Source organism: Paenarthrobacter sp. UW852, from assembly GCF_024608385.1.
Classification (GTDB): Bacteria; Actinomycetota; Actinomycetes; order Actinomycetales; family Micrococcaceae; genus Arthrobacter.
Window position 1 is genome coordinate 230,687 of record NZ_JAMSGY010000007.1, and the last position, 57,477, is coordinate 288,163.

Genomic DNA, 57,477 nt, shown 5'->3' on the forward strand with positions numbered 1-57,477 from the left:
CACGACTTCGTCATGGAGCACGAACTCTAGCCGAACAGCTCTCCGGTAAGGGGCGGCCGCGGATCGGACCTCAGTTCCAGTCCCGCGGGGAGACCGGCAACGCTGCCGGAAGAACCGTTCGCTTCCACCCTGATCCGTGATCGCCCCAGCAGCACGTTGTCGGCCTCAAAGGTGCCCAGGGAAGCCGGCAGGATCGGCGCCAGGTGGAGCACACTGCGGGTGAAGTCGGGATCGAACCGCAGCAGGATCCGGGCGAGTTGGACCGGTGCCGCAGCCGCCCACGCTTGGGGGGAACACGCCGTCGGATACGGAACCGGGTTGGTGAAGTCGCCGCGGTCAAAGCCACAAAAAAGTTCGGGGAGCTGGCCGCCGAAGTGTTCGGCGGCGTCGAACAATCCACCCGCCACCTTGCTGGCCTCCTCCACGAAGCCGTACCGCATGAGCCCGGTGGCGGCGAGCGCTGTATCGTGGGGCCAGACGGAACCGTTGTGGTAGCTGACCGGGTTGTAGGCACCCATGTCGGAGCCCAGGGTGCGGATGCCCCAGCCGGTGAACATCTCCGGTGACATGAGCCGTTCGGCAACCTGCGGCGCTTTGTCTTCATCCACGATGCCCACCCACAGGCAGTGGCCCATGTTGGAGGTGCACGAGTCCACGGGCTTTTTGTCCTTGTCCAGGGCAAGCGCAAAATACCCGCGGTCCGGGAGCCAGAACCGTTCGTTGAAGGCAGCTTTCAGGGCTTCGGCCCGGTCGGCGCAACGACGTTCGACGGCGGTGTCGCCCGCCGCGCGCGCCAACAGGGACCGGCCCACGTAGGCCGCGTAAGCGTATGCCTGCACCTCGCAGAGCGCGATCGGGGTCTCAGCCAACGTGCCGTCGGCGAAGTTGATGCCGTCCCAGGAGTCCTTCCACCCTTGGTTCACCAGCCCATGCTTGTTGGGCCGCTGGTACTCGATGAACCCGTCGCCGTCTTTGTCCCCGTACTGTTCCATCCAGTCGATGGCCCGGTCGGCATGGGGAAGGAGGGATTCGATGATGTCCTCGCCCAGGCCCCAGCGGCTGAGTTCGCCAAGCGTGGATACGAAAAGGGGTGTCGCGTCCGCTGTCCCGTAGTACGCCGTGCCGCCCAAGGACAAGCCGGCGCTGGCTCCCAAACGGACTTCGTGGGGCATCCGCCCCGGTTCTTCCTCTGAATCGATGTCCACTTTGCTGCCCTGCAGGCCGGCCAGGGTTTGGAGGGTTCCCGCGGCCAGGCTGGGGTCGATCATGAGGGACATGTAGGAGGCCAGGAGGGAGTCGCGTCCGAACAACGCCATGAACCATGGTGCTCCGGCCGCGATTGCGGCACGCCCGGGGTGGTTATCGTCGAAAATTCGGAGGGAGCCGAGGTCGCGTTGGCTCTGGTCCAGCACGTCCGTCACGTTCTGGTCCGTCAGCCGGATACGCGGTACGTGCTCTTCCCATTGGACGTAGCGTTGGGCGGCCACGCTGTGGCTCAGGGGCGCGCCGGCGATGAACGGGTTGTCGGGTGCTTTGCCGTTGATCAGTGGCAGGGCGATCACGGTGGTGGACCAGTGGCTGCGGGGCGGGATGGTGACCTGGAAGGTGAGCCCGTCCTCGGTAGCTGTAGCTTCCTGGGCTTGGAAGGACACGCCGCGGCGCTGCCCGTCGGCGTGCAGTGACTCGATATGCAGATCGTTCCCGCGGACCGACCTGACAGTCTCCCCGGTTGTGCTTGCCCGTCCGCCTTTGACGTCGAAAAGGTCGGCCAGGTCCGCGTCGATCAGCAGTTCCATGGCGCACGTGGTGGGCTGCGCGGAGTAGTTCCGGATGGTGAGGTCGTCCCGGAGGCCAGAGCCGACGGTGCGCTGGTGTTGCACCAGCAGCGGGCTCTCGAACCGGCCATCTTCCGTGCACGCGCGTCCCACGTATTCGGCTTGGAAGGCCGTGGGATTGCGGGCCACCAGGGGTTCGCGGGGCTCGCCATTGATGCGCAGCACCCACCGCGAAACCACGCGGGTGTCCTGGTAGTACGCGCCCTGGGAGCCGCCTCCGTGAACATCACCTGAGTGCGAGGAGATACAGAAGGATGAACCTTCGACGACGGTCACGGCTCCGAGCTCGGACGCTCCGGCCTCGGTGTCTTCGTTCCAAGCGGTCACACGTCCTTCTTCCTGGGTGTCGATCACAGGTTGATGGGAGCTTGCCTCTGATTCTCTTGCAAGTTCCGGCCGACTGGAAGCCCTGTACCCCCGAATTGTTCGATCACCCTGGCGTAGAGCTCCAGATGGTCCGCCGCCATCCTTGCGGCGCTGAAGGATTCCTCGACTTCGTGGCGGCAGGCTGCGCGGCTCAAGGATCCAATCGACCCCATGAAGCCCGCCAGCTCATCTGTCGGCGCCAAGTAGCCGGTGACACCGTGGCTCACGATTTCCGGCGCGGCGCCCATGGGCGTGGTCAGTACGGGAGTGCCGGTGGCCAACGATTCAATCATGACCAGGCCGAAGGGTTCTGCCCATTGGATGGGGTTCAGGAGGACAGTCGCATCGCCCATGAGTTCGTATTTTTCGGGGTCCGACAGTTCGCCAAGGAATTCTTCGTCAGGACCCAGTGCGGGCTGCACCACGTCACGGAAGTATTCCTGCTCGTCGGGAGCCTGCATCTTGGCCGCTATGCGGAGCGGCACCCCGGCTTCCCGGGCGATCCCGACCGCTTCCATGAGTCCTTTGTCCGGACACATCCTTCCAACAAAGCAGGCATAACCGCCGGTTCCCTTACCGACAGCCACTGCGGAGAGGTCGATGCCGTGGTGGATCACGGCTGATACCGGGAGGTCCTGGACGCGGCTGCATTGGTCGCGGGAAATCGCGATGATGTCGGTGTCCTGGGCCATGTCCCGGTAGAGGCCCTCGGATCGTGGAGTCAGTTGGCCATGGATGGTGGTCACCACGGGGATGTTCGTGGGCCGATGCGCGTAGAGCGGGCCGGCAAGGGTGTGGTCGTGGATGATATCCACGCCCTGAAGCCCCTTGTAAGCCTTGATGACATGGGCCAGTTCGCTCAAGCTGAGGCCAACATCCTCGGGCTCGCTGGGGCCGAATCCCGGAAGCTGGGGCACAGGGCAGGTGCTGTCCGATGATGTTGCCAGCAGGACGTCGTGGCCAGCATCCGAGAGTGCACAGGCCAAGGCGTCAACGACGCGTTCAGTTCCGCCATATTTCTCGGGCGGGACGGTAAACCAGGGTCCAACAATGAGTCCGATTCGCACGAGATCTTCTTCGCATATGCCCCCGGTGACAAGGCTGGCTGCTCAACCTCCTCTAAACATATTCCTGGGCGGGACCTCCGGCAACACTCTTGGCCTGAGTGAGGAAACTAACAGCACGCTCCCGGAATGCCGTCTCCCGCTTGGGCGTTGCAGCCATCATGAAGATTGAGATCTGGTCAGACGTCGCGTGTCCTTGGTGCTACATCGGCAAGCGCCGTTTCGAGACAGCGCTGGCGCAGTTCCCGCACCGTGATTCGGTGGATGTTGAGTGGAAGAGCTACCAGCTGGATCCGTCCATTCCCGAGCACTACGACGGCACCGAACTGGACTACCTGAGCAAGCGCAAGGGCATGGCACCGGAGCAGGTCAAGCAGATGTTCGGCCACGTCACGGAGACTGCCAAGGGCGAGGGCCTGGATTACCAGTTCGACAAAGTTGTAGTGGCCAACAGCTTCACGGCGCACCGGCTGATCCACCTCGCCGCTGCCCACGGCCGGCAGGACGCCGCCAAGGAGCAACTGCTGAGCGACCACTTCGAGCACGGCAAGGACATCGGCAACAAGGAATACCTCACCGGGCTTGGCGCCGCGCTTGAACTGCCGGCCGAGGAAGTGGCCGAACTGTTCACGTCCGACAAGTACACGGACGAGGTCAACCAGGACATCAACGAAGCCCGCGCCATCGGAGTCACCGGCGTCCCGTTCTTCGTCATCGACCGCAAGTACGGTATCTCGGGCGCCCAGCCCGCCGAACTTTTCAGCCAGGCATTGAACCAGGCGTGGCAGGAAGCCAACCCCCTTATCCCGGTGGGCGCTTCGGACGCCGAGGCCTGCGGCCCAGACGGCTGCGCCGTCTAGCACAAACGCGGGGTCACTTACGGCCCATAAATCCCTTCCGGATGGGCCGTAAGTGACCCCGCGTTGCTTCTTTTACGGCGAGCTCTAGGCTTTCACAACCTCAAGCTCGACGACGGCCCAGGACAATGCGGGCAGCGTCAGGCGCAGCTCCGAGCCGGTTGCCTTCACCCCATCGAGTGCCGTGAGGCCCACCCGGCCCGGCTGTTCCTGGCTGTTGATGGTGAAACGATCGCCGCCCTCAGGGATTTCCAGGACCTCGGCGCGGAGTACCTGGCGGGCGTCGAAACCGCGAAGCGATACCTCGACGTCGGCCGCTTCTTCCAATCCGCGGTTCGCGAAGAACAGTGCCACTCGCCCTGTTTCCTCGTCCCAGGTGGCGCTGACGTCCACCAGGTCCGTGTCACCGAATCGATCATTCGAGTACTTGTCCGAGTTCACGGAGAGCCGAAGGATCTGGCCCTTGGCAAGCTCAGCCATGCGCGAGAACGGGTGGAAGATGGTCTGTTTCCAGGCCGGGCCGTTCTCCTCCGACAGGATCGGCGCAATCACGTTGACCAGCTGCGCCTGGTTGGCGATCTTGACGCGATCGCCGTGCCGCAGCAGCGAGTTCAGCAGGGTCCCAACCACCACGGCGTCGGTCACGTTGTACTTGTCTTCGATCACGCGGGGGTGCTCACGCCAACCGGCCTTGATGACATTGTGGGGCTGGTCCTCGGTATCCAGGCCGCGCTGGTACCAGACGTTCCACTCATCGAAGGACAGGTTGATGTGCTTCTTGTGCTTGCCCTTGGCCCGCACCGCATCCGCGGTGGCGATCACCGACTCAATGAAGTAGTCGGTGTCGACGGCGGATGCCAGGAAGCTGCCCACGTCGCCTTCGTGCTCCTGGTAGTAGGCGTGAAGGGACACGTAGTCCACTTCGTCGTAGGTGTGGGTCAGGACGGTCTGCTCCCACGCGCCGAAGGTGGGCATGCTGGAGCTCGAACTGCCGCAGGCCACAAGCTCGAGCGAGGGGTCCACGAACCGCATGGCCTTCGCTGCTTCCTGCGCCAGCCGGCCGTATTCGTCGGCGGTCTTGTGGCCGATCTGCCACGGCCCGTCCAGCTCGTTGCCCAGGCACCAGAGCTTGATGTTGAACGGGTCCTTGTGTCCATTCTTGGCCCTGAGGTCCGAGAGGTAGGTGCCGCCGGGGTGGTTGGCGTATTCCACGATTTCCCGGGCCGCGTCCACTCCCCTGGTGCCCAGGTTGATGGCTTCCATGATTTCGGTGCCGGCCTGCTTTGACCAGTCCACGAACTCGTGCAGGCCAAAGGCGTTGGTCTCTACGGTGTGCCAGGCGCCATCAAGGCGGCGCGGCCGGTTTTCGACGGGCCCAACGCCGTCTTCCCAGTTGTACCCGGAGACAAAGTTGCCGCCCGGGTAGCGGATCACGGTGGCGCCGAGTTCCTTGACGAGCTTCAGGACATCCTGGCGGAAGCCGTTCTGGTCGGCTTCGGGGTGGCCGGGTTCGTAAATCCCGGTGTAGACACAGCGGCCCATGTGCTCCACGAAGGAGCCGAAGAGTCGTCGGGGGACCTCGCCAATGGTGAAGTCGCGGTCGAGGGTGATGCGTGCGCGGGACATGGATCTCCTTGGTTGTGTTTCAGGTCTGGGTGTCGGTCTGAAGGGTGCCGGTCAGGTTCCGGCGAGTCCCGTCGTCGCAACGCCTTTGATGATCTGGCGCTGGAAGAACAGGAAGACGAGGATCAGCGGCAGCGCAGCGAGCAACGCGGACGCCATGTTCTGCGCGTACTGGATGCCGTAGGCGCTCTTGATGGTCTGCAGGCCGACCGGAAGCGTCAGCAGTCCGCCGTCGTTGGTGGCGATGAACGGCCACAGGAAGTTGTTCCACGCACCGATGAACACGAAGATTGCGACGGCGGCCAGGATGGGCCGGGACAGCGGCAGGATGATTTGGGTGAAGATCCGCAAGCGGCTGGCACCGTCCATCACGGCCGCTTCCTCGAGTTCCCGCGGGATCTGGTCGAAGAACTTTTTCAGCACGAACACCATGGCCGGGTGGATGACCTGCGGGAGGATGATGGCCCAGGACGTATCGACCAGGTTCAATGCCAGCATTTGGTAGAACAACGGGATGATCAGCACGGGCGGCGGGATGATGATCGAGGCGATGATCACCGTCATCAGCACTTTCTTGCCCTTGAAGTCGATCCTCGACAGGGCGTAGGCAACCAGGGCCGAGATCACCAGGGTGATGGCCGTGATGGCCGCCGAGGTGTACAGCGAGTTCCACGTCCAGAGCGGGATGTTGCCGTCCTGGAACACCTTGACGAACGCGTCAGGTGTAAAGCCCGACGGCGGCACCCACGTGACGTCCGGAGCCGCGGCATCCGTTTCGCTCTTGAAGGCGGTGACCGTGGCCCAGGCGAAGGGAATCAGCCACAGCACCGCGATGAACCCGGCGATGACGATTGCCGCGATCCTGCCGATCGTCAGTTTCCTGCGTGGCTGGCGGAACCCGGATTTCCTGGCTTGGGTGGTTTGTGGTGCGGGACGGGTGATTGTAGCTGTGGCCATGGTTATGCACTCCTGCGGCGGGTGATGACGAACTGCATGACCGAAACAACCACGATCAGTCCGAAGAAGATGTAGGAGATGGCTGCGGAATAGCCCAGCCGGTAGCCGGTGAACCCGGTTTCGAAGATGTACTGCACCACGGGCCTGGTGGATCCTGCCGGGCCGCCGGCGGTCATTTGGTACACCTGGTCAAAGATTTTCAGGGATGCCAGGATCTGGAGCAGCACGATCATCACCGTGGTGGGAGTGAGCTGCGGAAGCGTGATGGAGAAGAACTGGCGCCAGGCTCCGGCTCCATCCAGGGACGCTGCCTCGTAATGCTGGGCCGGAATGTTCTGCATCGCGGCCAGGTAGAGCAGGAAGTTGAAGCCCACCGTCCACCACAGCGTAGCGATGACGATCGCCCACATGGCAACGTTGGGATCATTGAGCCAGGCAACCCTGGGCAGTCCGATGCCCGTGAGGAACTCATTGATCAGGCCCAGCTGCGGGTTGTACATCCAGGTGAAGAAAAGGCTCACCACCGTTGATGCCAGCAGGTACGGGGCAAAATAGCTCAGGCGCCACAGCCACTGGGCCGGCAGCCCGACGTTGAGCAGCGCGGCCATCACCAGGGCGACCAAGACCAACGGAACAGTGCTGATCACCGTGAAGTACAGGGTGTTGCCCAGGGAATGCCACATGTCCGCATCCGCCAGGGCTTCTGCATAGTTGGCGAATCCGATCAGGCTGTCGTTGGCGCCGGTGAGGGACTTGCCCGTGAGGCTCATGTAGAAGCCATAGAGGATGGGCCAAACAAGGAAGACGAGGAAGAACACCACGAATGGCGTAGCAAAGGCCCAACCACTCAGGTTGTTGTTGCTGCGGTTCAGTGATGTGCGCAGATTCTCCGGCCTGGGCCGGGACAGGGTAGAGGTACTCATGAAGGACTCCTTTGTCGCGCGGTGCGTAGGGCCGGGCTAAACCGGGTTGGGGCGGGAGAGCAGGGTGTTGGTGCGTTGTTCAAAGGCATCCCAACCTGCAGCTGCCTTGTCCCTTCCCAGGAGTACGTTCTGCACGTTCTCCGCGAAGTAGGTCTGCCAATCCGAGCCGGAGCCGCTGAACCAGGCCTCGGGGTCGTAGGCAATGATGTCCGCCGCGTTGGCGTAGTGGATCTGCGGAGTGAGATCACGGTAGGCCTGTGACTGGACCACCGGCTGGTATCCGGGGATGTGCCCCGCTTCCGCCCAAGACAAAGATCCCTTGAGGACGTCGGTGACGAATTTGTAGACGTCCCTCCGTTTGTCCTCGTTGTGGTTCAACTGCCGCGGGAGGACGAACGAGTGCGAGTCCGCATAGGAGGCAGGGGTCCCGTAGAGGGTGGGAATGGTGGCCGCATCCACGGGAATGCCGGCTTTCTTCATGGTGGGGAGTTCCCAGACACCGCTGAACAGCATCCCCGAGCTGCCGCGGGCGAATTCCGCGATGCCCGTGCTGATGTCGCCCGCCTGCGCCGCGATGGTGTCGTCAAAGAGGGAGGCCATGAACTCCAGGGACTCGATGGCAGCATCCCGGTCAACCTTCATCGGCTGCCCGGGAGTCAGTTCCATGTCGGCGCCATGCTGCTTGTAGAGGGTGTAGAAGAGGCGCCACATCTGCGAACCACTGCCCAGGTAGCCAAAGGACAAGCCGTGGGCCTTGGTGACCTTCTGCATTTCCAGTGCCATGGCCTTGAACTCCTGCGGGGAGCTGACTTCCCCCAGCTGTCCGTTGCTTCCCAGGACGCCGGCTTTGGCTGCAACATCCGTGTTGTAGAACATGATGAACGGGTGGGAATCCAGCGCAATGGAGAACACCTTGCCGTCTAGTTGGCTCTTCTCCCAGATCCTCGGCGCAAAATCCGCGGCAGTGACTCCGTTTTCCGCCAGCAGATCCAGGTCCCACGGCTCAATCAGTCCACCGGGTGCGTACCCGGGCACCCGGCTGGCGTGCATGATCGCCACCTCCGGCGGCCTGCCACCCGCTGAGGCCATGGCCAATTTGGTGTAATACGGCGGGCCCCAGGCGAGCACCGTGGGGTGCACCGTGAAACCGGGGTTGGCTTGGTTGGCGGCGTTGATCATGGCCTGCATCTTGATTCCATCACCACCTGAGAGCAGGTGCCAGAAGTCGATGTCCTGCACCGGAGCAGCCTGCGCCGCTCCCCCGCAGCCTGTGAGCGTAGCGGCCATGAGCCCGCCGCCAACAAGGGCTGATCCTGCCAATAGCTGTCTCCGGGATAACTGTTTCCCGGTCAAAGATTCAAAGTGCTTCACCCGTCACTCCTTTGGATGGGTCCGCTGAAAGGTCACATGCTGCGCTGCATCATTCCGGCTCCGGTGCGCCCCACACTCGGGTAAAAGGTGGCCCTAGGGTGACGCAGCTCTCACATTACAACGATGTAATAGATCGGGCAAGAGAAAATTGTTAGCGCACACAATTTAGGGGAGAGCTATCATTTCAGGACTTGCTGCTGTCCCGCTCCTCAATGGTGTAGCCGATCTCAACCAGCTTCTGCCCGTGGTTCCTGTCGGACATACGCTCCGTCAGCAAACGGAGCGCCTGCGTGGCTATGGCCCGCTTGTCAAAGGACACGGTGGTCAGGGACGGCACGGCATAACGCCCATCATTCACGTCATCGAAGCCGGCCACGGCAATGTCATCCGGGACCCGCACGCCCCGCTTCCACAGCGTGTTCAAAGCGCCAAGTGCCATGGAGTCGGTGAAGCAGAAGAGGGCGTCGGGCAGGGGGTTGGCGTCCAGGTATTCCGCGAGGGACGCAGCGGCGGAGGCGGGCGTCCAACTGTCGCAGGAAATCATCAGCGACTCGTCCTTGGGTATGCCCAGGATCTGCAGCGCAGCCTCGTACCCGCCGGCCCGCTGGATGGCGGTCGCAGAATGCCGGCCCCGATTGACACCCAGGACAGCGATCCGCCGGCGTCCGGGCTTGGCCAGCGCCAATGTCATGTCCCGGGCAGCAGCAAAACTGTCTACGAACACCCGGTCCGCCAACTGCTGCGTCACCTCACCAAGCAGGACAACCGGCGGCAGTGCGACACCCATTTGCACGGCACTTTCCTTGAGCACCACGGGGTTGAGGATCAAGCCATCGATGAGGTTGGCCCGGGCGCGGGTCATCAATTCATGTTCCCGGTGGGGATCGGAACCGGTCTCTTCGATTTGCACGCTGAAGCCTTGTGCGTGGGCAACCTCCACGATGCTTTGGGTAAGCTCTGCCGAGAACGGGGTGGCAAGGTCAGGCAAGGCCAAGCCGATCACTCCAGAGCGCCCATTACGGAGGCCCCGCGCCGAAAGATTGGGAACATAGTCCAGCTCGGCCATGGCCTGCTCCACCCTGAGGCGCGTGGGGGCAGCTACGGGTACAACGCCGTTCATGACGTTGGAGACAGTTTTGGGTGAAACCCCGGCGCGGCGCGCCACGTCTTTGACCGTTGCGCGCACGATCCACCCCTTACTTGTTGCCTGTTTTTCACGATGCTACGCGAATTTTTACCCCACCTTACGCAGCCCTGCAGGGATGTGGATGTCCCCTCTCAAGCCGACTTGCTGACAGATCGCGGTAAAGTGTCTATATGCCCAGGATCACGGCCCCCACCAACGCTGCCCAACGCGCCGAGACCCAGCGCCGGATTCTCACCGCCTTTGGGGAACTCCTCTTCACCCACGGCCTCCCTGGACTGACCATGACGGACGTGGCCCGGCACGCCGGGGTGGGGCGGACGGCCGTCTACAACTACTACGCGGACATGGAACAGCTCCTGATCGCCTACGCACTGGATGAGACCGAGCGCTTCATTGTCGACCTGCGGGACTCGCTGGCCGCGCTGGAAAACCCAGTGGACCGGCTGGCCCTGTACGTCCGGGCGCAGGTTGAGGACCTCAGCCGCCGGCACCTGCCGCCAGGTCCTGCCATGGCCGCTGTCCTCTCGCCCGGCTCCTTCGCCAAGCTCGCAGATCACGTGGGTGACCTCAACGTCCTTCTCCAGGACATCCTCCGGGACGGCGTCCAACAGGGCTACCTCCCGGACATTGATGTCGGCCAGCTGGCACGGCTGATCCACGGAACGCTTTCGGCCAGCGCCGCACGACGCAACCGAACGCCCGACGGCGACACTTCCGCACCGGCCCCAGCCCCCGACGTCGAGCTGCTCGCCGCGCAGGAAGCACACACCGAACAGACGGTTCGCTTCATCCAGCTGGGAGCCGGAGCGCGCTTTGACGAGGCCGGCAACCCGGTGCGGCTCGACCGGCCGATCCTCAACGTCCTTGCCGGACAGGCAGCTACTGCCCTGCCGGCAGGGTAGGCACCACAGGCCACTTGGATTTGTCAGCAATCCGCAGGTCCTCACGCGGGCACAGGAGCTTGCCGGGAGTCTGGTCCACCAGCTGCGGTTCCACCAGTCCCTCATAACCGGGTGTGAGGATCACGTCCACGGAGCCGTCTTCACGATTGTCCTGGAAGTAGTCCGTTCCGGCCAGGTTCCGCTGGACGTTGAAGGCCGCCGCTTGTCCCTTGACTCCGGAGACAACCACGCCCACACCCGAGTACGCGGTGTCGCTGTTGGCCACGGAGCCCACCTTGAAGCCGCGGGCGGTGAATTCGGCGGCAACCGTGCCCGCCAGTCCACCCCGGGAGGTGGCGTTGAAGACGTTCAGGTTCACGGTTTCGTTCGGCACGTAGTCGAACGTGGTGGTCGGGCACAGGCTGGTGGGGGCTTTGCTGGCGACAGCCGTGGGTACCTTGATGACGCCGTTCATGATCGCCCAGGCTCCCACCGCGCCGGCCGCAATGATTCCGACCAGCAGGACCAACACAATGCCGTGGAACAGCCGGCGGCCGAAGCTGCCCCGGCGAACCGTGGGATCGTCGGCGAACGTTGCCCGCAGTTCCGATCCGGTCACCACGTGGTGGCCGTGCAGTTGCGTCACATCCTTGGGACGCTTAGGTTTTTTTGGCCGCTGGGTGTCCTGCTCCGTGGCGGCCGGCCTAGCCATCGATCACCAATACGCGGGCGTGGATGGCCGTCCTTTGGTGGAGCGCGGTACGGACTGCCCTGTGCAGGCCATCCTCGAGGTACATGACCCCCTGGTATTGGACGACGTGCGGGAACAGATCGCCAAAGAACGTGGAATCCTCTGCCAACAACGCCTCCAGGTCCAGGGTCCGTTTGGTGGTCACCAGGTCATCAAGGCGCACCGGGCGCGGAGGCAGGGCAGCCCAGTCGCGCGGCGCGGAATATCCATGGTCAGGGTACGGGCGTCCCTCGCCCACAGCTTTGAAGATCACCCTGCAAGCCTATGGAAGTTACCGCGCTAACGGAACTTGTGACCCCCGGCACAGGCAGGTTGTGGCCAAAAGGTGACTATCCTTCGTGGGACGTCACAGCTGTGAGGGTTCCCGCAGGGACTGACAGAATAGGGGCATGACTCAACCGCGCCAAGGGACTGACCGGACCGCCGCCCAAGCCACGCCTCGCCTGGCGCTGCTCCTGGACGTTGACGGCCCCATTGCCAGCCCGGTGACGCGCGACGTCAAGCCTGACATCATCACCGACCTGGTGGCCCTTGCCTCGGCAGGAATCCCCGTCATCTTCAACACGGGCCGCTCGGACGCGTTCATCAGTGAACAGGTCATGAAACCCATGATTGCCGCCGGGATGCCGGCAAACACCGTGATCCACGCCATCTGCGAGAAGGGCGCCGTGTGGTTCAGCTACACGGCGGCCGGGCCCGGGACCATACATGTGGACCACGAACTCGCCGTGCCCAAGGCCTACGGTGACGACATCCGCAGGCTCGTTGCCGAGGACTACTCCGCCCACATGTTCTTCGACGAAACCAAGCGGGCCATGGTTTCCGTGGAACAGCACCTGGAAGTATCCAACGAGGACTACCTGGCGGAACAGAAACTTTTCGACGCCGATGCCCTGGACATCATGGGACGCCATGGCCTGAGCGCCGCGATTTTGGACCACCACGCCCCGGAATCCGACGACGCTGTGGACTACCGTCTGGACCCCACCATCATCTCCACTGACATTGAATCGGTGCGGCTGGGCAAGGACCTGGGAGCGAGCCGCGCCGTCGAACTGCTGGCAGCCCAAGGCATCACTCCCCTGTCATGGCGCACCGTGGGCGATTCCCGCACGGACTATGCCATGGCAGACTGGCTTCATCACAACGATCACGACGTAAAACACGTGGATGTCCGCCCCGCAGACGGCGTACCGGTGAAGCCCTACACCATCCTGACGGCCGCTGACCTTGAACTGGCGGACGACGTGATCCACGACGACGCCGGCGGCGCTTTCCTCCGCAGCTGGCGCGAAGCACTTTCCATCTAGCTCCACCCCGACGATTCCGGAGAACAGCCATCACACAAGCACAGGTCGATCCGATCTACCACGGCAGCCCTTCCATTGAAGAAGACACGATCGCCGAGGCGGTCTCGCCTGCCGTCGTCGCGCACCTGAAGCACAGGTCCGACGTCGTCCGTCACCGCGGGCGGTACGCCCTGGTCAACAGCGACCTCACCCCGCAACAGGCCATGGTGTCCGACCTCCTGGCCGTACGGGCTGCCTTGGACGCCGCAGGTATCGACTTCATCCTGGTGCGCGGCAACGACGAACGGCCTGTCATCGCCGTCGATTGGGAGTCCCGCAAGGTGGTCCGGGAGGCGCTGGTTGCGGCGTTCCGCAATGAGCCGTTCTATTCCATGACCGTGGACGCCAAGAAAAAGACCTCGGTGCTGGTGGCCGATGGCGAGTTGACCACCAACAGGAAATCCCGCATCTTCCGGTTGTACAGGCCCCGGGTCGAGACCGGCGGCGGCCTCTGGTACGGTCCCGCATTGGGTGTGCAGCTCGAGCTGTGGAGGTTCGAAGGCGATCATCTGGAGCTTCCGGTGGAGAACTCCCTGACCCGCCGGACCATGCTGCGGCAGGACGCCGTGCGGGGTACCGTCCAACGGCATGGCCTGACCTGGCCCACCATCGAAAACATGTTCGCGGACCACGCCAGCGACATCGCCTTCGACATCGACATTGTTTTTTCCTGGGTCGACGGCAGCGACCCTGAGTACATTGCCCGGCGTCGCGCCCTGCAGGCAGACGCCGTACTCGGGGAGGGCGATGACAGCGAAGCCCGCTTCCGCCAGATCAACGAACTGAAGTACGCGCTGCGCTCTGTGCACATGTTCGCGCCGTGGATCAGACGGATCTTCATCGCCACCGATTCGCCCACCCCTTCATGGCTGGCAGATCACCCGGCGGTGACAGTGGTGCGCAGCGAGGAGTTCTTCGCCGACCCCTCAGTCCTTCCTACCCACAATTCGCAGGCCGTGGAGTGCCAGCTCCACCACATCGAGGGTTTGTCCGAGCACTTCCTGTACTCCAACGACGACATGTTCTTTGGCCGTCCCGTGGGTCCGGACATGTTCTTCACTCCCGGCGGCATCACCAAGTTCATCGAAGCCGACACCCGCATTGGCCTGGGCGAGAACGATGCCGAGCGGAGCGGTTTCGAGAACGCAGCCCGCGTTAACCGCAAACTGCTCTGGGAGCGCTTCGGCCGGATCACCACCCGGCACCTGGAGCACACAGCCGCCCCGCTGCGCCGCAGCGTCGTAGCCCGGATGGAAAAAGAGTTCCCTGCGGAATTCGCCAAGACCGCCGGCAGCCGCTTCCGTGCTGCGGACAACATCTCCGTGACCAACTCGTTCTACCACTACTACGCCCTGCTCACGGGCCGCGCTGTGACGCAAACCAATGCCAAGGTCAGGTACGTCGACACCACCATGTGGGCGGGACTTCACTACCTGCCCAAGCTGTTGGCGAAGCGCCACATGGACTTCTTCTGCCTGAACGACGGCAGCTTCCCGGAGGTCGCGGCAGAGGAACGTGCGGAACTCGTGACCGATTTCCTGGAAAAGTACTTCCCGGTCAAGGCACCCTGGGAGAAATAAGCGGCAGCGACGAGGTCAGCGTCCCAGGGGAAGTGTGCGCCCCTACCCGGGACTCGTGCGGGATGCGGATGCCGGCTTCGGCCAGCCTCCGCTGAACCTCTGCAGCATCCACGGGTTCGCCAACGGTCACTCCCCCGGACATCGGAACCACTGAGTGGACGATCGTGTGCTCGTAGACATGGATCATGTTGTACGACTGCGCCCCGTCGCGGCCACGCTGTCCGCCAGCACGCACCGCCAGGTCCTGGGTGTAACAGGTGGCCGAGGCGACTGACACCGGGATGCCGGCGAAGCCCGCTGTCGTGGAGTAATGCAGGTGGCCACCCAGGATGGTGCGAACGTCCGAATTGCGGACGACGGCGGCCAGTGCGGCTTGGCCGCGCAGCTCCACCAACACCGCAAGGTCCTGGACGCAGGGAACCGGGGGGTGGTGCAGGGCCAGGATGGTGCCGTCCGGGGCCGGAGTGGCCAGTTCGGCAGCCAGCCACTCAAGCTGGGCCTCGGACAGCTCGCCGTAGTGATGGCCGGGCACTGTGGTGTCCAAGGTGATGATGCGGAGACCGTTCACGAAGTAGCTGCGGTCAACCGGGTCCTGGGGTTTACTGGTCTCGGACGCGTCCTCGAAGGCAGCACGGAAGTTCGCCCGGTTATCGTGGTTGCCCATGGCCCAGATGGCCTTGGCCCCGAGTGCGTCGCAGACGGGTTCAATCATTTCGCGGAGCCGCTCGTAAGCGTGGAGCTCGCCCTTGTCCGCCAGGTCTCCGGTGAAAATGATGGCCTCAGGCCGGATCCTGGACGCGATGATCTGATCGCAGATTTCCTGGAGCCTGGCTGCACTGTCCACGGAACCGTGGAGCGTGTTTGGACCACCCACCAGGTGAAGATCACTCAGGTGCAAAAGCACATGACCTGGTTTGGGATATTCAGCCTCGATGAGCTCCATAGCTTGCCTTAGCGTTCAGTGGGAGGCGGCGCCTCCCGTGTCAATCCAGTAGGGCCAATCCAACCAGACAACAAGCCAACATCTGGCTAATTTCCGGCGGAATGTTGGAAAATTACTTTCCCTCCCTTCCGAATTGATGGCTTACGCCAACGCTTCTTCCACTGCTTTCATCAGGTCTTCGGAGTCGGGCTCCACTGCGGATGGGAATCGTGCCACGAGTTTTCCGTCGCGGTTGATGACGAACTTCTCGAAGTTCCACTTCACTTTGACCGGCTCGCCGTCGGCGCCGCGGGTCAGTTCGGTGAAAAGGGGGTGCTGTTCCTTGCCCAGCACGTTTGCCTTGCTGGTCAAGGGGAAGGAGACGCCAAAGTTACGCTCGCAGAACTCCGCGATCTCGTGGTCCGCGCCCGGTTCCTGTCCACCGAACTGGTTGCACGGCACACCCAGGATCTCCAGGCCTTGATCCCGGTATTTGCCGTACAACTCCTCCAGGCCCGCGTACTGCCGTGTGAAGCCGCATTCGGAAGCGACGTTGACCACCAACACCGCCTTCCCCTCGAAGCGGCCGAAGTCAGCGTCGGAGCCGTCGTTGAAGGTGAGGGGAATGCTGTACAGGCTGGTCATGGGATTCGCTTCCTGACGTCGTCGGCCGGCTGGATCGCCGCCATCGAGCTTACGGGAGCTTGCCGTGCGGCGAAACCTAGGGCGTCGGGATGACCAGCGCGGACAACGGCACGATCACACCGTCCGGACGCTGGACCTTGTCCGTACCGATCAGGATGTATCCGGGCGGAAGGACCACCGCCGGGAGCGTCGTCGGAAGTACGGCTGCCGGCGACGGCACCGGCGCGACGGGAGCAGCTGGTGCCGGTGTTGGCGCCACTGGAGCAGCAGCAGGTGGCGTGGCCGCTGGTGCGTGCACCGCAGGAGGTACGACGACGGCCGGTGCCGGTGCGACGGGGACCGTCACCGTCGGAGCCACAGGAGTCGTGGACGGCGCAGTTGTTGTCGACGTCGGTATGGGAGCGGGCGTGACCGTGGGCGTCGGTGTGACGGTCGGCGTCGGCGTGACCGTGGGCGTCGGCGTGACGGTCGGCGTCGGCGTGACGGTCGGCGTCGGCGTGACCGTGGGTGTCGGCGTGACGGTGGGCGTCGGTGTGGGCGTCGGCTTTGCGGTTACGGACGGCGCCGGGGTCTGCGTGGCTGGCGGGTTGCTGGTGCCTGGGGCGCTGGGCGCTGCCGGGGTTGAGGAAACCGGTGGAACCACGACTGGCAATGCCACGGGTTCTTCGTGTTCGCCGCCGATGACTGCGCGGTTGGTGCCATCGGCCACAGGTACGGCCCACTGCGGGGTGGCCGTGGTGCCCGTTCCAACGCCTGGCTCGTAGCTCACCATGGTGATGGGCTGCAACGGATCAACCTGCTTGATGGGCAAGTAGATCCAGCCGTTCGGATTGGTGTGCAGTCCGTTGACAATCGTCTCGAAGTGGAGGTGGCAGCCTGTGGACCAGCCCGTGGTACCCACCTGGGCAATGACTTCGCCCACCCGCACAGATTGGCCCTTGGTGACGCCGATCGCCTGCAGGTGGTTGTAGGTGGTCACCAGGCCGTTGCCGTGCTCGATTTCCACACGGTTGCCGCCGCCCCAAATGTGCCACCCAACCGCCCGGACGATACCGGCGTCGGCGGCGTAGACCCGGGTGCCGCATGCTGCAGCGTAGTCCTGGCCCCAGTGGAACTCACCGGGGAGGCCAGTCAAGGGACTGTAGCGGTAGCCGTAGGGCGAGCTCGGATTGAGGACCTCAAGAGGCGCGTACAAGCTCCCCGCGGGCGGGCGTGGCATACCCGCAGAGGCAACTGTCAGGCCAGTGGATCCATCCTTGCTGACGGTCCTGACCACGGCCCGGTCGAAGTGGACCATAGGCGTTCCGGCTTGTTGTGCCGGGGGCTCGGGGGTGGGATCAATGACCGTGGTCTCGGCCTCCGGCGCCACCAAGGTGCCCAACGCCGTCGGTTCAACAACGCCCTGCGCCAGGGAACCACCGATGCTGCCGGCGGGCACTGAGGTGAGTGGCTGGAAGCCAAATGCGATGAACGCCAGAATGGCGAGGCTTCCAGCGATCAGGATGCGGTGGAAACCTATGGCACGGATCAGTTTTACTGCCCGGTTTGAATCATGATGCTTGCCCACAAAACACTCCCCAAAGCCAGCGGCACCAAACCCCAGCCTGGCGTGCAAGCACCATTGTTGCGGGAATCACAGCAGAAATAAAGGCTTCCCGGGCCCTTGCCAAGGAAAGGTTTCATCAGTTTTGGCTCAAGATGCCTTGAGCTTTGCCTCAGGCAGTCGTGGCCCGTGCAATCGGGGGCTCCGAGCCCTGTACGGTGGACGCTAAGCAGGCGGATTATTTCATGCCGCGCAAGAGAGCGCCTCGATAGCACTGGGATGTCACCATGGATGATCCACAGGGGACCGCACGCATCCTTTTAGAGAAGAATGCCGTGACCCTCTACCGATTGTGGGCCGGATACTGGGGTCGGGGAGGAAACGCCACCGCTTTCGAGTTCGACGCCTACGTGCACGAAGCACTGGTGGCGTCCCCTGTCGATCTCCGGCTGATGGCCTCGGCCGTAGATGGCCTTTACGAAGGAAAGCCCTGATTCGGACCTAGTGTCGGACTAGCTGACGAGTCTGCGTACGTTCTCCATGATGGTTTCGCGGCGCCGTTTGAGGCTCGGAAGCTTGGACCGTGCCATCTCGGGAGTGAGCGTGTGCCAGGTCATGGCCAAGGCGCGCACGCTTGCCAGCAGCTCGATGGGTGTGAGATCAGAGCGAAGGTTGCCGGCTTTCTGGGCGCTTTCGATCCGGGAAAGCTTTTCCTGGTGTGAGGCCACCAAGGTTTCAAGGTCCGCCGCCTGGCCGCGTTCAAGGATGTACCAGTTGGTGAGCCTGAGGACATTGGGGTCCTTCTGGTAGAGGTCAAAAGCACGGGCCGCGTACGCCGGCAAGTCCAGTGCGTCGAATTCGGTCTCCTCCACTACTGCGACCACCCGCCGGGAGAAGACCTCGTCGAACAACTGCTCCTTGCTGCCGAAATACCGGTACAGCATCGCCTTGTTGGCCAGTGCCTCGTCAGCAATACGGTCCACCCGCGCCCCGGCTATGCCATGGCTGGCAAACTCCTCCTCTGCCGCCTTCAGGATCCGCTGCCTGGTTGCTTCTGCGTCTCTCGCCATGTCCCCACCATAGCAAGTAACTGGTTAGTTGACATCGATGCATTTCAAGCGCATGGTTAAAAACCAACCAGTTAGTTACTTAGAAAGGGTCCGACATGTCAGCAACGCAGATGGAAACAACCCCTGCCACGCGATTGTCCAGAACCATAACCTTGGCGGTCATCTTGGGCTGCCAGTTGATGATGGTGTTGGACACGTCCATCGTGACCACGGCCCTGCCGCACCTTGAACGCGAACTTGGCTTCAACAGCACCACCCTCTCGTGGGTCCAGAACAGCTATGCGCTGGCTTTCGGAGGGCTGTTGTTGCTGGGCGCCCGCGTCGGAGACCTTCTGGGCAGGCGCCGGGTCTTCATGGTCGGCGTAGGAGTTTTCACGTTGGCATCCCTGCTGGCCGGGGTCGCCTTCAACGCCGAGGTCATGATCGGGGCCCGCGTACTCCAAGGTGCCGCATCGGCCTTCGCCATTCCGGCAACCCTGGCGCTCCTGGTGCAGACTTTCCCCGAGCCCGGGGAACGGTCCCAAGCGATCAGCATCTACAGTGCCGTGATCGGGGCAGGGGGCAGCGTGGGCATCATCGTGGGCGGTGTCTTCACAGACCTGCTGTCGTGGCGATGGGGCTTGCTGATCAATGTTCCGATCGGAATTGCCGTCTTGCTGCTGAGCCCACGTTGCCTGCCGGAAACCGGAAGGGTCAAAGGCAGTGTAGACATCCCGGGCGCGTTGACAGTTACAGCGGGAATGTCCGCCTTGGTCTATGGACTCGTGAACGCGGGCGAGGCTGGGTGGGGGAACCTGACGACCATCGTTTCACTCGCGGCAGCCGTGCTCCTGCTTCTGGCTTTCGTGCTCGTCGAGCGTCATGCCGAGCGGCCCATCACTCCCCTGCGCCTCTTCAAAGACATGACCCGGTCGGGCGCCTACATCATCCGGATTCTGATCGTGGGGGCCATGTTCTCCACCTTCTATTTCCTCAGCCAGTACCTCCAGAATGTGCTGGGATTCAGCGCCTTCGCCGCCGGCATCGCCTACATTCCGCTCACGCTCCTGTTCTTCCTCATGGTCTACGTGATCAAACCCCTCAGCGCCTTACTGGGTAAGCCCGCGCTGCTGGTGGCCTCGTTGGTCATCGCGGGCCTGGGCATGCTGTGGCTCAGTTCCATAGGCCCGGACACCGCGTATTTTCCGGACGTCCTGCTTCCGCTGATCGTGCTCGGAATCGGCCAAGGAACAGCAATCATCCTGTTGACCGAGTTTGGCATGTCCAGGGTGGCACCAGCGGACAACGGCGCCGCCTCCGGATTGGTCAACACGGCACATCAACTCGGCGGGTCCATTGGGCTGGCGCTGTTGACCGTGGTGTTCGCGGGCTCCGGCGGAACAGCCGAAGGAACGGCAAGAGCCGAAGCCTACGGAGCTGTCTTCACCTCGGCCACATGGTTTTACGCGCTTGCCGTCCCCTGCGCAGCACTGATCTACCTCGCGCAACGCAGGGCGGCGGGAAACGCGTCAGCTTCCCGACCGTGACCCAACGGGTAGAGACGGCAGCTCGGTGAGTGACCCGTCATGGTCCAGGCTCAGCACCAGGTCCAGATCGAGACGGGCCAGGAACCCGTCGTCGTGGCTGACCAGGATGACGGCACCGCGGTAGGCATTCAACGCTTCCACGAGTTGGTCCACGCTCTGTATGTCGAGGTTGTTTGTTGGCTCGTCGAGAATCAGTACCTGTGGCGGCGGATCGGCAAAGAGAAGCTTGGCCAAGGAAACCCTGAACCGTTCCCCACCGGAGAGAGTCCCAACGGGACGGTAGACGCTATCGCCCCGCAACAAGAACCGGGCCAACTGGTTGCGGATTTCCCCGACGGGGACACGTGGCGCTGCCGCCTGAACATTTTCCAAGGTTGTCGCGGCCTCGTCCAGGCCATCGAGCCGCTGCCGCAGATAGCCAGACCGCCCGGTCAGGAGCTGACCACCTGCGGTGCCGGATTCGACGTCGTCATCATCGTCTGTCAACGGTTCCCCGCTGACCAGGCGTTCGAGCAAGGTGGTTTTTCCCACCCCGTTGGCGCCGATGATGGCCACCCGTTCCGGTCCTTCCACCACAAAGGCACGATTGGTTCCCCGCAGCTCGGCGATCCGCCGGCTGCGGGGAACGTCCGGATCCGGAAGGTTCACGCTGATCCGTTCGTCTTCCCTGATTTTGGAGGAAGCCACATCCAGCGCAGCCTGGGCAGCGTCCACCTTGTCATCCGATCCTGATCGCAGCTTGCCCGCTGACACCTGCGCATCGGAGGCCCGCTGATTCATAAGGATCTTGGAGCCCTTCTTGTTGTCATAGCTGGTTTGACCGGTGCGGGCACGCTGCGCCAGCTTCATTTCAGCTTCCTGTCGCTGGCGCTTCTCAGTCTTCACGGCCTGCTTGGCAGCTTGGGCAGCCTGAACCGCTGCGGCCTGCCGCTCATCCACATAAGACCGCCAAGCACTGTACGGACCCCCGAACACTTCGAGTTCTCCACCATGCAGTTCCGCCGTGTTGTCCATCAACTCCAGCAGTGCCAGGTCGTGGCTGACCACCACCAGCGTCCCCGGCCACGTGGAGAGGAGGGCGGACAGTTTGGTTCGCGCCTGCCTGTCCAGGTTGTTCGTTGGCTCGTCCAAGAGAGTGATTGCTGTCCGCTGAATCCGGAGCCCTGTGATGGCAACAAGCATGGCTTCGCCTCCCGAAATTTCGCCTACGTTCCGCTCCAGGTCCGCCCCCGTAAAGCCGATGTGGCGCAAGGATTTGTCCGCCCTGGCTTCGATATCCCAGTCATCGCCCACCGCATCGAAGTTCTCCACCGAAACATCGCCGGCTTCGATGGCCCGCAGTGCTTTCAACTTCTGGCCGATACCCAGCAGGTCTGCCACCGTTGAGTCGGTCGCGAGGGTGAGTGTCTGCGGAAGGTACCCGACATCACCGTTGGTCGTAATACTGCCGCTCGTAGGGGCAAGACTCCCGGCTATGAGGCGCAGCAAGGTTGATTTTCCGGCACCGTTGGATCCCACAAGGCCTGTACGGCCCGATCCGAATGTTCCGGAGATCCCGGCAAGGGCGACGGTACCGTCGGGCCACTGAAGGCGCACGTCGGTCAGGGTGATGGACGGGTTTTTTGTTGTAGACATGATGCTCCGAAGGCTCCAGTGGTTTCAGCGAATGCGCTGCAACCACGGGCCGGCAAGGGCATCAGGGCAAGGTCAGCGCACGGTTGGCGTCGTGAAACCTGTAATGCCCGTCAAAACATCGGCCTAACACTGGGGAATAGAGGCTTACAGTCTCGCAAAAGCCTCCAACGAAGGCAACTTGCCGCCAATGGCCTTCTGGCGGGAGGGACCGGGGGCTGACGCCGTCCCACGCCGCCCGGCATTGCCGCCCCCGGTCATCGGACATGCGAAGAAGTCCTCCCGCCCGCTTCAGCCCAGGTTTTCCTTAAGCAACGCGCGGTGCTCGACGGCGGCAGTTGAGTGGAGGGCGCGGCCCGCCGCAGTCAGTTCCAGGAACAACGAGCGGCGGTCGTCGGCGCAGGTCTGGCGCGTCACGAGGCCGGCTTTTTCGAGCCGGTCCACCACCTTGGAGACCGCACTTTGAGTCATGGGCGTCCGCTCCCCCAACGACTTCATCCGGCACGAAGACTCTTCGCTGTCGGCTACGAGATCGAGGATTTCGAACTCATTCAGGCCGATATCGAATTTGGCTTCCAGGGCACGGTCGATCGCCGCTGCGGTACGGAAGTAGGAGTCCTGGATGCTTCGCCACTGCTCAACAAGTTGGCGGTCACGCGTCGTTGCCATGTCCTGATTCTAGTTCATGACGCAGTTAGAATCCACGTCATAATATTCCTTGTCATTGAATGACGCGTCATATAGATTGTTGCTCATGACATCACCCACCACCCTCAAAAAGCCTGCCGAGCCCCTGGCTGCAGCCGTCCGCTGGACGCGGGCACAGTGGCTGCTCCTGATGGTCGTATGCACTGTCCTGGCCCTGGACGGGCTGGACGTCTCCATGGTCGGCGTTGCATTGCCCTCGATCGGACATGAACTCAACCTGGGGACCGACTCCCTGCAATGGATCGTTTCCGCCTACGTCCTTGGCTACGGGAGCCTGCTGCTCCTCGGCGGCCGACTCGCGGACCTGCTGGGCCGCCGTCGAATCTTCCTCATTGCCCTGACCGTATTCGCGGCAGCGTCGCTCCTTGGCGGATTGGTTGACGATCCCGCCATCTTGATCGCCACCCGGTTCGTCAAGGGCCTCGCTGCCGCCTTCACCGCCCCCACCGGCTTCTCCATCATCACCACCAACTTTGCGGAGGGACGCGAGCGCAACAAGGCGCTGTCCATCTTCACCACCTTCGGTGCCAGTGGCTTCTCGCTGGGCCTGGTGGTTGGCGGCCTGATGACCAGCCTGAGCTGGCGCTGGACATTCCTTGTCTCGGTGCCGATCGCCGTGATCGTGGTCCTGCTGGGCATGAAGTTCATTCCCAAGGACAAGCCGTCGGTGGAAGACAGCGGGCACGATATCTGGGGTGCCGTGACGCTCGCTTTGGGCATGCTCGGCCTCGTCTACACCTTGGTTTCAGCACCTGAACAGGGCTGGGGATCTGTGGCAACAATCGCCGGGTTCGCAGTTTCTGTTGCCGTGCTGGTGGCCTTCGCAATCATCGAGCGCAAGGTCAAGCACCCGCTGATCCGCTTCGGTATCCTCAAGGAAGGTTGGGTGGCCCGGGCAAACCTGAGCGCAGTGGGCCTCTTCGGTTCCTACCTGAGCTTCCAGTTCATCGTCACCATGTTCCTGCAGTCCGTGCTGGGTTGGACGCCGCTGGGGATGGCACTCGCTTTGCTGCCCGCGGGTTTGCTGGTGGCCACCAGCGCACCGTTCGCGGACCGTCTCATCGAAAAGTTCGGGGCCACGCAGCTCATCCTCACCGGCCTGACGGCCCTCGGCTTGGGCTATGTCCTGTTCCTGCGGGTGGGAACCACGCCCAACTACGCGCTGGACATCCTGCCGTCGGTGGTCCTGCTGGGGATCGGCTTCGCGTTGGCTTTCCCGTCCATCAATGTCCAGGCCACTGCCGGCATCCGCGACTCTGAGCAAGGGCTTGCAGCCGGTCTGATCCAGACCAGCACCCAGGTCGGCGCCGCACTGGTACTGGCCGTCACCACGGCCTTGGTGAGCGGCCACGGACACTCTGCGGGTACCGTCAGCGCCCAGGCCATGCTGGAACAGTACCGTCCGGGACTGATCCTGAGTGCCGCCGTCGCCATTGCCGCCTTGCTGGTGGCAGCAGCGCCTTCCCGACGCCGGGTCGCCTCCTGACCGCTGCGCTTTTGCACAAAAAGTGCCCCTATACACGGGGGTCATTCCGAGGTCGAATGGACCATGAGGAATTACCTCACCGAGTACAGGCACGAACTCCAGCGCACGTTCACAGGGACGTCGGGGACGCCGCCTGAGTGGGTACCGCGTCTGGCGGAAGGGCACGACGCCGGATATCACCTGCCGGGGTCGGCAGTCTGGTCGGTTCACGGTCACGTGGCAACGATCGTCGCCGGGATCAGGGTCCTGCTGATGCAGGCCCTGCATCCCGGCGCGCTGGCTGGCGTGTACGAGCACTCCGGGTTCCAGAAGGATCCGCTCGGCCGCCTGGCGAACACCATCAGGTGGATCTTCACGGTGACCTACGGATCAACTGAGGACGCCCGGGCCGCCACCACACGGGTTCGGAAAATCCATGAGCGCGTCCGCGGGACGTACGTTGACGGCAAAGGAATTCAGCGCGACTACGCGGCCAACGATCCCGAACTCCTCCGCTGGGTACACATCACCTACGCTGACTCCTTCATAACCGCCAACCGCATCTGGGGCCGACCCATCCCCGGCGGAGCCGACGCCTACGTCCGCGAGTGGGCTACAGCCGGCAGGCTCATGGGAATAGAGGATCCTCCACTGACCGAAGCCGAGGTCCGTGAAGAACTGGAGCAGTGGTACGCCTCAGGAATCCTGCGGGCCGACGAACGCCTGGCCGAGACAGTGTGGTTCATTCGCCATCCGCCACTAAGCCCCATGCTCCGTCCTGGCTACCGCATCCTGTTCGCCGCCGCCGTCGCAAGCCTCGAACCCCGCTATCAGGACATGCTGGGGCTCCGGCCGCCCAGGTTTGGCCCCATCCCCTTGCCCGTCATCACCTCGGCCAGGGCTGTGTTGGGCATGGTTCGCCTGGCCCTCGGATCCCACGGGCCCAGCGAACAAGCAGCCCTGAGACGGTTGCAGAGGCTTGGTTACGCGGACGCTTGAGGAGCCCTTCGCCGAGGGGTGAGCTCTCGCCCCTTCGAGGGTGCCCATAAAGCCGAAAGCCAACCCCTCGACGCAACCTCACTTGTGATGAGGTGCGCCCAGGGGTTGGCTTTCGGGACTTAGGGGCTTGCTTTCCGCCGAGAGCTCACCCCTCGGCGGACCAACTAGATCAACGCATCCGACAGGTGGTTCGGGGTACCGAAGCGGTGCGCCGTGATGGACACAGCCTGCTCGCGAAGGAACGGCAGCATCTCGATCCGGCCAGCCTGGGTTACAGCCCCGTGGTAGACCGCGACGTCCGGACGGCCACCCATGGCCGCGCTCAGCGCGGCGAAGTCGCCACCGATCAAGCGGATGCGGCCGGCGTCGAACTTTGCCGCACGGGCCAGCCACGCGGCGTCGTCCTCGACCCGGACGCTGACGCCCAGGTTCGCGAACACGGTCACCACTGCGTCGGGAAGTACGACGGCGGAGCTCACCGTGAGCTTCGAGCCCGCCACTGCACCGGCTGCTACGACACGGAGCAGCTCCGCGAGCCGCTCACCTTCGGAGAGGCGGATTGTCACAGGGAGGGAGCGGTAGCGGAAGACGTTGCGCTCAGCGGTCAGCGCGGAAACGTCCTTGCGTGTGCCGAACTCAGATTCCCAGGCGGCGGCGTCGCTGAAGAGTGCCTGCTTGAGGGTCTGGAGTTCCTTGGCAGTCACGTCAGCGGACTTGGCAGCGGCAAGAATCTGCGAGGCCGCGCCCTGAAGGACGGTGCCGCGCTTGGCCTTTGCCTCGGCAGGGAGCCAGCTGCCCAGGCCGATCAGGTAGTTCGGTCCACCGGCCTTGGTTCCGGCGCCCACGGCCGACTTCTTCCAGCCACCGAACGGCTGGCGCTGGACGATCGCACCGGTGATGCCGCGGTTGACGTACAGGTTGCCGGCCTGGATGGTGTCCAGCCAGACGCCCATCTCGGCGGAGTCCAGGGAGTGCAGGCCGGCGGTGAGGCCGTACTCGATCTCGTTCTGGATGGCGATTGCTTCCTCAAGGGTTTCCGCGGTCATGACACCCAGCACCGGGCCGAAGAACTCGGTCAGGTGGAAGTAGGAGCCACGTTTGACGCCCGAACGGATACCCGGGGACCACAAGCGGCCGGTCTCGTCGAGGCGCTCGGGCTTGATGGCCCAGGTTTCGCCGTCGCCCAAGGTGGTGAGGGCATTGAGGAGCTTGCCGTTTGCCGGTTCAATGATCGGCCCCATCTGCGTGGTGGCATTCTCCGGGTAGCCCACGGTCAGGGACCGTGCGGCGTCGATCAGCTGGTTGTGGAAGCGGGCGCTCTTCGCGACCGAGCCCACCAGGATCACCAAGGACGCGGCGGAGCACTTCTGTCCGGCGTGGCCGAATGCCGAGTAAACGACGTCCTTCGCAGCGAGGTCAAGGTCGGCACTCGGTGTGACGATGATGGCGTTCTTGCCGGACGTCTCCGCGAGCAACGGCAGGTCTTGGCGGAAGGAACGGAACAATTCAGCCGTTTCGTAGCCACCGGTAAGGATCACGCGGTCAACGCTGGGGTGCGAAACCAGCTGGGTGCCAAGCTCACGCTCTTCGAGCTGGACGAGCGCCAGCACTTCACGCGGAACACCGGCTTCCCACAGGGCGTCCACCATGACGGAACCGGAGCGGCGGGCCTGCTTTGCAGGCTTAATCACGACGGCGGAGCCTGAGGCGAGCGCTGCGAGGGTCGAGCCTGCGGGGATTGCCACCGGGAAGTTCCACGGCGGGGTCACCACGGTGAGGTTCGCTGGGACGAACGTGGCGCCGTCGACCGTTTCCAGGTCCTTGGCGCGCTCGGCGTAGTAGTGCGCGAAGTCGATTGCTTCGCTGACCTCGGGGTCTCCCTGGTCGATGGTCTTGCCAGTCTCGGAGGCCATGACCTCAAGGAGTTCAGCGCGGCGGGCTTCGAGGACTCCACCGGCGCGGTGCAGGATGGCGGCGCGCTCGGCGGCGGGACGGGCACCCCAGGCCTTTCCAGCATCCACTGCGGAGGTGATGATGCGCTCAAGTTCGGCTGCGTCGGAAACCTTGGTGGACTCCACGATCTTGTTGCCGGCGGTGGAACCGGGGATGCGCTTGAGGATGTCACGGCCCCAGGCGCGGTTGGCCGGGAGTGCCGGGTCCGTGTCAGGGGTGTTCCGGAATCCCTCGGTGGGTGCGGGTTCGGCCGGGAGACGGCGGTCCTGCTTGCGGTTGGGGCCCGGGACCTCGTCCTTCATGTTGGCCAAGGAGTTCAGGAAGCGCTGCTGCTCGCGCTTGAACAAGGCTTCGTTCTCGCTGAGTTCGAAGACTGCGGACATGAAGTTTTCCTGGCTGGCGCCCTCTTCCAGGCGGCGGATCAGGTAAGCGATGGCGACGTCGAACTCGCCGGGGTGGACCACCGGTGTGTACAGCAGGAGGCTGCCGACATCCTTACGGACCGCAGTGGCCTGGCCGGTTGCCATGCCCAGGAGCATTTCGAATTCGATGGCTTTCGGTCCCTGCTGGGCAATTCCGCGCTGCTTGGCGAGCAGCCAGGCGAAGGCGACATCGAACAGGTTGTGGCCTGCGACGCCGATGCGCACGGCGTCGATGCGCTCCGGGGTGAGGGCGTAGTTGATGACGTTCTTGTAGCTGGTGTCCGAGTCCTGCTTGCTGCCCCAGGTGGCCAACGGCCAGTCGTGCAGGGAAGCCTCAACCTGCTCCATGGGAAGGTTGGCGCCCTTGACCACGCGGACCTTGATGGGAGCACCGCCCTGGGCACGGCGTTCGGTGGCCCACTCCTGCAGTTCCTGCATGGCGCCGAGGGCGTCGGGGAGGTAGGCCTGGAGGACGATGCCGGCTTCCAGGTTCTTGAACTCGGGCATGTCCAGGATGCGCTTGAACACCGCGATGGTCATGCTGAGGTCCTTGTACTCCTCCATGTCAAGGTTGATGAACTTGGGCTTCGGGAAGGACGCGGCCAGGCGGTATAGCGGGGTGAGCTTCTCCACTACGTGATCGACGGCTTCGTCGAAGGCCCACGGCGAGTGCGGGGCCACGGTGGAGGATTCCTTGATGGAAACGTAGTCCACGTCCTCGCGGGCAAGGAGTTTGAGGGTGCCTTCGAGGCGACGCTGGGCTTCGTGCTCGCCCAGGACGGCTTCGCCCAGAAGGTTCACGTTCAGGTGCACGCCGTCCTGGCGGATCTTGGCAATAGCCGGGCCGAGCTTTGCGTCGGTGGCATCGACGATGAGGTGGCCCACCATTTCGCGGAGCACGCGGCGGGCAATGGGAATAACCACCTGAGGGAGGATCGGAGCCATGACGCCACCCACCCGGACAGCGCTGCGCATGTACCAGGGGAGGAACTTGGGGACCTTCGGGGCCAGCTCGGCGAGTTTACGGCCGGCGACGGACAGATCCTCAGGACGGATGACGCCGTCGACGAATCCGACCGTGAAGTCCAAGCCGTTGGGGTCTTTCAAGACGCCGGCAAGGCGCTGGGCGGAGACGTCCACGGGGATCTTGCTGGCTTCGGTCAACCAGTGGCGGACCAAGGCAATGGCTTCCTTGGCAAGATCATCGAACTGTCCGGAATCCTGGGTGCTCGGGGCGGTGGCATCCGGGATGGTGCTGGTCATGGGGGCTCCTTCTGAGGCGGAGAAGTTTGTTTGTTTCCATCAGTATGGATCTACAATCACGTTAGGAAAAGCGATCTTTTCCGACGAATATTCGTTATCCATTCCGATCTTTTGGAGGCCGACTTGCTGGACGTCCGCAGGCTCCGTTTGCTGCACGAGTTAAAGATCCGCGGAACGCTCGCCGAGGTGGCCGACGCGATGCAGTACAGCCCCTCATCGGTGTCGCAGCAGCTGACCCTCCTGGAGAAGGAGGCCGGGGTTGAACTGCTCCGCAAAGCCGGGCGCAGGGTCCAGCTGACCCCGCAGGCGGAGATCCTTGTAGCCCACACCGCGGCACTCCTGGAGACCTTGGAAAAGGCCGAAACCGATCTGGCAGCTTCACTATCGATGGTGACGGGAACCGTGCGCCTGGCCGTGTTCCAGTCCGCGGCGCTGGCGCTGCTTCCCGGTTTCCTCACCATCATGCGGCAGGAGTACCCGGAGGTGCGCGTCGAAATGACCCAGCGCGAACCCGAAACGGCCCTGTACGAAACCTGGGCGCGGGACTTCGACCTGGTGGTTGCCGAGCAGTACCCTGGCCATGCCGCTCCGCACCACAGCGGCCTGGACCGCGTCATCCTCACCAGCGATGCCATCCGGCTTGCCACTCCCCCGGTGGGACTGGGCGGCGAAGCCGTCTCCACCCTGGCCGACACTGCCTCCATGCCCTGGGTCATGGAACCCCGCGGCGCAGCTTCCCGGCATTGGGCGGAGCAGGCCTGCCGTTCCGCGGGCTTCGAACCCGACGTCCGGTATGAAACAGCCGACCTCCAAGCACAGATCCGGCTCATTGAATCCGGAAACGCCGTAGCGCTCATGCCCGACCTCGTCTGGACCGGACGCACCCGGACCGTTCAATTGCTGGACCTGCCGGGGCTGCCGAAGCGAACCGTCTTCACCTCCACCCGCACTGCCGGGCGGATCCACCCGGCGACGGCGGCCTGCCGGGAAGTTCTGGAGCGCGTGGCAGCGGCGCAACAACTGGACGCGGAGCAGCAGGCGGACGCCGGATAACTCCCGGATACGCAAAAGGCCCCAGTCCGAGGACTGGGGCCAAACGCGGAGAATGGGGGATTTGAACCCCCGAGGGCGTTAACCCAACACGCGTTCCAGGCGTGCGCCATAGGCCGCTAGGCGAATTCTCCTTGCTTCCGATTCGAAAGCAGATACTACTGTACCTGAGAATTTCGGCATCGCGTAATCGACCCAAACCCGGGCTCCCCAAGGGGGTGGCAAATTGGCGCTTAACGGAAAAATGGACGCCCCCAACGCGCCCATTCTTGCGGTACATCGTTGAGCCACCGGGTCCGGCCCCTCGCCCCCAGGCCCCGCAGCTCACAACCTTGAGATTGCCCCAATCGGTGTACATACCCATGGTCCGCCGCGAACCTCGGATTTGCAATGGTTGAGATCTGTTTGTAGCCGAAGTTGCTGACAAGATGTCTGCATGACGCAGCTTCATGCACTGGTGGTTTACGTACCTGAGACGCATATTGAGGAAGTTCTCCTCGCCATCGGTGATGCCGGCGCCGGACGGATCGGCGACTACTCACACTGTGCCTTCACTTCCCCAGGCACAGGCCGCTTCACACCGTTGCCGGGGGCGCGGCCGTTCGTTGGCGACGTTGGGATTGAGGAGCAGGTGCCGGAAATTCGGGTCGAGTGCGTGGTGGAGGAGGAAATTCTCGACGGCGTTGTGCTGGCTTTGCGGGCGTCGCACCCTTACGAGGAACCGGCCTTTATGACCTGGCCGGTGAACGGCTGGCGGTAGATCCGCGCAGCCCAACCACCCGCCGTCGAGCCGTATCCACAGCCGTCGATGGCCGATTCGAACCCCGCCCCGAGTTCGGGTAAGCTTGTCGACGGCCCCTCATGTGGCGTCATCCTGTTGAACTCCCCCAGGACCGGAAGGTAGCAAGGGTAGATGGGCTCTGGCGGGTGCATGAGGGGTCTCTTATTTAAATGTCAGTCCCTATAGGTAGGTTTCACTTGTGACTGTTACAACTGCCCTTTATCGACGGTACCGGCCCGACTCTTTCGCGGACGTTATCGGGCAGGAACACGTCACAGAGCCGCTGATGACGGCGCTCCGCAAGAACCGCGTGAACCACGCCTACCTCTTCTCCGGCCCCCGCGGCTGTGGCAAGACCACGTCAGCGCGCATCCTTGCCCGCTGCCTGAACTGCGCCGAGGGCCCCACTGACACGCCCTGCGGCAAATGCCCCAGCTGCATCGAACTGGCCCGTGGCGGATCCGGGTCGCTGGACGTCATTGAGATTGACGCCGCCAGCCACGGTGGCGTGGACGACGCCCGCGACCTCCGCGAGCGGGCAACCTTCGCCCCGGTCCGTGACCGCTACAAGATCTTCATCATTGACGAGGCCCACATGGTCACGTCCGCCGGCTTCAACGCGCTCCTGAAGATCGTTGAAGAGCCGCCGGAACACATCAAGTTCATCTTCGCCACCACCGAGCCGGACAAGGTCATCGGCACCATCCGCTCCCGCACGCACCACTACCCCTTCCGATTGGTGCCCCCGGAGCCGCTCATGCACTACCTTGAGCTGCTCTGCCAGCAGGAGAACGTTCCAGTTGCTCCCGGGGTGCTTTCCCTGGTGATCCGCGCCGGTGGCGGTTCGGTCCGTGACACCCTTTCCGTGCTGGACCAGCTCATGGCCGGCGCCGGGCCGAACGGCCTGGACTACGAGCTCGCTGTTGCCCTCCTCGGCTACACCCATGCGTCCCTGCTGGACGACATCGTGGATGCCATTGCAGCTTCGGATGCCGCAGTGGTCTTCAAAGCAGTGGACCGCGTCATCCAGACGGGCCACGACCCCCGGCGTTTCGTCGAAGACCTTTTGGAACGCTTCCGCGACCTGATCATTGTTCAGGCGATGCCCGAGAGCGCCCAAGCCATCCTCCGCGGCATGCCCGCCGACCAGATCGCCCGTATGCGCAACCAGGCCACTAACCTTGGCGCAGCGGAACTTTCCCGCGCGGCGGATGTCACCAACACCGCACTGACGGAAATGACCGGCGCTACGTCGCCGCGGCTTCACCTTGAACTCCTGTGCGCTCGAATTCTCCTCCCCAGCTCGGAGCAGACCGAACGGGGTATCGCTGCGCGCATCGACCGCGTGGAACGTCGCCTGAACTACGCGGGCGACGCCGGAAAGCCGGCTGTTGCTGCTGCCCCGCCTGCCGCCGTGGCTTCGGTGGAAGCAGCACCGAACGTTCCCGCACCGGTGGTTGCTGCTCCGGAGCCCACCCGGCCGGAACCGACCCCTGTGCAGGAACCTGCAGCACCGTCGGCCTCCCAGCCATCGGCTCCTGCAACTCCTGAGCCGGCCGTCGCCGCAGTCAACCGCGACCCCATCACGGCGCCACGGGTTTCCACCAACGATTGGCCTGTGGAGGAACGGTCGACTGCCGGCCGCGCACCGCAGGCTGTCGCACCTCAACCATCGCCACAGGCGCAGCCTGCCGCCCCTGCACAGGCTGCGCCGGCTCCAGCTCAAGCCGCTCCTCCTGCACAGGCTGCGCCGGCTCCCGCCCAAGCCCCAGCGCCACAATCGGAACCGGCTCCGTCGGGGGCTGGGGACGTAGAAGCTCTTCGCCGCGCCTGGCCTGACGTTCTCCAAACGCTGACCAAGATCAAGCGCAGCACGTGGGCGCTCGTCGAGCCCAACGCCCAAGTGGCCCAGTTCGACGGCCAACTGCTCACTTTGGCGTTCACGACCGGTGGCTTGGCCGGTGCCTTCGGGCGCGCGGACCACTCCGAGAACCTTCGCCAAGCAATCCACAAGACCCTGGGCATTGATTGCCAGATCGTCGCGGTGGCCGGCGGCAACAGCTCAGCGAGCTCTGAGCCAAACCCAAAAGCACCTACTAGCCGGGACACCCCGGCGTCGGCAGGCGGTGGAGCGGCAAGTGTTGCGCCAGTGCCCGACGCAGCAGCACCAGCGGGAGCCTCTCCAGCCGCCGTCTCAGCGGTCGACTCCGCCTGGGGTCTTGCGCCGGCGGGTACTCCCGCGTCGGAGGCATCCCCGATTGCCCCGTCGCCGGAACCTGCCCACATGCCAACGAGCCCGGCTGCGCCCGCTTCGACCCCACGGGCGCTTGCTGATACCGCGGTGAAAACCGAAGCTACGGCGCAGGTTGCATCCGTGTCGCAGGTTGCCTCCGTGTCGCCAGCCGAACCCGCACCGCAGCCCTCAACGCAGGGAAAGGCTCAGGCCAGCTCCACCTCGGCCGGCGACTACTCCTACCCGGATGACGATTGGGGCCCGCCCCTCGACGAGGATGCGCCTCCGCTGGATGAGGAGCCCCCTGCGGACTGGGAGCCGCCGTCCGGATACGGCCGTCCTGGCACAGGCACAGCACCGTCCCCGGTTGCAGCAGCAACTTCGGATGGAAAACCGTCCCCGCCCAAGCCTTCACCAGCCACGGTACCCAGCACTCCGGGGGCGCCCTCCGGCACCTCCGAGGACCCGTGGTCCAGGGCAGTAGAGAAGGCGCCGGGAACATGGGTAGTAGGCACGGAGTCGAACGTGGGCAGGCAGCCGCAAGCCCCGGAAGAGACCGCTGCCGCCGCAGTGGACACCCCTGACTACGAGCCCGCCGCGGCCCAGGTTCCCGAAGCCGCAGCTGGAACGTACGGCCACCCAACCGGCCCGGACGCTCCCGCAGGGTCGAGCTGGGACGTCGCTCCGGCGTCGAGCTGGCCCGCACCCCAGGCCACGGCAACGCAGGCCACCGGCAGCGCCCCCGCGACATGGCCTTCCTTGGCCGCGCAGCCGGTTGAAGCGCACGGTTCCGTTGCCACGCTCGAGGAGGGTCCGGCGTCGGGCAGTCCCAACGGTCGTCAAAGCCTGTACCAGCGACTGACCAACAGCCCTGAGGCACAGGCTGGTCGCGTCCAAGCGCCGGCCAGGACCCAGGCAGCCCCCACGGCGACTGCGGAGGACATCCCCAGCCCTGAGGACGAAACCATCGAGGAATCGAGGGTCTTTGGGCGGGCTGCGGTGGAGCGTATTCTGGGCGGAAAGCTGATCGAAGAGCGCGCCTTGGACGGTTCTCCCCTGCACAACCGCTGATTGCAGCATTGATTTCAACCAAATGAGGACATTGTGTACGAAGGTGCAGTTCAGGAGCTGATTGACGAGCTCGGCCGGCTTCCCGGTGTGGGCCCCAAATCAGCGCAGCGCCTGGCGTTCCACATCCTGGAGGCTGATCCAGAGGACATGAAGCGTCTGGTGACGGCCATCACCACGGTTAAGGAACGGGTGAAGTTCTGCTCGGTCTGCTTCAACGTGACCGAGCAGGAGACCTGCAACATTTGCCGGGATCCACGCAGGGACCCGTCGGTCATCTGCGTGGTTGAGGAGTCCAAGGACGTCCTGGCCGTTGAGCGGACCCGGTCCTTCCGTGGCCGGTACCACGTGCTGGGTGGCGCCATCAATCCGATCGCTGGCATCGGTCCGGAGCAGTTGCGGATCCGCGAGCTCCTGACCCGATTGAATGATGGCGCCATCCAGGAGATCATTATCGCCACCGACCCCAACCTCGAGGGTGAGGCCACAGCTACCTACCTGGCGCGTATGTTGAAGTCCATTGGGGTCGCTGTGACGCGGCTGGCTTCCGGGCTTCCCGTGGGTGGCGACCTCGAGTACGCCGACGAAGTCACGCTGGGCCGGGCATTCGAAGGAAGGCGCAACGCGCTGTTGTAGCTTCGGTTCCGGGACCACCACCACGTAGGTGGCATCTGCGGCGGTGACTACTTGTCCGGCTGCGCTCCTCGCCATGTTGAAGTAGTCAACGATCTTTCCGGACACAGAATTCAAGGGGAGCCTTGGGCAGTCAGGAAATGCCCGCCCTCCGCGCCTTCAACCAACGCCCTGAAATGGTGAGCAGCGCAGCAAATGCTGCCTGTACTGCAAAGCCGGCGAAAGCCACGGGCACCGGCGGCGCGAGCCCGGCACTCGATTCTCCGTCCAGGCAAGGGACTTCGCGGGATGGGCCGTCGGCGGCGTACTGGAGCCCGGCCAACATCCATCCGACGACATGGTCAGGGTGCACAAACTGGGCTCCAATACTCCCCAGGAGCAGCGCAGGATTCGATGCCGCAAGCCATGCCACGCGTTCCGTATGCACCACCTCCACCTCGTGCAGGCTGCCAACACACTCGTATGCAGTGATCCTCCCCGCGTCGTCCCTCTCCACGTTCACGGGCACTGAGGCGCCGCCCATCTCACTGGTTCCGGCAAGCAGCAACAGAGTGAGCGCGCCATTCCCGAGGCAAAGGAACATCGTCACCACCCCAGCCAGGACGCCCGCCGGAACGGTAGAGGCAAAGCAAGCCCGCGCACCTCCGCCCATGAGGCCGAACAGTCCCACCTCCAGGACAATCACGACGGCGGCCGCCCCAGCCAGCGCTGGCGGCCCACCCGTGTTGAAACCCACGATCAGCAGGACCACACATGACAGCGCAGCGAAAACGACTCCACGGATGGTCGCTGCGAGGAAGCGGACCAGAATGCTCGACCAGGCATGCCGGAAGCCACAGATGACACCCAGTATCGCGGCGGCCAAGGCCAGGAATCCAGCCATAAAGACGTAGGTGGCACCCAAGACGTCCGAGTCGAACCCTTCGAGCGATTGCACCCAGGCAACCATTGCAGCGGCAACGCCACCTGCAAAGGCGATGGCGCAACAGCAGCCCAGCCAAAACCACCAGGAGAACAACGAATTCCGGGCATCCCGCCAAGCCAGTTTCAGGGCAGTTTTGACGACGGCCGCAGGCGGTGGTTCCGAACCACCGCTGGATGAAGTCACCCGCGGCTGATCGTCAACCAATCCACCGCCGATGACCTCGTACTCCGGCTCGTTTGCACCGGCACCCCGCTTGCCCGAACGGTCAGGAACGCCGGCCAAGGCACCACGCAATCCTCATGACGTGGATGGTACGCCTGGGCGTCACGCATCAACAGAGATGCCGGAAGAAGGTGGGACCATAGTTCATGGCCCAACTCCCCCGTTTCCCCAAGCGTCCGCAGCCCGTCACCCCGCTGAGCTGGCAGGAGTCGGTATGGGACTATCCAAGGCCTCCGGTGGTGCAGCACCGCTCGGAAAGGATTGTGGTCCGGCTCGGCGGCCGGATCATTGCGGACACCGTGGATTCGGTCAGGGTCCTCGAAACCAGCCACCCTCCCGTCTACTACCTGCCCTTCGAGGCGTTCCCTGCCGGAGTATTGATCCCGGTGGAAGGCGGAACTTTCTGCGAATTCAAGGGGATGGCGGCTTACTTCGACGTCGTGGCAAACAGTGTGGTCGCATCCCGCGGCGGGTGGACCTACCCGGAACCCACGCAGGGTTTCGAGGCTCTCAGAACACGGGTTGCCCTGTACCCGGGCCGTATGGAGTCATGCGAAATTGACGGCGAACCAGTAACGGCGCAATCTGGCGGTTTCTACGGGGGTTGGATCACTCGGCGCATTGTGGGGCCTTTCAAGGGTGAACCCGGCTCCGCAGGCTGGTGAGATCCCGAACACTGCCCCCCACGAACGCGTCAATGGAGGCCACTCGAGCTATTATGCTATTCGATGGATAAACCATTCGTTCGGGGGATTCGGTTATGGGGATTGCTTTCGATGACGGCGCGGCCGATGCTCTAATCAGTGCTGCCGATTCCGCGGATGAGGCTCTACGCTCCGAGGGCGCGTTCCTGTCGGGAGCCATTGATCGTGTCATGGAGGATTTCAAAGGGGGCTACGCCCGCTTGTTCCTCCAGGCCTGTGCCGTCAGGGCTGATGACCGTGTCCGCCTTGCCAGTGTTCTCGCCGCGTTGGTGGAGGATGTCCAGGAAGCAAAGCTGCGGGCCGCGCGGGAGAAGTCGCGGCTGAAGAACCTCGCCGACTGGCAGCAACGCGCCGACATCCGTGAACAACAATTTCAGTCTTTCCTGAGTCCGTTGAGTGACCCCATGCCCGCGGAATGGCCGTTGCCCACACCGACGGTTTCAGCAGAATTCTCCCCAAGGGAGCGGGCAAGGTTCGCCGGTGGATCAGAAGCCGGGACAAGCGCGGCGGACCCGGGAAAGCTGCGCGACTTCGCGTCCCAATCCCGAACTTCCACAAACATCCTCAATAGTGAACTCGGACGTGTGCGGAACGCCTGGGGTAGTTTCACCGCTGCTTGTTCCTGGGTGAACAGCGGCAGCGTCACCTTCGTGCCCGGTTTCGAGCAGCTGCTCAGTGAGAACACTGCTGATGCTGGGTGGGTCGAACGCATCGCCGCAGCATTTGAAGCAGCTGGCAGCGGCTCCATGGCTGACACCATCCTCAACAGCGTTCTCATTCAGTACGCTCCCCCACGGCAAGTGAGTTTGACCGACATCGGGGCCCTTAACGCCGCACAACTAAAGGCGTGGCTGGCCACCCCAGCCAACAAGGAACGGCTTCAGGGGCTGCTCGAGCAACCAGGGCTGGACCCTGTGATGATCGCCAAGTGGTGGGCCGGACTCGGCCAGACGGTCGCCACCGGGACAATCGAACCCGGCGAGGCCCAGCTTTTTCTGATCCAGACCCTTCCCGGAGTCATCGGGAACCTGAACGGTGTCACCGCCACTGCCCGGGACAAGGCCAATCGCATACGCCTCGCCACCGAGGACGAGCGCATCAAAGACGAACTCACCAAAACGCCTCAATTCCTGCCCGCAAGCCAAGGCCTGTCCGTGACCAACCCTGCTTGGACACGGCTGCAAACGCAGCAAAAGGCCCTCAATGGCATCGGTGAGGCCCTGACGAACGCCGGGGCCGCGGATGTTGCTGTTTTGCTCGGATTCGATCTTACCCACGGCTCCCCCAAGGCACAGGTCTCTGCTGGCAACCCGGACACGGCTGACAACGTCACCTACGCCGTCTCCGGTATGAACATCACCCCGCAGAGCGGTTTTAACGACTGGGCGTTCAACGCCGCGAACCTTCAGGCGCAACAAAAGTTGCTCTCTAGGGATAAGTCTTTCGCTGTGGTGGCATGGATCAACTACGAACCGCCCACGGTTCCGAGCGTGAACAGTGGCGATGCCGCCCGCGCCGGCGCCGACCGCTTCGTCACAGACCTTCAGGGCTTCAACGCCGTCAGAGAAAGCTTGGGCAACAGGACCCCGGAGACTCTGAACGTGCTGGCTCATTCCTACGGCACCACGGTGACCTCAGACGCCCTTGCCGCCGCGGAATTGAACGTCGCTTCCTTCACGATGCTCGGCTCCGCCGGCATCGAAAAGGAGATCCGAAACGCCGGTGAACTCCACGTGCGTCCCGGGCAGGTCTATGCCAGCCACGCCAGTGGCGATGGGCTGGCCCAAATGGGCCGCTTCCTGCGCCAGGATCCGCGCCTGGAATCCTTCGATGCGAAAGTGTTCTCCTCGGAATCAGCCACGATTGACGGGACCCGCTACCACGGCACCACCGAACACAACACCCTGGTACACAGAAAAGACGGCGACGGATACGGCTACCTGGACAAAGGAACCACCGCCCTGTACGAAGCTGCCCTCACAACGACCGGCCACGGAGACCGTACCCTTCCAGGCGCGCGGCCTGTCTCGCCGCCGGCCGGATTTGCTGGCCGATGAACAAGTCCGAAAGAGTGAACCTCATGTCCTATGAACCCAAGGCCCGTCTCAGGACCCGCTATGTCCTTACCGGCTTGCTAAGCATGCTCTTGGCGCTGAGCGCCTGCACCCCCACCACCACGGAGAAACCGATGACCGGCCCAAACGACCCCAGCGACCCTGCTACCGTCAAAGCCCAGGTCGAAGAACTCAAACAAGCCCTCGCGGATCTCCACGCCTTCAAAACCGAAACCCAACAAGTCATTGGGACCCAAAAATGGGTCGACGAGGGCCTCCGAAATGGCCCCTGCAGCACGTCCGGCGGGGAAGACGGCGTGAACTACATCGTCCTGAGCCAAACCCCCGACCCAGTCGACCTTGAAGCCTCAGTCAGCGCCGTCAAAACGTTCTGGGAATCCAAAGGCTTCACCACCCGCACTGAAACCAACCCCAAAGACCCAGGCCTCATCCGCCTCTACGCCGATCAGAACGGCGGACAACTCATGTCCTACTACGCAAACATCAAAGGCTCCGGCCTGGAAATGGACAGCGCCTGCATCGCAGGAGACCAAACCGCGATCTACAAAGAGCTCTATCCCGAAAACTTCGGCCTCCCGTCCAATCCCAGCCCCTCCGATACTGGCAAATAGACCTCCCAGGTAGAAGACGTTGCGGAAAGGTGAAGCTCATGCCCTTTGAACCCAAGGCCCCGGTAAGGGCAAGCCGCATACTCGCCGGACTGTTCTTTGCTGCTATTGCGCTGAGCGCCTGCACGCCCACCACCACGGAGAAACCATTGACCGGCCCAAACAACCCCAGCGACCCTGCCACCGTCAAAGCCCAGGTCGAAGAACTCAAACAAGCCCTCGCCGATGTCCACGCCTTCAAAACCGAAACCCAACACACCATCGGAACCCAAAAATGGGTCGATAAGGGCACTCGAAACATGCACTGCACCACACCAGACGGGCAAGAAGGCGTGAATTACAGCATCATGAGCCAATCAATGGAAACCCTCGACTTGGAAGCCTCGGTCAACGTCGTCAAGACATTTTGGGAATCCCAGGGCTTCACCACCCGCGTCGAATCCAACCCACGGGACCCAGGAGTCATCCGCCTCTACGCCGACGAGAACGGCGGACACCTCATATCCTTCACCGCCAACATCAAAGGCTCCGGCCTGGAAATGGACAGCTCCTGCATCGCAGGAGACCAAACCGCGATCTACAAAGAGCTCTATCCCGAAAACTTCGGTCTCCCTTCCCATCCCAGCCCCTCAACTACCGGCAAATAGAACCCCGAGGTAGAAGTCGTTACGGAAAAGCTGAAGCTCATGCCCTTTGAACCCGAGGCCCCGGTAAGGGCAAGCAGCATACTCGCCGGACTGTTCTGCGCGGCCATTGCGCTGAGCGGCTGCACGCCCACCACCAGGGATTACCCCAGTGACCCTGCAACCGTCAAAGCCCAGGTCCAAGAACTCAAACAAGCCCTCGCAGACCTCAACGCTTTCAAAACCGAAACCCAGAAAGTTATCGGGCCTCAAAAATGGGCCGACACGGACAAACCTGCCAACAGTTCCTGCAGCACACCCGACGGGCAAGACGGAGTGAATTACAGCATCCTGACCCAAACCCCCGACCCCGTCGACCTTGAAGCTTCCGTCAACGCCGTCAAAAAGTTCTGGGAATCCAAAGGCTTCACCACCCGCACCGAAACCAACCCCAAAGACCCGGGACTCATCCGCCTCTACGCCGATCAGAATGGCGGACAACTCATGTCCTACTACGCAAACATCAAAGGCTCCGGCTTGGAAATGGACACTGTCTGCATCGCCGGAGACCAAACTGCGATCTACAAAGAGCTCTATCCCGAAAACTTCGGGGCCTCTCCCACCGCCAAGTAGAACCGCAACCCGACGCCCACCGGATGCTGCTGGTCCAACAAGCCCTGGCCGCCATGTGGTCACAATTCCTGTCAGCACTGCCCGCGGCGATAAACTGGGGAAATAAGCTACGCAGGCGTGTTCCAATGCCACATTGGCAGGCCGCGTTCGAACCCTATTGATGCAGTGAGGGTGCGCGCATGACTATGCCCACTACCGAAGTGAAGATCGACGAGCTCTCCAACGAGGCTGCCATTACCAAGCAGCTGATCGTGCAGAAGTTCGGCGGCTCCTCGGTTGCCGATGCCGATGGCATCAAGCGGGTCGCACAGCGCGTCGTGGATGCGCAGAAGGCCGGCAACGAGGTTGTGGTTGTTGTCTCCGCGATGGGCGACACCACCGATGAACTCCTGGACCTCGCGAGCCAGGTCACGGACTCCGCTCCGGCCCGTGAGATGGACATGCTCCTGTCCGCCGGCGAACGTATTTCCATGGCCCTGCTTGCCATGGCCATCAACAAGTTCGGTGCTTCGGCACAGTCCTTCACAGGCTCTCAGGCCGGCATGATTACGGACGGCATCCACGGCAAGGCGCGGATTATCGACGTCGACCCCCACCGCATTCGCACTGCGCTGGACAAGGGCCACATCGCCATCGTCGCTGGTTTCCAGGGCATGAGCCGCGCTACCCATGAGATCACCACGTTGGGCCGGGGCGGCTCGGACACCACTGCCGTTGCCCTGGCGGCGGCCCTCGAAGCCGATGTTTGCGAAATCTACACGGATGTGGACGGCATCTACACTGCCGATCCCCGCGTAGTGACCAGCGCCCAGAAGATCGACCGTATTTCCAGTGAAGAAATGCTGGAGTTGGCTGCTTCCGGCGCCAAGATCCTGCACCTCCGTTGCGTGGAGTATGCACGTCGTTTCGGTGTGCCGCTGCACGTCCGTTCGTCATTCAGCCAGAACGAAGGCACGTGGGTCATCCCGGGCGCCGAAGAAAAGTTCACGATTCAAGAGGGAGTTGCCTTGGAGCAGCCAATCATCTCCGGCGTTGCGCACGACCGGTCCGAAGCCAAGGTCACCGTTGTGGGCGTTCCGGACATCCCCGGCAAGGCTGCTGCGATCTTCCAGGTGATCGCCGATGCGCACTCGAACATCGACATGATCGTCCAGAACGTCTCGACGCACGGCACAGGCCGTACGGACATCTCGTTCACGCTCCCCATAGTCGAAGGTGCGGACGCCTTGGCCGCCCTGCGTGCCGCCGAGGGCCAGATCGGCTTCGAAAGCATCGAATACAACGAGCACGTCGGCAAGCTTTCGCTGATTGGCGCGGGCATGCGTTCGCACCCCGGCGTGTCGGCCACGTTCTTCAAGGCCCTTTCCGACGCCGGCATCAACATCGATATGATTTCCACCTCGGAGATCCGCATCTCTGTCGTGACCAGCGCTGATGCGCTGGATGACGCCGTCCGCGCCATCCACAACGCTTTCGAGCTCGACGGCGACGCCGAGGCTACCGTTTACGGCGGCACCGGCCGCTAGCATCGCCACGGGCAACGCCCCAAGTAAGTAACAGATAAGGCCGTTCTGAGCTCTCAGAACGGCCTTATCTGTTACTCAGTTCGGTGAGCCGGCGCCAGGAGAACGTCAATGAGCTGCCGGAGTCCGTCAGCCATGTCGACATCCTTGTCGTAGAGCCACTGGAGCTGCAGGCCGTCAAAGGCGGCAACTGTCAGCCTGGCCAACATCACCGAGTCAACGTCGGTACGGACGTCCCCCGAATCCTGGCGCCGCTCAATGTCAGCTGCGATATCCCGCACTACCGCCTCATAGCGCTCCTTGAAGTAGGCATGGGAATCGTGCCCGGGATCATTGGCCGTGGCTGAGGCAACTGCGTAGAGCGTCGTCAGGCCCGGCTCCCGCCGGTTGCGCTCTGCAATGGTGGCCATGAGGCCCAAACCAACGTCTTCCTGTCCGCTGCCGGCCAGGGACCGGCGGTCTCGTTCGGCCAGGACGGCCGTTAGGAGCTCCTGCTTCCCCTTGAAGTAGTGGAACAGGGTGGCTTCCTTCACTCCCACCAGCTCCGCCACGCGCTTGAGGGCCGTACCTTCAAAGCCTTCCGTGGCGAAGACGTCTGTTGCTGTCTGGATGATCTGTTCGCGGCGTTCCGCTCCCTTGGCGTACTGGCCGCGGGCCCTCGAATTAGGCATTGCGTCAGTCTATTTCACCGTCATTTCCATGAAAACCTAGTCACACTAGATTTTTATCGCTACAGTCTTTGCAGAGACCCAACGGTGGGTCGCACGTTCACAGGAGGCAATGTGGCCCTCGATGTCACCCAGCAGGCTCCGGCCGCCAGCACCAACCCTGCCCCGGAAGCGCCCCGGGCAAACGAAGCGCCCCCAGCAGCTTCGCGCGCCTACGTCATCGGCATGCCGATTGCGAGCGCCGGCCTCTGGATGGCTGTTCTCGCCCCCGCCCTGGTGGTCCTCGCCATCAAGGTTTCAGAAATCACCACGCCGGACACCAGGGCCGGCGCCCTCAGCCTGGTGGCAGGAGTCGGAGCGGCAGTCGCCCTCCTGGCGAACCCGTTCTTCGGGCGCCTCAGCGATCGGACAACTTCCCGCTTCGGCATGCGAAAACCCTGGATCGTCGGCGGTTCCCTTGTTGGCCTGGCAGCACTGTTCCTGCTGGGTTCGGCAGCAGAAGTGGGCACCGTCCTGGCTGCCTGGGTTGTAGCACAGCTGGGCTTTAACGCCGCGCTGGCAGCCCTTGTAGCCACACTTCCCGACCAGGCCGGCCCCGCCGAGCGCGGGCGCCTCTCCGGGCTCATCGGCATGACACTTCCCATCGGCCTCGTGGCCGCAGCCTTCTTTGCCCAGATGTTCGACAACGCCCTGCAGATGGCCGTCGTCCCGGGAATCGTGGGCACGGCCGTGGCAATAGCTTTCGCTTTCACGTTCAAGGACCGGGTCCTCACTGAGAAGCCGGCTCCGTTGAACTTCAAGGAGATCCTCGGCTCCTTCTACTTCAACCCCAAAACGTACCCCGGACTGGGCTGGGCCTGGCTGACCAAGTTCATGGTCTACGTCGGTTACTGCGCAGGCTTGCTCTACCTTCCGTACTTCTTCACAGACCACCTCCACATCGCGGAAAGCCAAGTCACCAGCCTGGTGTTCCAAGCAACGCTGGTGAGCTCAGCAGGCACGGTCATCACCAGCCTCGCCGGCGGCTGGATCAGTGACCGCATCGGCAAGCGCAAGGCCATGGTGATCATGTCCGCGCTGATCATGATGGGTGGCCTCATTGTTATCGCCACCAGCACCGGAGCCGGCCAGGTATTGGTTGGGCAGGGCGTTCTCGGCCTGGGCCTGGGCGTCTTCAGTGCCGTTGATGTAGCCCTCATCACGGACCTCCTGCCCAAAAACCAATCCGAGAACGCCAAGACCTTCGGTGTCTTCAACATCGCCCAAGCCCTCCCACAGTCCTTGGTCCCCGCCGTCGCATTTCCTGTCATTGCGCTGGGTGGCTATCCCGCCCTGTTCCTGGGTGGTGCCGTGGTTGGCATCATCGGAGCACTTCTCGTCACCCGCATCAAAGGAGTCAAGTAAATGAACCCCATCCTGTCGGCAGCTGTCACCGCCCCCGCAGCCGGAAGCCCGGACGCGGAAGCGAAGATCCGGGAAATCGCCCGGAGCCTGTCCCTGGAGCAGCAGGTAAAACTGCTTACAGGCGCGGATGTGTGGTCCACACACACCATCCCGGAGATCGGCCTGTCACGGGTCGTGATGTCCGACGGCCCTGCCGGCGTCCGCGGCGAGGACTTCGATGAGCGCCACGACTCCGTCTCCCTCCCGTCGTCGTCCGCTTTGTCCGCCACTTGGAGCGTCGAAACTGCCCGCCGCTACGGGCAGGTCCTGGGCCAGGAGGCCCGACGCAAGGGTGTGCACGCCGTACTGGGCCCCACCATCAACCTGCACCGCTCCCCGCTGGGCGGCCGCCACTTCGAGTGCATGAGCGAGGACCCCCGGCTCACCGCCACCATGGCCGCAGGATACGTGACCGGCGTGCAGTCCATGGGTGTTGGTGCGACGCCCAAGCACTACCTGGCCAACGAGGCCGAAACCGACCGCTTCACTGCGGACTCCGTGGTGGACGAACGCCCGCTCCGCGAGCTCTACCTGGCAGCCTTCGAGGACGCCATCACTGAGGCCCGCGCCTGGCTGGTCATGAGCTCCTACAACTCCATCAACGGAACCACTGCCAGCGAAAACAAACTGCTGGAAACACCGCTGTCCACCGAGTGGGGCTTCGACGGCGTCGTGGTCTCCGACTGGACGGGCGTGCGCTCCGTGGACGCCGCCAACGCCCACCAGGACCTGGAAATGCCAGGGCCGGTAGGCCACTGGGGACCCAAGCTTCTGGCCGCCGTCAATGACGGACACGTTAGCCGGGACGCCATTGTGGAGAAGGTCACCCGCATCCTTCGCCTGGCGGCGCGCGTTGGCTCACTGGAAGGGTTCGCGCCCGCAGTCACCGAGCTGCCCGCGCAACTTGACGGTGCCGCCGTCGCCCGTGAAGTCGCTGTCCGCGGCGCGGTACTGGTCCGCAACAAGGGCCTGCTGCCCCTGGACGCCGCATTGCTCAGCAGCGTGGCCGTGATTGGCCACAACGCCGATGAAGCCCGCACCCAAGGCGGCGGCAGCGCCACCGTCATGCCCAAGTACACCGTTTCGCCGCTGGAGGGGCTCCGCAGGGCACTGCCCGACGGCGTGAAGGTCACCTACGCGCGCGGCGCCAAGGTAGCCGAGGGCATCCAGGCATTCCCCCGCACGTCCCTGCACAACCCCGTGTCAGACGTGCCCGGCATCCGGGTGAGTTTCCTCGCGGCGGACGGCACGGAAATTTCCGGGGAAGACCGCCTTGCCTCGCACCTGATCTGGTTCGGCATCGGAATTCCCGACGGCGCGGCCTCCATTCGCATGGAAGCTGACTGGACGGCCGAAACGGCGGGCATCCACCACTTGGGCGTCGGGACCGTGGGCCGGATCCGCTTTGTCCTGGATGGAACGGAGGTCTTCAACGGTGAACTCGAGGACGAGACCGAGGTCCTTGGCGCGGCACTGTTCGATCCCCCCAAAACCGTGCACGCCATCGAAACCACGCACGGCCAGAGGGTGCGGATTGAGGCCGAATACCAGTTACCGGATGAGCAGGTCATTCCGTTCACGGCAGTCCTGCTGGGTGAAGAAACCGTGGTCGCGGACCCCCAGGCCGAGATCGACGCGGCTGTGGCGGCAGCCCGGGCTTCCGACGTGGCCGTGGTGGTGGTGGGCACCAACGCGGCCATCGAATCGGAGGGGTTCGACCGGAAGGACCTTGACCTCCCCGGCTACCAGAACCAATTGGTTGAGGCTGTCGCGGCAGCCAATCCGCGGACGGTCGTGGTGGTGAATTCCGGCTCGCCGGTACTGATGCCTTGGCTCGACGCCGTGGACGCGGTCCTGCTGGGCTGGTTCGGCGGCCAGGAGTTCGGCAACGCCATCGCTGACGTTCTCCTGGGCCTCGAAGAGCCGGGCGGACGCTTGCCCACCACGTGGCCGGCGGCACTGGAGGACGTCCCTGTACTCAGCACCACTCCCGTGGACGGCAAGGTTACCTACGCCGAAGGGATCCATGTCGGTTACAGGGCGTGGTTGAAGCAGGAAGCCGAGGGCGGAGCGGCTCCTGCCCTGCCGTTCGGTTATGGATTGGGCTACACCACTTTCGAGCTCGGCACCGCCCACGCCCCGCAGGCAGTACAGGCTGGCAACGATGTGGTGGTTCACGTGCCGGTCAAGAACACCGGTACCCGCACCGGGCGGGAAGTGGTGCAGGTTTACCTGGACCGCGCCGATTCCGCCGTCGAACGTCCCGTCCGCTGGCTGGCCGGCTACGCCGGAACGCATCTCGCCGCGAACGGAACCGAGAGCGTGGAAATACGCATACCCGCCAGGGCGTTTGCACATTACGACGGCGGATGGCAGTTTGAGCGGGGTATGTTCCGTATCCTGGTTGGTCGCCACGCCATGGACGACTTCCAGTCGATGGAGATCGAACTCCGGTAATGCGGTGTTGAAAAGCGCTGGGTGACGGCTTTTTTGGGCCGTCAGCCACGTGGTTTTCGCCACAAGCTGTAGAACTGGGGTATGGTATGGAATTTTCGTGGCATGCTGTACGTTGCATACCCGGTAACCCCCTAACACGAAGAGGCATTAAAAAGTGGCAGCCGATTACGACGAACTCCGTACCGATGTAAAAGAGAACCAGGAGCAGTCCCTCCAGGCTCTCCAATCCGCCAGCGCTCCCACGGCCAAGAGTGTCGTGCTTGAACTGGACGAAACCGATGGCCTCGACGCCAACGGCCCCGGCGGCGAAATCGTCGCCGAAGAGCTGGTTATCCAGGTCATCCCGCAGGCCAGCGATGAGTTCACGTGTAACTCTTGTTTCCTGGTCCGCCACCGTTCGCAGATTGCCCGCGAAAAGGATGGCGTCGCCTACTGCACTGACTGCGAAGGCTAAGACGACCCACCACCCCGGCGGATTGAACGTCGTCAGGGAGTGCCGCCGTCGGGATTAAATTGCGGAAGGACCGGAGCGATTGCTCCGGTCCTTCCGCACTTAAGGCCTCGCTACTGTGGCATTCCTGCCCTGCCGACGGTCTTCTGGCGCCGATGGTTGCTTAGCCGGAGCTGAAGGATCCGGGCTCCGCCCGCCAAGGCCACGAGGACACCTCCACCGACCGCCGCGATGAACAATGTGGTGCCCAGCGCCAGGGTCCCTTCAAGTCCAAAGAACCGGACGGTGATCATGTCCTGGTTTTGGACAAAGAAGACGATCAACATCACAAGGACCACCAGTCCAACTGCCACCGCCACCCACAAGGCAGCCGTACGCGTCGGACGGCTCCGCCCTGACGCAGGAGGTTGAACCACGCGCTGCGCTGAGGGCGTGGTGACCCGTTCCCCCGGCTTGGGGCCGGCAGGAGTTCTTGCTGCATCATCCTGGAAACTCATGGTGGACCCCTACCCGTCGGCTGATGTCGTTCATAAGCATCATAAGCATGCTTATTGATAAGTGGACAAGGGCATGCCTGGAATGGGGCGAGCCAGCGCCTACTTCATTGAGTAGTCGGTGCTGGTTGGACCTGGATCGTTATTGCGGACAGCGTAGTGATGCCCCTCGGAATCGGTCTCGACGTCGAAGTTCTTCAGGTCTTCCTCCGAAGCCGCCTCGAAGTCATCATGCTTGTGCACAATAGGGCTGCCCGTGTCGCCGCGCGTCGCCGGACCAAAGACGTATTGCAGCCGCTCCGTGACGTGTTGGAAACCTTCCAATCTGCGTCCCATCATCTCCACCCCCTTTCCACAGGAGAGAGAAGCGCGGCAGGGCTGATGCGGTGCCGTTCAGTGAGCCAATTTTACGCCCGGATCACCCCATGCGAGAGGGCTTAGCGCAGGGACTTGTCGTCCGGGTTGCGGGGCACCACATAGGTGCTGCCATCGGGGCGGCGGAGGGTTTCCCACTGCTGGGTCTCGGCCTGGCGTTGGGCGAGCAGCTGCCGGTTGGCCTCGGTCATCTCGTGGTCAAGGGAACTGCTCTGCGCCGGTCCGAAAATGATCCGGAACTTCCCGGTGGCGCGCATGAACTTCCGGGTCAGGGATTCCTTTGCCACGCTTGATCGACTCCTCTTTTAGACGGTTCAACACCTTCATAGTACGCTAATCATTAGTGCACTAACTAATTAGCAGGGTGTCGGGAAGGAAAGACATGACCAGCGTCAGCGAGACCACCGAGGAAACCGATGACCTCCTTCTGGAGCGTCAGCTGTGCTTCGCACTGACTGTGGCTTCCCGGAGCGTCGTCGGCGTCTATAAGCCTGTCCTGGAGAAGCTGGGACTCACCCATCCCCAGTACTTGGTGATGCTGGCCCTCTGGGAACGAAGCCCCCGGACACTCAAGGACATCAGCGACAGCCTCCTCCACGAGCCCGCCACCCTCTCGCCACTGCTGAAGAGGCTCGAAGACGCCGAGCTCATCACCCGCGAGCGCGTGGCGGGGAACGAACGTGCCTTGGCCATCAATCTGACGCCGAAGGGCGCCGCCCTGCGTGAACAGGCGACGGCGGTCCCGGGGCAGATCCGCGAGCGCCTGCAACTGAGCCGTGAAGAGGTGGCGGAGCTCCATCAGGCCATGATCGGGTTGATAGCCACTACCCAACGCAACCCCTAGCCAAGGACGGGCAGCGGTGCTCTGCTTGGGAGTGAACACCGGCGTAAAACACCACAAGTGCCACGTAAAATGGACGCAAACCCAGGAGATCCCATGCGCATGCGATTTATTCGCCCCCTACTGGCGGTACCGGCACTGACCGTGTTGACCGTTGCCGGCCTTGCGGCATGCTCGGGCACCCCCACGCCGGGTTCCTCGGGAAGCGCAACCCAGGCACCGTCGTCGTCCGCTCCTGCAAGCGGCGCTCCGACAAGCAGCGGCAACGGCAGCGCCGAACTGTCCATCACCCTCATGGAAACCCCGGAAGCCGCACCCAAGACCTTCACACTTGTTTGCGCCGATGGAAAGCCCGCAGCCGAAAGCAAGCACCCCTCCCCCGCTGAAGCCTGCGCCACGCTCAAGAACAACCCCGCCATCCTGAGCCCCGCCCCACCCCGGACCGACATGGCCTGCACCATGCAGTATGGCGGTCCGGCAACAGCCAAGGTGACCGGCTCCGTGGATGGCAAGGAAGTGACGGCCGCCTTCAGCCGCACGGACGGTTGCCAGATCGCCATGTGGGACGCCGCCAAGAGTATTCTCGGTTCAGATGGCGGCGTCTAGCCTGCGGCACCTCCCCCAGGAGCAATGGCTCGGGCTGGAGGCAGCCCATCATGCCCGGGTGGCGCGTTACGCCGACCCGTACCTGGCCCGGCGTTCGGCGGGCAAGAAGCACCCCGTGGAAGATTTCCTTTTCACGTATTACACCCAAAAACCCGGACAGTTGCAGCGCTGGCATCCCGGCCAGGCAGTGCTGCTCAGTGGCGATCGTGCCCTTGAACGCGCCAACTGGAAGTTCTACCGGCCAGCCCACGACGACGAACTCGCCGCAGCGGGCCTGCCCGCAGGAACCCCTGCGGTCGCCTTTGACCGCGGCAGTTTCCTGGCCGACCGCGCAGAGGCAGTCCGGTTCGCGGGAATCATCCTTGCCGGAACCGCAAAGCGCCCGGCACAATTCGGATGTTTTGGGCTGCACGAGTGGGCCATGGTCTACAGGCAGGAGAAGTTCGAGCTGCGGCATGAATACCTGAAACTGAGGTTGGGTGGCCAGGGCACGGACACCGTGGTGGAAGAGAACCGGATCCGTTGCTCCCACTTCGATGCCTTCCGTTTCTACACTCCGGACGCCCTGCCCTTGAATGAGCTCACACCCACGCGCGAGAACCAGCGGAGCATGGAACAGCCGGGCTGCCTGCACGCCAACATGGACCTTTACAAGTGGGCTTACAAGCTGACGCCCGCGCTGCCGAGTGAGCTGGTGATGGACTGCTTCGAGTTGTCGTGGCGGATCCGGGCCATGGACATGCAGGCCTCACCGTACGATCTCGAAGAATGGGGCTACCCACCCATCAGGATTGAGACACCGCAGGGCAAGGCCGAGTACGTTGAATACCAGCGGGCTTTCGCGGCCGAATCCCAGGAGCTGCGGACCCGCGTGCTCCAGGCAGTAGGACCGCTCTTGGACGAGCTGAGCGGGCTCGCTGCCTGAGCACCCGACGCCACAAGCGAAAGGTCACCATGGTTTCCGATAACACCGTTGACACAGCCAAGAGCGAGTACGACGTCGAGCTGACAGTGACGTTGACAGAGGCACCGGGCGCTGAGGAAAGGACGTTCCACCTCCGGTCCGCGGGCGGCGTCCTCTCATCCGATCCGACGTCAATGGATTCGAACCTCCCGGACGCGCCTGCGGCGCTTGCCGCCGTCGAGCAGTTCGGGGAGGAAATCTTCTTCCCCGAACCACGCCCGGACAGGATCTGCACCCAGCAATACGGTGGCCCGCAGGTTGCCGTTGTTAAAGGCTGGTTCCGCGGACGGAAAGTCCATAGCCACTTCAGCAGGACCGACGGCTGCGAGATCGCGCGCTGGAAAGCGGTGGCGGCGCTGCTGGGCAACACAGGAGGCTCAAGCGGCGCGGTATAGCTTGGGCAGCCCAACGGGCCCAGCCAGTCCTTTGAGTAAATCGCCGGACTGGCTGGGACCTGGCAGCGGCGTTTGCCGCCTCAGCTAGGGTGTGCTGCCTTAGCTAACGGCAGGCGCCGGCTTGCGGAGGAACAACCCCACCACCAGCGCTGTGAGCAGGCACAGTGCCGCATTCACCCAGATGGCCGTGGTGACGCCGCTGAGCACGGCCGGGGCATCGTTGTTCCCGATGGCGAGGATCTGTGCGGTGAAGATCGCGCTCATGATCGGGATACCCATGGTGATGCCGACCTGCTGGCTCATGGTCGCCAACCCGGTGGCAAGGCCTTGCTCGGCGTCAGGCAGGCCGGACGTTGCGGTGACCATGAATCCGACGATAACCACGAGGTTTGCCACGCCCCCAATAAACGTGGCAACCAGCAGCAGTGCGATGGACGCCGGGTCGGCGCTGAGCAGGACCAGGGAACCAGTGGCGATTGCCTGGACGATGAATCCGTAGACGATTGCCTTCTTGTTGCCGATTTTTCCGATGACCTTGGGGCCAAGGACACCACCCAATACGGTTCCGAGACCCAGGACAGCGAAGGCCAAGCCGGCACCGAGCGGGGTGTAGCCGAGGACCTGCTGCAGGTACAGCGTCAACAGGAACACCAAGGACGTTTCGGTGACGAAGGCAAGGATGCCCGCAATGTTTCCCCACGCGACCGTGGAGCGCTTGAGGATTTCCAGTGGTACCAAGGGTGAGGCGGCTTTCCGCTCGACGGCCACGAAAGCAACGAACAAGATCACAGCGGCTGCGAGGCTGCCCAACGTCAGCGGATCAGCCCAGGAGTGTTCTGCGGCGTTCGTTAGACCGAACACCAGGGCCAGAAGGCCGAGTGTCACCGTGATGGCACCCGGTACGTCCAGCCGCAACTTGGTGGTGGGCTTGCTCTCGGCGAGGACAATGGGGGCAATGATGAGCACCGCGATGGCCACCGGAACGTTGATGAAGAACGCCCAGCGCCAGCTGAGCAGGTCGGTCAGCAGGCCGCCGAGGATTGCACCCGTGGTGAACCCGGCAGCCATCAGGGAACCGTTCAGGCCCAGGGCTTTGTCGCGCAAAGGGCCTTCAGGGAAGGACGCCAGCAGCAAGGACAGGGCGGCTGGAACGACGATTGCCGTCGCGATGCCCTGGCCGACGCGGGCGATGAGCAATAGTGCGGGGTCTGCAGCCAGGCCGCCGGCGAGCGAGGCTGCACCCAGCAGGGCCATGCCGATGATGAACATCCGGCGGCGGCCCGCGATGTCCGCGACGCGCCCGAACAAGAGGGTCAACCCGGCGGCGCACAGTGCGAACGCCGTCGCGATCCACTGGAGGTTCTCCAGGCTGAATCCGACGTCGGCACCGATGGCCGGGAGCGCGACGTTGAGGATCGAGAAGTCGACGGCGAGGGTAAAGCTCGCGGCGAGCAGGACGATGAGCGCCAGCCTTTGGCGGCCATTCATCCGTCCCGAAGAGGCAGGCGCCTCGGTTTCCATCAAGGGTGGAACGCCGGGTCCTGTGGTGACATCCGGTTGCGTGGTCATGGGAGTGTTCCTTTTTTGGAGGGGTCGCCGTCCGCGGACGGCATCTTCACAACTCCACATTCACGGAATGCCCGGGGATCAACCACACCCCCTTCTGCCTACCCCTGGCAGTGACAGGACATTGCTGCGCAAGACCGGCAGAATGGGCCCATGAGTAATCCAAGTGAACTTGGGGAGTTCCTTCGCGTCCGAAGAGCTGCCTTACAGCCAGAGGACGTTGGCCTTCTGAATTACGGCATCCGCCGTGTACCCGGCCTCCGCAGGGAAGAGCTGGCCATGCTGGCCGGCGTCAGCAATACGTATTACACACGCTTGGAGCAAGGCCTCAGCAACAACGCCTCCGAAGCGGTCATCGATGCAATCGCCCGGGCTCTTAACCTGAACACCGACGAGCGTGCGCACCTTTTCAATCTCGCCCGGCCAGGGACCACCAAAAGGCGCACCCTGACCAAGCCAGGGAAGGTAAGGCCCGGCATGTTGCGCCTCATCCAGTCGATGTCCAACACACCCGCCGTCGTCCTGGGGCGCCGCAGCGAAGTGCTCGCGTGGAACCGGATCGGTCACAGGCTTGTGGCTGGCCACTTGGATTTCGCCGCGCCGGAGACGCCGTCAACGAGGCCCAACATGACGCGGCTCTTGTTCCTGGACCGCCACACCCGGGAGCTTTACAGCCGATGGGTCGAAGAGGCTACACGTGCAGTGTCCTCGCTGCGACTGGTCGCGGGCCGCGCGGCTGATGACGCGGAACTCGCATCGTTGGTTGGCGAGTTGACCATGAACAGCGACGAGTTCGCCAAACTGTGGGCACGCCACCCCGTTGAGAACTGCATGTCCGGACTGAAGTACATGCATCACCCCGAGGTCGGCGACATTGAGCTCAACTTCGAGGTCCTGACCCCTCCCGACGAATCGGGACACCGGATCCTGATGTATACCGCTGACCCCGGCACGCCTGCGGCCGAGGCCCTGCAATTATTGGCGTCCAGCGATGTCAACGTGGTGGAACCCGCTTGGACCTCGTGAACTACCAACGAGTTGCGACAGCTGGAGCTTAGGACCTCAGCACAGTGGCCGGTGGGAAATCCCACCGGCCACTGTGCTTATTGGATCAAGCCGGACTAGCTTGCGTTGTTGCTCTGTGTCGGCTCGTCTCCACGGATCTTGCCGTGGTTCTTTTTGTCTTTCTTGTCCTTCTTCGGGTCCTCATCGTCAGGAACCACCACGGTTCCGCCCGGGTTGACCAGGACGGTGACGAAGCTCGGCTCGCTGGTTCCGGCGAAGGTCAGGCGGCCAATGTAGGAGCCCGGCTCCAGGTTCTTCCAGTTCAGCGAAATCTGGCCCGTCTTGCCGTTGGCGAGACGGATCGGGTTAGGCGTCACGGTGGCGTTGCCCTGGTTCGCTCCCAGCACGGCGGCATCAACGGTGGCCTTGGTGGCCTGGTTGTTGGGGCTCGCGTAAAGGTTGGCGAAGACGTAGTAGTCGCCCGGCGCGGGGTTGGGAACGGACAGTGACTCGCTGGCGGAGGCTGTCGCTGCCGGCAGCTGCTGGCCCGACGGTGTCAGCACCAGCATGTCGAAGTCCGCGGCGTCGTTGGAAGAGATGACCGAGAACTTGGCCAATGCGCTGCCCTCACCAACGGTCACCTTCTTCACGAAGTTGGATGCGTTGGTCTCACCGGCGAACGGGCCGGGAACCAGTTCCACTGCCGAGGAATCGGCCTTGGACAGTCCATCAATGGTCACTCCCACTGGAAGGTTGGTGCCGGAGGTGATGTTGATGGCTCCAGAGCCGTTGGGACCCGTTCCCGTGAACGCCAGCGCCTTGTCCGCAATGACGGACTGGGGGCGGACTGCGATCGGCGAAGTGACGGTCTTGTTGGCACCCGTCCAGCTCAGCGAACCCATGGCGAACTTGCCCAGGGCCGCGTTGTTGTTCTCGAACTGGACCTTGAAGGTCTTCTTCTCGCCCGGTGCACCGAAGTTCAGCACTGACGGAGTGACCTTGACGTTGACGCCCGGAACGTTGACCGACGCCCGGTAGAGTCCCGGCGTCAGGGCCGTTACGGTGCGGGTGACCTCGATCTTGCCTGCGAGGTTGCCCAGCGCGAACGACGGAACGTTCATGTCGCGCGCTGCGGTGGTGCCGAGCCCTTCCATGCCCAGGTCCATGCCGGTGCCTTGGATGAACTTCAGGTAGTCCTCGGTGGTTGCGTCGTAGACGAGGCCGGGGCTGAGGACCTTCGCGGGATCAACCTGGCCGGCGCCGGTGGCGAAGACGTCCTTGTTGACGGCGCCGTTGGCCAGCTTGACCGGTCCAGCGGTGGTCATCATGGCGGACTTGACCGCGGCCGGGGACCACTTCGGGTTCTTGCCCAGGATCAGTGCGCCGAAGCCGGCAACGTGCGGGGAGGCCATGGACGTTCCGGACATGAAGCCGAAGTTGTCCCCGCCGGTTCCGATCGGCGAAACGCCTGCAAGCACGGCGACGCCGGGAGCGGAGACGTCAGGCTTCAGCAGGTCCGAGTCGGTGGCGAGCAGCGGACCGCGGGAAGAGAAGCCGGCGATCTGGGGCTGGGCTTCGGCAGGCAAGCCCGTGGTATCGCGGTTGACCAGGGACACGGTGATGGCCGGGTCGGCGGTGACCTTGTCCTTGATGGCCTGCGTTGCGGGCCGGTTCACGTGGACAGTGGGGACCGCGTGCTTGTCGGTGTCCAGCGAGGAATCGGTCAGGTTCACCAGGATCATGCCGACGCCACCGCCGCGCAGTACTTCTGCGCTCTTGGCGGTCCGGTCAACCACGCCGCGGTCACAGACAACAACTTTGCCGGCAACCTTGGCCGGGTCCAGCGACCCGGGAGCACACAGCGCTGCATTGCCCTGGCCGCTTGCGGCGTTGGTGGAAAGCACGACGCCGGCACCGGTCACCTCACGGTTCATGATGCTCGCTCCGCGGAATTTGCTGCCGTCGGAGAATTGGATCGTGCCCTGCAGCTCCTGGGAGAAGGAGGTGGCAGCAACCGTGGTCAGCCAGGGAGCGCCGTGGTTCACCGTGCTGGCAGTGGGACCGGAGTTACCGGCGGAAGCGGCGACGAAAATGCCGGCCGAAGCGGCGGACAGGAACGCCAGCGAGACAGGATCCGTGGTGCTGGTGGTGGAACCTGAGATGGAGTAGTTGAGTACGTCCACGCCGTCCAGGATGGCTTGCTCGATCGCATCAACGGATGCGGAGCCGTAGCAGCCGCCGGTGGCGGGGTCAGTGTCTTCCCAGCAGACCTTGTAGATGGAGAGCTTGGCAGCGGGCGCGATGCCGCTGGTGGTTCCGAAGCTGCGGCCGTCCACCACTGCGTCTACGTTGCCGTTACCTGCAGCTGTGCTTGCCGTGTGGGTGCCGTGGCTGGCAACGTCCACTGCGGAGATGACTTCTTCCGGGGCCCGGTTTTCCGGCGCCACGGTGTCAAGGAAGGCGTCTGCGAAGTAGTGGGTGCTGAGGACCTTGGAGTTGCAGGCGCTGCCATCGTAGTCAGCGCCCGTGCCCGTTCCGGGCTGGCACTCACCGACGAATGTGTCACCGTCGGCCTTGAGCATGGCGATCTTGCCGTCTGCGGTGCGGTAGGGAACGCCCACCTGGGGGTTGCCTACCAGCGGGCCTACCGGCTCGCCTGCGAAGAAGGGGTTGGACGGGGTGTAGCCGGTGTCGATCACGCCAACGACAGTTCCCTTACCGGCGTTTTCCTGCCCGCCGTACTGGGTGGCCCAGGTTCCGTTGGGGCCACTGAGCTTGAGGAAGTCGCTGGTTGAGTAGTCAGGTGCGTACTGCGTGTCTGGTGCAACCATAAGGACTTTGGGGTCCTTGGCAAGGTTGATGGCCTGGTCGGCGGTGAGGTTCGCGCTGAAACCGTTGACGGCAGTAGTGAACTCCCGCTTGATGTTCACGTTTTCCTGCTTGGCGACTTCCTGCTGCTTCTGCTGGAGGTGGGATTGGTATTCCTTTACCTCTGCGCTGTCGGCGTCGAGCTTTTTGCCTTCCTCCGGTTTGGTGGGCGCAAGGCCCGCCGTGCCGCCGTCGTAAGTGGCCGCAGGCTTTTCGGCGAGGACCACCATGTAACGGCCGTCCTTATAGGCGCTGGGGTCAAGGTTCTTCTTGGCCACGCCTGCAACATTCCCGGGCGTCTCCGGGGCGGGAGCGGCCTGGGCCGGCATCGCCACCGACGAGAGCAGCAACGGCAGTCCGACGGCGAGCGCCGCGGCCTTCCGGAGGCTCCCGCTTCTGGCGAAGCTCTTTCCTTGTGGTTTCACGTGTGATTGCACCTTTCACTGAGGAGGCCCGGGCTCCATCGCCGGGGCCTGTCACCTATGAGTTGGTTGAACCTTTGACAGTTCTTGTCAAACACGCGCAACCAGTCGAGTCACAGAGTACCTAGTGATAGGCGAATATGACATACAGCACATTTCGGGAAATTTGTCTTGTCACGCAAGAGTTAATCCGTCACACAACAAACACAACGGACTGCAGGAATCTCCTGCAGTCCGTTGCCTGAGCCTGTCGGGGAACGTCAGCCCTTGGGTGTGACCTGCAGCCGGTCAAAAGAAACTTGGACGCCGTGCTTGTTCAGGACCACCACGTCGTCCCGCCCGTTCTGCACATCCGAGGGCAGGATGAACTCAACGGTGTTGTCCGTCGTGGGAAAGATCCAACCAACCCGGTAGCTCTTCTTGTTGAGGTAGACGTAATACCAGTCCCCATATTCGAGGCCCTTCAGCACAACCTTCTGGCCAGTGCGGTATTTGTCCGCCGTGCCCAAATCGGTCGGCGGCGCACCCAGCTCCTGGACCTTGAGTTCGGGAGTGCTCTCAGGCTTTGCCGGCTGAACCTTCAGCTCGAGGGGATCACCCGATGCCGACGTTGCCGCTTCCAGGGCTCCGTTGCGGGCCGTCGCCTCAAAAGAGATCGCGCCCAGGCTGCCGGCAGCGAGGTCCGCCGCCGTCAGCACATGCTCACGGGTGGCGGTCACGGACTCACCGGCAGCAAGGGCGGCTGCAGAGATACCGGCGTCGGGTGCTTCCAATCCGGTCACGGCGACATTGCCCGCGTTGCCCACCGTGTAGGTGTACGTAACGGGATCGCCGGCACTGGCAAACCTGTCACCATCTGCGTCTTCCCACGTGGCGGAAACGGTTGCTTCAAGCTTGGGCTCACGCACCGTAAGATCCACTTCGCCGCCGTCCACTGTGATGGTTTTGGTGCTTTGGCCTGCGGAACTGACCTCCCAGGTAGTCTTCGGAAC

At 63.2% G+C, this 57,477-nt stretch carries 51 protein-coding genes, 1 tRNA gene and 1 other RNA gene (2 of these 53 only partly in view); 28 read left to right on the forward strand and 25 right to left on the reverse strand.

Going from position 1 to position 57,477, the window contains the following annotated elements; all coding sequences use genetic code 11:
* On the forward strand, positions 1-30 hold the end of the coding sequence (locus NEK97_RS14115; protein WP_257370488.1) for a GNAT family N-acetyltransferase. It extends 501 nt beyond the left edge of the window; only the last 30 of its 531 coding nucleotides appear in the window; the start codon falls outside the window, past its left edge; the stop codon is at positions 28-30.
* Here the strand turns inward: NEK97_RS14115 and NEK97_RS14120 are convergent.
* The gene (locus tag NEK97_RS14120) at positions 27-2,162 is read right to left on the reverse strand and encodes a glycogen debranching N-terminal domain-containing protein (RefSeq protein ID WP_257370537.1); all 2,136 of its coding nucleotides are present in this window, start codon (positions 2,160-2,162) and stop codon (positions 27-29) included. The two genes, NEK97_RS14115 and NEK97_RS14120, sit on opposite strands and share 4 nt — an antisense overlap.
* A 23-nt stretch (positions 2,163-2,185) precedes the next feature.
* Positions 2,186-3,268 (reverse strand): glycosyltransferase family 4 protein, encoded by a 1,083-nt coding sequence (locus NEK97_RS14125; RefSeq protein WP_257370489.1) that lies wholly within the window; start codon positions 3,266-3,268, stop codon positions 2,186-2,188.
* Between the two features lie 158 nt (positions 3,269-3,426).
* Between NEK97_RS14125 and NEK97_RS14130 the strand changes: the two genes are divergently transcribed.
* Positions 3,427-4,125 (forward strand): DsbA family protein, encoded by a 699-nt coding sequence (locus NEK97_RS14130; RefSeq protein WP_257370538.1) that lies wholly within the window; start codon positions 3,427-3,429, stop codon positions 4,123-4,125.
* Between the two features lie 84 nt (positions 4,126-4,209).
* On the opposite strand, the gene NEK97_RS14135 is transcribed toward NEK97_RS14130, so the two are convergent.
* From NEK97_RS14135 to NEK97_RS14155, 5 genes are all read right to left on the reverse strand, one after another.
* On the reverse strand, positions 4,210-5,748 hold the full coding sequence (locus NEK97_RS14135) for an alpha-N-arabinofuranosidase (RefSeq protein ID WP_257370490.1): 1,539 nt from the start codon (positions 5,746-5,748) through the stop codon (positions 4,210-4,212).
* A gap of 51 nt (positions 5,749-5,799) precedes the next feature.
* On the reverse strand, positions 5,800-6,702 hold the full coding sequence (locus NEK97_RS14140) for a carbohydrate ABC transporter permease (RefSeq protein WP_257370491.1): 903 nt from the start codon (positions 6,700-6,702) through the stop codon (positions 5,800-5,802).
* 2 nt (positions 6,703-6,704) lie between these two features.
* Positions 6,705-7,625: a carbohydrate ABC transporter permease gene (locus NEK97_RS14145; protein ID WP_257370492.1), complete on the reverse strand. Its 921-nt coding sequence runs from the start codon at positions 7,623-7,625 to the stop codon at positions 6,705-6,707.
* A 36-nt stretch (positions 7,626-7,661) separates the two neighbouring features.
* Entirely contained in the window at positions 7,662-8,996 is a 1,335-nt protein-coding gene (locus NEK97_RS14150; protein ID WP_257370493.1) for an extracellular solute-binding protein, read from the reverse strand.
* 184 nt (positions 8,997-9,180) lie between these two features.
* Positions 9,181-10,182, reverse strand: coding sequence for a LacI family DNA-binding transcriptional regulator (locus tag NEK97_RS14155; RefSeq protein ID WP_235519792.1), 1,002 nt, complete (start codon positions 10,180-10,182; stop codon positions 9,181-9,183).
* Positions 10,183-10,313: 131 nt separating this feature from the next.
* Between NEK97_RS14155 and NEK97_RS14160 the strand changes: the two genes are divergently transcribed.
* Positions 10,314-11,045, forward strand: a complete 732-nt coding sequence (locus NEK97_RS14160; RefSeq protein ID WP_257370494.1) for a TetR/AcrR family transcriptional regulator — start codon at positions 10,314-10,316, stop codon at positions 11,043-11,045.
* On the opposite strand, the gene NEK97_RS14165 is transcribed toward NEK97_RS14160, so the two are convergent.
* Both NEK97_RS14165 and NEK97_RS14170 read right to left on the reverse strand, forming a co-directional pair.
* Positions 11,023-11,670 (reverse strand): LytR C-terminal domain-containing protein, encoded by a 648-nt coding sequence (locus NEK97_RS14165; RefSeq protein ID WP_257370495.1) that lies wholly within the window; start codon positions 11,668-11,670, stop codon positions 11,023-11,025. The two genes, NEK97_RS14160 and NEK97_RS14165, sit on opposite strands and share 23 nt — an antisense overlap.
* Before the next feature lie 58 nt (positions 11,671-11,728).
* A complete protein-coding gene (locus NEK97_RS14170) occupies positions 11,729-12,028 on the reverse strand; it encodes a type II toxin-antitoxin system VapB family antitoxin (protein WP_018778077.1) in 300 nt (99 codons plus the stop codon).
* Between the two features lie 136 nt (positions 12,029-12,164).
* Here NEK97_RS14170 and NEK97_RS14175 point away from each other — a divergent pair, with 136 nt between their 5' ends.
* The gene (locus NEK97_RS14175) at positions 12,165-13,085 is read left to right on the forward strand and encodes a hypothetical protein (protein ID WP_257370496.1); all 921 of its coding nucleotides are present in this window, start codon (positions 12,165-12,167) and stop codon (positions 13,083-13,085) included.
* Positions 13,086-13,114: 29 nt separating this feature from the next.
* Entirely contained in the window at positions 13,115-14,704 is a 1,590-nt protein-coding gene (locus NEK97_RS14180; RefSeq protein WP_374111536.1) for a stealth family protein, read from the forward strand.
* Here NEK97_RS14180 and NEK97_RS14185 read toward each other — a convergent pair.
* From NEK97_RS14185 to NEK97_RS14195, 3 genes are all read right to left on the reverse strand, one after another.
* Complete coding sequence (locus NEK97_RS14185) at positions 14,682-15,647, reverse strand: phosphodiesterase (protein ID WP_257370497.1); 966 nt, start codon at positions 15,645-15,647, stop codon at positions 14,682-14,684. The genes NEK97_RS14180 and NEK97_RS14185 overlap by 23 nt on opposite strands.
* 141 nt (positions 15,648-15,788) lie before the next feature.
* On the reverse strand, positions 15,789-16,271 hold the full coding sequence (locus tag NEK97_RS14190) for a glutathione peroxidase (protein WP_257370498.1): 483 nt from the start codon (positions 16,269-16,271) through the stop codon (positions 15,789-15,791).
* 76 nt (positions 16,272-16,347) lie between these two features.
* Positions 16,348-17,838 carry a M23 family metallopeptidase gene (locus NEK97_RS14195; RefSeq protein WP_257370499.1) on the reverse strand — a complete coding sequence of 497 codons (1,491 nt, stop codon included), beginning with the start codon at positions 17,836-17,838 and terminating at the stop codon, positions 16,348-16,350.
* A gap of 263 nt (positions 17,839-18,101) precedes the next feature.
* Between NEK97_RS14195 and NEK97_RS14200 the strand changes: the two genes are divergently transcribed.
* Complete coding sequence (locus NEK97_RS14200; RefSeq protein ID WP_257370500.1) at positions 18,102-18,308, forward strand: hypothetical protein; 207 nt, start codon at positions 18,102-18,104, stop codon at positions 18,306-18,308.
* Positions 18,309-18,326: 18 nt separating this feature from the next.
* Here the strand turns inward: NEK97_RS14200 and NEK97_RS14205 are convergent, their stop codons facing one another.
* Positions 18,327-18,884, reverse strand: a complete 558-nt coding sequence (locus NEK97_RS14205) for a TetR family transcriptional regulator (protein WP_257370501.1) — start codon at positions 18,882-18,884, stop codon at positions 18,327-18,329.
* Between the two features lie 95 nt (positions 18,885-18,979).
* Between NEK97_RS14205 and NEK97_RS14210 the strand changes: the two genes are divergently transcribed.
* Positions 18,980-20,410, forward strand: coding sequence for an MFS transporter (locus NEK97_RS14210; RefSeq protein ID WP_257370502.1), 1,431 nt, complete (start codon positions 18,980-18,982; stop codon positions 20,408-20,410).
* Here NEK97_RS14210 and NEK97_RS14215 read toward each other — a convergent pair.
* Positions 20,393-22,045 (reverse strand): ABC-F family ATP-binding cassette domain-containing protein, encoded by a 1,653-nt coding sequence (locus NEK97_RS14215; protein ID WP_257370503.1) that lies wholly within the window; start codon positions 22,043-22,045, stop codon positions 20,393-20,395. The two genes, NEK97_RS14210 and NEK97_RS14215, sit on opposite strands and share 18 nt — an antisense overlap.
* Positions 22,046-22,333: 288 nt before the next feature.
* Positions 22,334-22,711, reverse strand: coding sequence for a MarR family winged helix-turn-helix transcriptional regulator (locus tag NEK97_RS14220; RefSeq protein ID WP_257370504.1), 378 nt, complete (start codon positions 22,709-22,711; stop codon positions 22,334-22,336).
* A gap of 85 nt (positions 22,712-22,796) precedes the next feature.
* Here NEK97_RS14220 and NEK97_RS14225 point away from each other — a divergent pair, with 85 nt between their 5' ends.
* The gene (locus NEK97_RS14225) at positions 22,797-24,236 is read left to right on the forward strand and encodes an MFS transporter (protein WP_257370505.1); all 1,440 of its coding nucleotides are present in this window, start codon (positions 22,797-22,799) and stop codon (positions 24,234-24,236) included.
* 63 nt (positions 24,237-24,299) lie between these two features.
* Complete coding sequence (locus NEK97_RS14230; RefSeq protein WP_257370506.1) at positions 24,300-25,214, forward strand: oxygenase MpaB family protein; 915 nt, start codon at positions 24,300-24,302, stop codon at positions 25,212-25,214.
* Between the two features lie 164 nt (positions 25,215-25,378).
* On the opposite strand, the gene NEK97_RS14235 is transcribed toward NEK97_RS14230, so the two are convergent.
* Complete coding sequence (locus tag NEK97_RS14235) at positions 25,379-28,852, reverse strand: bifunctional proline dehydrogenase/L-glutamate gamma-semialdehyde dehydrogenase (protein ID WP_257370507.1); 3,474 nt, start codon at positions 28,850-28,852, stop codon at positions 25,379-25,381.
* A 123-nt stretch (positions 28,853-28,975) separates the two neighbouring features.
* On the opposite strand from NEK97_RS14235, the gene NEK97_RS14240 reads away from it, so the two are divergent.
* On the forward strand, positions 28,976-29,905 hold the full coding sequence (locus NEK97_RS14240) for a LysR substrate-binding domain-containing protein (RefSeq protein ID WP_257370508.1): 930 nt from the start codon (positions 28,976-28,978) through the stop codon (positions 29,903-29,905).
* Positions 29,906-29,951: 46 nt separating this feature from the next.
* On the opposite strand, the gene NEK97_RS14245 is transcribed toward NEK97_RS14240, so the two are convergent.
* A tRNA-Ser gene (locus NEK97_RS14245) sits at positions 29,952-30,036 on the reverse strand.
* 302 nt (positions 30,037-30,338) lie between these two features.
* Here NEK97_RS14245 and NEK97_RS14250 point away from each other — a divergent pair.
* The 4 genes from NEK97_RS14250 (at position 30,339) to recR (ending at position 34,620) form a co-directional block, all read left to right on the forward strand.
* A complete protein-coding gene (locus NEK97_RS14250; protein WP_211713955.1) occupies positions 30,339-30,662 on the forward strand; it encodes a hypothetical protein in 324 nt (107 codons plus the stop codon).
* 90 nt (positions 30,663-30,752) lie between these two features.
* Positions 30,753-30,849, forward strand: an RNA gene (gene ffs / locus NEK97_RS14255) — signal recognition particle sRNA small type.
* 33 nt (positions 30,850-30,882) lie between these two features.
* The gene (locus NEK97_RS14260; protein ID WP_257370509.1) at positions 30,883-33,987 is read left to right on the forward strand and encodes a DNA polymerase III subunit gamma and tau; all 3,105 of its coding nucleotides are present in this window, start codon (positions 30,883-30,885) and stop codon (positions 33,985-33,987) included.
* A gap of 33 nt (positions 33,988-34,020) precedes the next feature.
* Entirely contained in the window at positions 34,021-34,620 is a 600-nt protein-coding gene (recR, locus tag NEK97_RS14265; protein ID WP_144661436.1) for a recombination mediator RecR, read from the forward strand.
* Between the two features lie 130 nt (positions 34,621-34,750).
* Here recR and NEK97_RS14270 read toward each other — a convergent pair whose 3' ends face one another.
* Complete coding sequence (locus NEK97_RS14270) at positions 34,751-35,824, reverse strand: hypothetical protein (RefSeq protein WP_257370510.1); 1,074 nt, start codon at positions 35,822-35,824, stop codon at positions 34,751-34,753.
* An 86-nt stretch (positions 35,825-35,910) separates the two neighbouring features.
* On the opposite strand from NEK97_RS14270, the gene NEK97_RS14275 reads away from it, so the two are divergent.
* The 6 genes from NEK97_RS14275 (at position 35,911) to NEK97_RS14300 (ending at position 41,933) form a co-directional block, all read left to right on the forward strand.
* On the forward strand, positions 35,911-36,429 hold the full coding sequence (locus NEK97_RS14275) for a DUF427 domain-containing protein (RefSeq protein WP_235519764.1): 519 nt from the start codon (positions 35,911-35,913) through the stop codon (positions 36,427-36,429).
* Positions 36,430-36,524: 95 nt separating this feature from the next.
* Complete coding sequence (locus tag NEK97_RS14280) at positions 36,525-38,525, forward strand: alpha/beta hydrolase (RefSeq protein ID WP_235519763.1); 2,001 nt, start codon at positions 36,525-36,527, stop codon at positions 38,523-38,525.
* A 23-nt stretch (positions 38,526-38,548) separates the two neighbouring features.
* Entirely contained in the window at positions 38,549-39,154 is a 606-nt protein-coding gene (locus NEK97_RS14285; RefSeq protein ID WP_235519762.1) for a hypothetical protein, read from the forward strand.
* A 38-nt stretch (positions 39,155-39,192) separates the two neighbouring features.
* On the forward strand, positions 39,193-39,798 hold the full coding sequence (locus tag NEK97_RS14290) for a hypothetical protein (RefSeq protein WP_257370511.1): 606 nt from the start codon (positions 39,193-39,195) through the stop codon (positions 39,796-39,798).
* A 39-nt stretch (positions 39,799-39,837) separates the two neighbouring features.
* The gene (locus NEK97_RS14295; protein WP_257370512.1) at positions 39,838-40,407 is read left to right on the forward strand and encodes a hypothetical protein; all 570 of its coding nucleotides are present in this window, start codon (positions 39,838-39,840) and stop codon (positions 40,405-40,407) included.
* 179 nt (positions 40,408-40,586) lie between these two features.
* Positions 40,587-41,933 carry an aspartate kinase gene (locus tag NEK97_RS14300; protein WP_235519758.1) on the forward strand — a complete coding sequence of 449 codons (1,347 nt, stop codon included), beginning with the start codon at positions 40,587-40,589 and terminating at the stop codon, positions 41,931-41,933.
* Positions 41,934-42,004: 71 nt separating this feature from the next.
* Here the strand turns inward: NEK97_RS14300 and NEK97_RS14305 are convergent, their stop codons facing one another.
* Positions 42,005-42,601: a TetR/AcrR family transcriptional regulator gene (locus NEK97_RS14305; protein WP_235519757.1), complete on the reverse strand. Its 597-nt coding sequence runs from the start codon at positions 42,599-42,601 to the stop codon at positions 42,005-42,007.
* A gap of 111 nt (positions 42,602-42,712) precedes the next feature.
* Here NEK97_RS14305 and NEK97_RS14310 point away from each other — a divergent pair, with 111 nt between their 5' ends.
* The 3 genes from NEK97_RS14310 to NEK97_RS14320 all read left to right on the forward strand — a co-directional run bounded on the left by NEK97_RS14310 (position 42,713) and on the right by NEK97_RS14320 (position 46,952).
* The gene (locus NEK97_RS14310; RefSeq protein WP_257370513.1) at positions 42,713-44,002 is read left to right on the forward strand and encodes an MFS transporter; all 1,290 of its coding nucleotides are present in this window, start codon (positions 42,713-42,715) and stop codon (positions 44,000-44,002) included.
* Positions 44,003-46,498 (forward strand): beta-glucosidase, encoded by a 2,496-nt coding sequence (locus NEK97_RS14315; protein WP_257370514.1) that lies wholly within the window; start codon positions 44,003-44,005, stop codon positions 46,496-46,498.
* Between the two features lie 154 nt (positions 46,499-46,652).
* Positions 46,653-46,952: a DUF4193 domain-containing protein gene (locus NEK97_RS14320; protein WP_211713967.1), complete on the forward strand. Its 300-nt coding sequence runs from the start codon at positions 46,653-46,655 to the stop codon at positions 46,950-46,952.
* Positions 46,953-47,062: 110 nt separating this feature from the next.
* Here NEK97_RS14320 and NEK97_RS14325 read toward each other — a convergent pair whose 3' ends face one another.
* From NEK97_RS14325 to NEK97_RS14335, 3 genes are all read right to left on the reverse strand, one after another.
* Entirely contained in the window at positions 47,063-47,446 is a 384-nt protein-coding gene (locus tag NEK97_RS14325; protein ID WP_257370515.1) for a lipopolysaccharide assembly LapA domain-containing protein, read from the reverse strand.
* A 99-nt stretch (positions 47,447-47,545) separates the two neighbouring features.
* Positions 47,546-47,779, reverse strand: a complete 234-nt coding sequence (locus NEK97_RS14330; RefSeq protein ID WP_257370540.1) for a hypothetical protein — start codon at positions 47,777-47,779, stop codon at positions 47,546-47,548.
* A gap of 101 nt (positions 47,780-47,880) precedes the next feature.
* A complete protein-coding gene (locus NEK97_RS14335; protein WP_235521238.1) occupies positions 47,881-48,105 on the reverse strand; it encodes a hypothetical protein in 225 nt (74 codons plus the stop codon).
* Positions 48,106-48,200: 95 nt separating this feature from the next.
* On the opposite strand from NEK97_RS14335, the gene NEK97_RS14340 reads away from it, so the two are divergent.
* The 4 genes from NEK97_RS14340 (at position 48,201) to NEK97_RS14355 (ending at position 50,624) form a co-directional block, all read left to right on the forward strand.
* Positions 48,201-48,662, forward strand: coding sequence for a MarR family winged helix-turn-helix transcriptional regulator (locus tag NEK97_RS14340; RefSeq protein WP_257370516.1), 462 nt, complete (start codon positions 48,201-48,203; stop codon positions 48,660-48,662).
* Between the two features lie 93 nt (positions 48,663-48,755).
* Positions 48,756-49,265: a subtilase-type protease inhibitor gene (locus NEK97_RS14345; protein ID WP_257370517.1), complete on the forward strand. Its 510-nt coding sequence runs from the start codon at positions 48,756-48,758 to the stop codon at positions 49,263-49,265.
* Positions 49,252-50,190: a 3-methyladenine DNA glycosylase gene (locus NEK97_RS14350; RefSeq protein WP_257370518.1), complete on the forward strand. Its 939-nt coding sequence runs from the start codon at positions 49,252-49,254 to the stop codon at positions 50,188-50,190. Before NEK97_RS14345 ends, NEK97_RS14350 begins: the two co-directional genes overlap by 14 nt.
* Before the next feature lie 29 nt (positions 50,191-50,219).
* Positions 50,220-50,624 carry a serine protease inhibitor gene (locus NEK97_RS14355; protein ID WP_257370519.1) on the forward strand — a complete coding sequence of 135 codons (405 nt, stop codon included), beginning with the start codon at positions 50,220-50,222 and terminating at the stop codon, positions 50,622-50,624.
* 99 nt (positions 50,625-50,723) lie between these two features.
* On the opposite strand, the gene NEK97_RS14360 is transcribed toward NEK97_RS14355, so the two are convergent.
* A complete protein-coding gene (locus NEK97_RS14360) occupies positions 50,724-52,112 on the reverse strand; it encodes an MFS transporter (protein WP_257370541.1) in 1,389 nt (462 codons plus the stop codon).
* 231 nt (positions 52,113-52,343) lie between these two features.
* On the opposite strand from NEK97_RS14360, the gene NEK97_RS14365 reads away from it, so the two are divergent.
* On the forward strand, positions 52,344-53,216 hold the full coding sequence (locus NEK97_RS14365) for a helix-turn-helix transcriptional regulator (RefSeq protein ID WP_257370520.1): 873 nt from the start codon (positions 52,344-52,346) through the stop codon (positions 53,214-53,216).
* Positions 53,217-53,311: 95 nt separating this feature from the next.
* Here the strand turns inward: NEK97_RS14365 and NEK97_RS14370 are convergent, their stop codons facing one another.
* Both NEK97_RS14370 and NEK97_RS14375 read right to left on the reverse strand, forming a co-directional pair.
* A complete protein-coding gene (locus NEK97_RS14370) occupies positions 53,312-56,392 on the reverse strand; it encodes a S8 family serine peptidase (protein WP_257370542.1) in 3,081 nt (1,026 codons plus the stop codon).
* Between the two features lie 353 nt (positions 56,393-56,745).
* Positions 56,746-57,477, reverse strand: partial view of an exo-alpha-sialidase gene (locus NEK97_RS14375; protein ID WP_257370543.1) — the 3' end only. Its footprint extends 2,160 nt past the window's final position; 732 of the gene's 2,892 nt are visible here — the last part of the coding sequence; its start codon lies beyond the right edge, outside the window — the gene reads right to left on this strand; it ends in the stop codon at positions 56,746-56,748.

Excerpts from the sequence above, each read along its gene's own strand:
- NEK97_RS14190 (WP_257370498.1), bottom strand. The coding sequence starts at position 16,271 with ATGACCAGCCTGTACAGCATTCCCCTCACCTTCAACGACGGCTCCGAC.
- NEK97_RS14305 (WP_235519757.1), bottom strand. The coding sequence starts at position 42,601 with ATGCCTAATTCGAGGGCCCGCGGCCAGTACGCCAAGGGAGCGGAACGC.
- NEK97_RS14250 (WP_211713955.1), top strand. The coding sequence starts at position 30,339 with ATGACGCAGCTTCATGCACTGGTGGTTTACGTACCTGAGACGCATATT.
- NEK97_RS14295 (WP_257370512.1), top strand. The coding sequence starts at position 39,838 with ATGCCCTTTGAACCCGAGGCCCCGGTAAGGGCAAGCAGCATACTCGCC.
- NEK97_RS14350 (WP_257370518.1), top strand. The coding sequence starts at position 49,252 with ATGGCGGCGTCTAGCCTGCGGCACCTCCCCCAGGAGCAATGGCTCGGG.
- NEK97_RS14365 (WP_257370520.1), top strand. The coding sequence starts at position 52,344 with ATGAGTAATCCAAGTGAACTTGGGGAGTTCCTTCGCGTCCGAAGAGCT.
- NEK97_RS14200 (WP_257370500.1), top strand. The coding sequence starts at position 18,102 with ATGGATGATCCACAGGGGACCGCACGCATCCTTTTAGAGAAGAATGCC.
- NEK97_RS14230 (WP_257370506.1), top strand. The coding sequence starts at position 24,300 with ATGAGGAATTACCTCACCGAGTACAGGCACGAACTCCAGCGCACGTTC.
- NEK97_RS14205 (WP_257370501.1), bottom strand. The coding sequence starts at position 18,884 with ATGGCGAGAGACGCAGAAGCAACCAGGCAGCGGATCCTGAAGGCGGCA.
- NEK97_RS14280 (WP_235519763.1), top strand. The coding sequence starts at position 36,525 with ATGGGGATTGCTTTCGATGACGGCGCGGCCGATGCTCTAATCAGTGCT.
- NEK97_RS14275 (WP_235519764.1), top strand. The coding sequence starts at position 35,911 with ATGGCCCAACTCCCCCGTTTCCCCAAGCGTCCGCAGCCCGTCACCCCG.
- NEK97_RS14370 (WP_257370542.1), bottom strand. The coding sequence starts at position 56,392 with ATGCCGGCCCAGGCCGCTCCCGCCCCGGAGACGCCCGGGAATGTTGCA.
- NEK97_RS14325 (WP_257370515.1), bottom strand. The coding sequence starts at position 47,446 with ATGAGTTTCCAGGATGATGCAGCAAGAACTCCTGCCGGCCCCAAGCCG.
- NEK97_RS14210 (WP_257370502.1), top strand. The coding sequence starts at position 18,980 with ATGTCAGCAACGCAGATGGAAACAACCCCTGCCACGCGATTGTCCAGA.
- NEK97_RS14360 (WP_257370541.1), bottom strand. The coding sequence starts at position 52,112 with ATGAATGGCCGCCAAAGGCTGGCGCTCATCGTCCTGCTCGCCGCGAGC.
- NEK97_RS14225 (WP_257370505.1), top strand. The coding sequence starts at position 22,797 with ATGACATCACCCACCACCCTCAAAAAGCCTGCCGAGCCCCTGGCTGCA.
- NEK97_RS14185 (WP_257370497.1), bottom strand. The coding sequence starts at position 15,647 with ATGGAGCTCATCGAGGCTGAATATCCCAAACCAGGTCATGTGCTTTTG.
- NEK97_RS14160 (WP_257370494.1), top strand. The coding sequence starts at position 10,314 with ATGCCCAGGATCACGGCCCCCACCAACGCTGCCCAACGCGCCGAGACC.
- NEK97_RS14290 (WP_257370511.1), top strand. The coding sequence starts at position 39,193 with ATGCCCTTTGAACCCAAGGCCCCGGTAAGGGCAAGCCGCATACTCGCC.
- NEK97_RS14145 (WP_257370492.1), bottom strand. The coding sequence starts at position 7,625 with ATGAGTACCTCTACCCTGTCCCGGCCCAGGCCGGAGAATCTGCGCACA.
- NEK97_RS14340 (WP_257370516.1), top strand. The coding sequence starts at position 48,201 with ATGACCAGCGTCAGCGAGACCACCGAGGAAACCGATGACCTCCTTCTG.
- NEK97_RS14215 (WP_257370503.1), bottom strand. The coding sequence starts at position 22,045 with ATGTCTACAACAAAAAACCCGTCCATCACCCTGACCGACGTGCGCCTT.
- NEK97_RS14330 (WP_257370540.1), bottom strand. The coding sequence starts at position 47,779 with ATGGGACGCAGATTGGAAGGTTTCCAACACGTCACGGAGCGGCTGCAA.
- NEK97_RS14135 (WP_257370490.1), bottom strand. The coding sequence starts at position 5,748 with ATGTCCCGCGCACGCATCACCCTCGACCGCGACTTCACCATTGGCGAG.
- NEK97_RS14315 (WP_257370514.1), top strand. The coding sequence starts at position 44,003 with ATGAACCCCATCCTGTCGGCAGCTGTCACCGCCCCCGCAGCCGGAAGC.
- NEK97_RS14345 (WP_257370517.1), top strand. The coding sequence starts at position 48,756 with ATGCGCATGCGATTTATTCGCCCCCTACTGGCGGTACCGGCACTGACC.
- NEK97_RS14140 (WP_257370491.1), bottom strand. The coding sequence starts at position 6,702 with ATGGCCACAGCTACAATCACCCGTCCCGCACCACAAACCACCCAAGCC.
- NEK97_RS14175 (WP_257370496.1), top strand. The coding sequence starts at position 12,165 with ATGACTCAACCGCGCCAAGGGACTGACCGGACCGCCGCCCAAGCCACG.
- NEK97_RS14130 (WP_257370538.1), top strand. The coding sequence starts at position 3,427 with ATGAAGATTGAGATCTGGTCAGACGTCGCGTGTCCTTGGTGCTACATC.
- NEK97_RS14355 (WP_257370519.1), top strand. The coding sequence starts at position 50,220 with ATGGTTTCCGATAACACCGTTGACACAGCCAAGAGCGAGTACGACGTC.
- NEK97_RS14285 (WP_235519762.1), top strand. The coding sequence starts at position 38,549 with ATGTCCTATGAACCCAAGGCCCGTCTCAGGACCCGCTATGTCCTTACC.
- NEK97_RS14300 (WP_235519758.1), top strand. The coding sequence starts at position 40,587 with ATGACTATGCCCACTACCGAAGTGAAGATCGACGAGCTCTCCAACGAG.
- NEK97_RS14220 (WP_257370504.1), bottom strand. The coding sequence starts at position 22,711 with ATGGCAACGACGCGTGACCGCCAACTTGTTGAGCAGTGGCGAAGCATC.
- NEK97_RS14235 (WP_257370507.1), bottom strand. The coding sequence starts at position 28,852 with ATGACCAGCACCATCCCGGATGCCACCGCCCCGAGCACCCAGGATTCC.